Source organism: Nonomuraea sp. NPDC003727, assembly GCF_053586935.1.
Genome location: NZ_JBSFNE010000020.1, coordinates 55,503 through 111,121, shown reverse-complemented (window position 1 = coordinate 111,121; position 55,619 = coordinate 55,503). Strand labels below are relative to the sequence as shown.

The 55,619-nt window shown below is 70.9% G+C and carries 52 protein-coding genes and 1 pseudogene (2 of these 53 cut by a window edge); 24 read left to right on the top strand and 29 right to left on the bottom strand.

The genetic code is table 11. The features are described from left to right. From ACWDLG_RS37030 to ACWDLG_RS37020, 3 genes are all read right to left on the bottom strand, one after another. Positions 1-499, bottom strand: the 5' end (the start) of a protein-coding gene (locus ACWDLG_RS37030) for a glycosyltransferase family 4 protein (protein ID WP_449929077.1). 836 nt of this gene lie to the left of the window's left edge; the window shows 499 of its 1,335 coding nt (coding positions 1-499); its start codon is at positions 497-499; its stop codon lies off the left edge, out of view. A gap of 120 nt (positions 500-619) precedes the next feature. Further along, the gene (locus ACWDLG_RS37025; RefSeq protein ID WP_449929075.1) at positions 620-3,730 is read right to left on the bottom strand and encodes a S41 family peptidase; all 3,111 of its coding nucleotides are present in this window, start codon (positions 3,728-3,730) and stop codon (positions 620-622) included. Between the two features lie 268 nt (positions 3,731-3,998). Next, on the bottom strand, positions 3,999-5,012 hold the full coding sequence (locus ACWDLG_RS37020) for an Rv2578c family radical SAM protein (protein WP_449929073.1): 1,014 nt from the start codon (positions 5,010-5,012) through the stop codon (positions 3,999-4,001). 132 nt (positions 5,013-5,144) lie between these two features. On the opposite strand from ACWDLG_RS37020, the gene ACWDLG_RS37015 reads away from it, so the two are divergent. Then, on the top strand, positions 5,145-5,432 hold the full coding sequence (locus ACWDLG_RS37015; RefSeq protein ID WP_449929071.1) for a DUF3040 domain-containing protein: 288 nt from the start codon (positions 5,145-5,147) through the stop codon (positions 5,430-5,432). Positions 5,433-5,636: 204 nt separating this feature from the next. Here ACWDLG_RS37015 and ACWDLG_RS37010 read toward each other — a convergent pair whose 3' ends face one another. Further along, entirely contained in the window at positions 5,637-6,281 is a 645-nt protein-coding gene (locus tag ACWDLG_RS37010) for a hypothetical protein (protein ID WP_449929069.1), read from the bottom strand. A 501-nt stretch (positions 6,282-6,782) separates the two neighbouring features. Between ACWDLG_RS37010 and bla the strand changes: the two genes are divergently transcribed. The 3 genes from bla to ACWDLG_RS36995 all read left to right on the top strand — a co-directional run bounded on the left by bla (position 6,783) and on the right by ACWDLG_RS36995 (position 11,530). Beyond that, positions 6,783-7,721, top strand: a complete 939-nt coding sequence (gene bla, locus ACWDLG_RS37005) for a class A beta-lactamase (protein ID WP_449929067.1) — start codon at positions 6,783-6,785, stop codon at positions 7,719-7,721. Continuing rightward, positions 7,721-9,961 (top strand): transglycosylase domain-containing protein, encoded by a 2,241-nt coding sequence (locus tag ACWDLG_RS37000; protein ID WP_449929065.1) that lies wholly within the window; start codon positions 7,721-7,723, stop codon positions 9,959-9,961. Before bla ends, ACWDLG_RS37000 begins: the two co-directional genes overlap by 1 nt. A gap of 819 nt (positions 9,962-10,780) precedes the next feature. Beyond that, positions 10,781-11,530: a TNT domain-containing protein gene (locus ACWDLG_RS36995; protein WP_449929063.1), complete on the top strand. Its 750-nt coding sequence runs from the start codon at positions 10,781-10,783 to the stop codon at positions 11,528-11,530. 176 nt (positions 11,531-11,706) lie between these two features. Here ACWDLG_RS36995 and ACWDLG_RS36990 read toward each other — a convergent pair whose 3' ends face one another. The 8 genes from ACWDLG_RS36990 to ACWDLG_RS36955 form a co-directional block, all read right to left on the bottom strand. Next, positions 11,707-12,240: a hypothetical protein gene (locus tag ACWDLG_RS36990; RefSeq protein WP_449929061.1), complete on the bottom strand. Its 534-nt coding sequence runs from the start codon at positions 12,238-12,240 to the stop codon at positions 11,707-11,709. A gap of 75 nt (positions 12,241-12,315) precedes the next feature. Next, on the bottom strand, positions 12,316-13,908 hold the full coding sequence (locus ACWDLG_RS36985) for a penicillin-binding transpeptidase domain-containing protein (protein ID WP_449929059.1): 1,593 nt from the start codon (positions 13,906-13,908) through the stop codon (positions 12,316-12,318). A gap of 75 nt (positions 13,909-13,983) precedes the next feature. Then, entirely contained in the window at positions 13,984-14,637 is a 654-nt protein-coding gene (locus ACWDLG_RS36980; RefSeq protein WP_449929057.1) for a lysophospholipid acyltransferase family protein, read from the bottom strand. Positions 14,638-15,099: 462 nt separating this feature from the next. Continuing rightward, complete coding sequence (locus tag ACWDLG_RS36975; RefSeq protein WP_449929055.1) at positions 15,100-17,391, bottom strand: penicillin acylase family protein; 2,292 nt, start codon at positions 17,389-17,391, stop codon at positions 15,100-15,102. 16 nt (positions 17,392-17,407) lie between these two features. Then, positions 17,408-19,621: an FtsX-like permease family protein gene (locus tag ACWDLG_RS36970; RefSeq protein ID WP_449929053.1), complete on the bottom strand. Its 2,214-nt coding sequence runs from the start codon at positions 19,619-19,621 to the stop codon at positions 17,408-17,410. Further along, on the bottom strand, positions 19,618-20,310 hold the full coding sequence (locus tag ACWDLG_RS36965) for an ABC transporter ATP-binding protein (protein WP_449929051.1): 693 nt from the start codon (positions 20,308-20,310) through the stop codon (positions 19,618-19,620). Before ACWDLG_RS36965 ends, ACWDLG_RS36970 begins: the two co-directional genes overlap by 4 nt. After that, complete coding sequence (locus ACWDLG_RS36960; protein ID WP_449929049.1) at positions 20,307-20,834, bottom strand: PadR family transcriptional regulator; 528 nt, start codon at positions 20,832-20,834, stop codon at positions 20,307-20,309. The genes ACWDLG_RS36965 and ACWDLG_RS36960 overlap by 4 nt, the downstream gene beginning before the upstream one ends. A 139-nt stretch (positions 20,835-20,973) precedes the next feature. After that, entirely contained in the window at positions 20,974-21,411 is a 438-nt protein-coding gene (locus tag ACWDLG_RS36955) for a MarR family winged helix-turn-helix transcriptional regulator (RefSeq protein WP_354916148.1), read from the bottom strand. A gap of 110 nt (positions 21,412-21,521) precedes the next feature. On the opposite strand from ACWDLG_RS36955, the gene ACWDLG_RS36950 reads away from it, so the two are divergent. Beyond that, complete coding sequence (locus ACWDLG_RS36950; RefSeq protein ID WP_449929047.1) at positions 21,522-22,526, top strand: SMP-30/gluconolactonase/LRE family protein; 1,005 nt, start codon at positions 21,522-21,524, stop codon at positions 22,524-22,526. Positions 22,527-22,584: 58 nt separating this feature from the next. On the opposite strand, the gene ACWDLG_RS36945 is transcribed toward ACWDLG_RS36950, so the two are convergent. Beyond that, on the bottom strand, positions 22,585-23,568 hold the full coding sequence (locus ACWDLG_RS36945) for a tyrosine-type recombinase/integrase (RefSeq protein ID WP_449929045.1): 984 nt from the start codon (positions 23,566-23,568) through the stop codon (positions 22,585-22,587). Between the two features lie 49 nt (positions 23,569-23,617). Further along, a complete protein-coding gene (locus ACWDLG_RS36940; RefSeq protein ID WP_449929043.1) occupies positions 23,618-25,282 on the bottom strand; it encodes an acetolactate synthase large subunit in 1,665 nt (554 codons plus the stop codon). A 40-nt stretch (positions 25,283-25,322) separates the two neighbouring features. On the opposite strand from ACWDLG_RS36940, the gene ACWDLG_RS36935 reads away from it, so the two are divergent. Then, complete coding sequence (locus tag ACWDLG_RS36935; RefSeq protein ID WP_449929041.1) at positions 25,323-26,744, top strand: WS/DGAT/MGAT family O-acyltransferase; 1,422 nt, start codon at positions 25,323-25,325, stop codon at positions 26,742-26,744. A 10-nt stretch (positions 26,745-26,754) separates the two neighbouring features. Continuing rightward, a complete protein-coding gene (locus ACWDLG_RS36930) occupies positions 26,755-27,837 on the top strand; it encodes a winged helix DNA-binding domain-containing protein (RefSeq protein ID WP_449929039.1) in 1,083 nt (360 codons plus the stop codon). Here the strand turns inward: ACWDLG_RS36930 and ACWDLG_RS36925 are convergent. Both ACWDLG_RS36925 and ACWDLG_RS36920 read right to left on the bottom strand, forming a co-directional pair. Next, positions 27,834-29,987, bottom strand: a complete 2,154-nt coding sequence (locus tag ACWDLG_RS36925) for a SpoIIE family protein phosphatase (protein WP_449929037.1) — start codon at positions 29,985-29,987, stop codon at positions 27,834-27,836. The two genes, ACWDLG_RS36930 and ACWDLG_RS36925, sit on opposite strands and share 4 nt — an antisense overlap. Before the next feature lie 116 nt (positions 29,988-30,103). Then, complete coding sequence (locus ACWDLG_RS36920) at positions 30,104-30,724, bottom strand: TetR/AcrR family transcriptional regulator (protein WP_449929035.1); 621 nt, start codon at positions 30,722-30,724, stop codon at positions 30,104-30,106. A gap of 123 nt (positions 30,725-30,847) precedes the next feature. Here ACWDLG_RS36920 and ACWDLG_RS36915 point away from each other — a divergent pair. Both ACWDLG_RS36915 and add read left to right on the top strand, forming a co-directional pair. After that, positions 30,848-31,768, top strand: a pseudogene (locus ACWDLG_RS36915) (RNA polymerase sigma factor); the annotation flags it as partial. Between the two features lie 64 nt (positions 31,769-31,832). Continuing rightward, positions 31,833-32,786 carry an adenosine deaminase gene (gene add, locus ACWDLG_RS36910; protein WP_449929033.1) on the top strand — a complete coding sequence of 318 codons (954 nt, stop codon included), beginning with the start codon at positions 31,833-31,835 and terminating at the stop codon, positions 32,784-32,786. A 113-nt stretch (positions 32,787-32,899) separates the two neighbouring features. On the opposite strand, the gene ACWDLG_RS36905 is transcribed toward add, so the two are convergent. Next, positions 32,900-33,751: an LLM class flavin-dependent oxidoreductase gene (locus tag ACWDLG_RS36905; protein ID WP_449929031.1), complete on the bottom strand. Its 852-nt coding sequence runs from the start codon at positions 33,749-33,751 to the stop codon at positions 32,900-32,902. Between the two features lie 64 nt (positions 33,752-33,815). On the opposite strand from ACWDLG_RS36905, the gene ACWDLG_RS36900 reads away from it, so the two are divergent. Next, on the top strand, positions 33,816-35,159 hold the full coding sequence (locus tag ACWDLG_RS36900) for an APC family permease (RefSeq protein WP_449929030.1): 1,344 nt from the start codon (positions 33,816-33,818) through the stop codon (positions 35,157-35,159). A gap of 102 nt (positions 35,160-35,261) precedes the next feature. Here the strand turns inward: ACWDLG_RS36900 and ACWDLG_RS36895 are convergent, their stop codons facing one another. Continuing rightward, complete coding sequence (locus ACWDLG_RS36895) at positions 35,262-36,044, bottom strand: ABC transporter permease (RefSeq protein WP_449929028.1); 783 nt, start codon at positions 36,042-36,044, stop codon at positions 35,262-35,264. Next, the gene (locus ACWDLG_RS36890) at positions 36,041-36,985 is read right to left on the bottom strand and encodes an ATP-binding cassette domain-containing protein (RefSeq protein WP_449929026.1); all 945 of its coding nucleotides are present in this window, start codon (positions 36,983-36,985) and stop codon (positions 36,041-36,043) included. The genes ACWDLG_RS36895 and ACWDLG_RS36890 overlap by 4 nt, the downstream gene beginning before the upstream one ends. Positions 36,986-37,024: 39 nt before the next feature. Between ACWDLG_RS36890 and ACWDLG_RS36885 the strand changes: the two genes are divergently transcribed. From ACWDLG_RS36885 to ACWDLG_RS36870, 4 genes are all read left to right on the top strand, one after another. After that, positions 37,025-37,597: a TetR/AcrR family transcriptional regulator gene (locus ACWDLG_RS36885; protein ID WP_449929024.1), complete on the top strand. Its 573-nt coding sequence runs from the start codon at positions 37,025-37,027 to the stop codon at positions 37,595-37,597. Positions 37,598-37,756: 159 nt separating this feature from the next. After that, a complete protein-coding gene (locus ACWDLG_RS36880) occupies positions 37,757-38,971 on the top strand; it encodes a low temperature requirement protein A (RefSeq protein ID WP_449929022.1) in 1,215 nt (404 codons plus the stop codon). Between the two features lie 315 nt (positions 38,972-39,286). Then, on the top strand, positions 39,287-40,045 hold the full coding sequence (locus tag ACWDLG_RS36875) for an SDR family oxidoreductase (protein ID WP_449929020.1): 759 nt from the start codon (positions 39,287-39,289) through the stop codon (positions 40,043-40,045). Between the two features lie 77 nt (positions 40,046-40,122). Continuing rightward, entirely contained in the window at positions 40,123-40,353 is a 231-nt protein-coding gene (locus tag ACWDLG_RS36870; protein ID WP_449929018.1) for a hypothetical protein, read from the top strand. An 82-nt stretch (positions 40,354-40,435) separates the two neighbouring features. On the opposite strand, the gene ACWDLG_RS36865 is transcribed toward ACWDLG_RS36870, so the two are convergent. After that, entirely contained in the window at positions 40,436-41,407 is a 972-nt protein-coding gene (locus ACWDLG_RS36865) for a hypothetical protein (protein WP_449929016.1), read from the bottom strand. 273 nt (positions 41,408-41,680) lie between these two features. Between ACWDLG_RS36865 and ACWDLG_RS36860 the strand changes: the two genes are divergently transcribed. Continuing rightward, positions 41,681-42,325, top strand: a complete 645-nt coding sequence (locus tag ACWDLG_RS36860; RefSeq protein WP_449929014.1) for an extracellular solute-binding protein — start codon at positions 41,681-41,683, stop codon at positions 42,323-42,325. Here ACWDLG_RS36860 and ACWDLG_RS36855 read toward each other — a convergent pair whose 3' ends face one another. The 4 genes from ACWDLG_RS36855 to ACWDLG_RS36840 all read right to left on the bottom strand — a co-directional run bounded on the left by ACWDLG_RS36855 (position 42,326) and on the right by ACWDLG_RS36840 (position 46,404). Next, entirely contained in the window at positions 42,326-43,126 is an 801-nt protein-coding gene (locus ACWDLG_RS36855; RefSeq protein WP_449929012.1) for a substrate-binding periplasmic protein, read from the bottom strand. Further along, positions 43,123-44,451, bottom strand: coding sequence for a hypothetical protein (locus ACWDLG_RS36850; protein ID WP_449929010.1), 1,329 nt, complete (start codon positions 44,449-44,451; stop codon positions 43,123-43,125). The genes ACWDLG_RS36855 and ACWDLG_RS36850 overlap by 4 nt, the downstream gene beginning before the upstream one ends. Positions 44,452-44,628: 177 nt before the next feature. Then, the gene (locus ACWDLG_RS36845) at positions 44,629-45,243 is read right to left on the bottom strand and encodes a VC0807 family protein (protein ID WP_449929008.1); all 615 of its coding nucleotides are present in this window, start codon (positions 45,241-45,243) and stop codon (positions 44,629-44,631) included. Continuing rightward, complete coding sequence (locus ACWDLG_RS36840) at positions 45,244-46,404, bottom strand: alpha/beta hydrolase family protein (RefSeq protein WP_449929006.1); 1,161 nt, start codon at positions 46,402-46,404, stop codon at positions 45,244-45,246. A gap of 87 nt (positions 46,405-46,491) precedes the next feature. Between ACWDLG_RS36840 and ACWDLG_RS36835 the strand changes: the two genes are divergently transcribed. Further along, complete coding sequence (locus ACWDLG_RS36835; RefSeq protein ID WP_449929004.1) at positions 46,492-47,055, top strand: TetR/AcrR family transcriptional regulator C-terminal ligand-binding domain-containing protein; 564 nt, start codon at positions 46,492-46,494, stop codon at positions 47,053-47,055. 386 nt (positions 47,056-47,441) lie between these two features. Here ACWDLG_RS36835 and ACWDLG_RS36830 read toward each other — a convergent pair whose 3' ends face one another. Both ACWDLG_RS36830 and ACWDLG_RS36825 read right to left on the bottom strand, forming a co-directional pair. Next, complete coding sequence (locus tag ACWDLG_RS36830) at positions 47,442-47,906, bottom strand: luciferase domain-containing protein (protein WP_449929002.1); 465 nt, start codon at positions 47,904-47,906, stop codon at positions 47,442-47,444. A gap of 129 nt (positions 47,907-48,035) precedes the next feature. Then, on the bottom strand, positions 48,036-48,614 hold the full coding sequence (locus ACWDLG_RS36825) for a helix-turn-helix domain-containing protein (protein WP_354916078.1): 579 nt from the start codon (positions 48,612-48,614) through the stop codon (positions 48,036-48,038). 124 nt (positions 48,615-48,738) lie between these two features. On the opposite strand from ACWDLG_RS36825, the gene ACWDLG_RS36820 reads away from it, so the two are divergent. Both ACWDLG_RS36820 and ACWDLG_RS36815 read left to right on the top strand, forming a co-directional pair. Beyond that, positions 48,739-49,095, top strand: a complete 357-nt coding sequence (locus ACWDLG_RS36820; protein WP_449929000.1) for a hypothetical protein — start codon at positions 48,739-48,741, stop codon at positions 49,093-49,095. Beyond that, complete coding sequence (locus ACWDLG_RS36815) at positions 49,095-50,381, top strand: MFS transporter (protein WP_449928998.1); 1,287 nt, start codon at positions 49,095-49,097, stop codon at positions 50,379-50,381. The genes ACWDLG_RS36820 and ACWDLG_RS36815 overlap by 1 nt, the downstream gene beginning before the upstream one ends. An 83-nt stretch (positions 50,382-50,464) precedes the next feature. Here ACWDLG_RS36815 and ACWDLG_RS36810 read toward each other — a convergent pair whose 3' ends face one another. After that, on the bottom strand, positions 50,465-51,313 hold the full coding sequence (locus ACWDLG_RS36810; protein WP_449928996.1) for an alpha/beta fold hydrolase: 849 nt from the start codon (positions 51,311-51,313) through the stop codon (positions 50,465-50,467). After that, positions 51,310-51,903 carry a TetR/AcrR family transcriptional regulator gene (locus ACWDLG_RS36805; protein WP_449929095.1) on the bottom strand — a complete coding sequence of 198 codons (594 nt, stop codon included), beginning with the start codon at positions 51,901-51,903 and terminating at the stop codon, positions 51,310-51,312. The genes ACWDLG_RS36810 and ACWDLG_RS36805 overlap by 4 nt, the downstream gene beginning before the upstream one ends. Positions 51,904-52,568: 665 nt before the next feature. Here ACWDLG_RS36805 and ACWDLG_RS36800 point away from each other — a divergent pair. The 6 genes from ACWDLG_RS36800 to ACWDLG_RS36775 are packed head-to-tail and all read left to right on the top strand — an operon-like array spanning position 52,569 to position 55,334. Continuing rightward, complete coding sequence (locus ACWDLG_RS36800; RefSeq protein ID WP_449928994.1) at positions 52,569-53,018, top strand: hypothetical protein; 450 nt, start codon at positions 52,569-52,571, stop codon at positions 53,016-53,018. Next, the gene (locus tag ACWDLG_RS36795; protein ID WP_449928992.1) at positions 53,015-53,596 is read left to right on the top strand and encodes a MauE/DoxX family redox-associated membrane protein; all 582 of its coding nucleotides are present in this window, start codon (positions 53,015-53,017) and stop codon (positions 53,594-53,596) included. Before ACWDLG_RS36800 ends, ACWDLG_RS36795 begins: the two co-directional genes overlap by 4 nt. Positions 53,597-53,645: 49 nt before the next feature. Then, positions 53,646-54,230 carry a hypothetical protein gene (locus tag ACWDLG_RS36790; protein ID WP_449928990.1) on the top strand — a complete coding sequence of 195 codons (585 nt, stop codon included), beginning with the start codon at positions 53,646-53,648 and terminating at the stop codon, positions 54,228-54,230. Beyond that, positions 54,227-54,541: a hypothetical protein gene (locus tag ACWDLG_RS36785; protein WP_354916058.1), complete on the top strand. Its 315-nt coding sequence runs from the start codon at positions 54,227-54,229 to the stop codon at positions 54,539-54,541. The genes ACWDLG_RS36790 and ACWDLG_RS36785 overlap by 4 nt, the downstream gene beginning before the upstream one ends. 34 nt (positions 54,542-54,575) lie before the next feature. Further along, positions 54,576-54,752, top strand: a complete 177-nt coding sequence (locus ACWDLG_RS36780) for a hypothetical protein (protein WP_354916055.1) — start codon at positions 54,576-54,578, stop codon at positions 54,750-54,752. A gap of 18 nt (positions 54,753-54,770) precedes the next feature. After that, positions 54,771-55,334 carry a hypothetical protein gene (locus ACWDLG_RS36775; protein WP_449928987.1) on the top strand — a complete coding sequence of 188 codons (564 nt, stop codon included), beginning with the start codon at positions 54,771-54,773 and terminating at the stop codon, positions 55,332-55,334. Between the two features lie 226 nt (positions 55,335-55,560). Here the strand turns inward: ACWDLG_RS36775 and ACWDLG_RS36770 are convergent, their stop codons facing one another. After that, on the bottom strand, positions 55,561-55,619 hold the 3' portion of the coding sequence (locus ACWDLG_RS36770) for a serine hydrolase domain-containing protein (RefSeq protein WP_354916049.1). Its footprint extends 1,270 nt past the window's final position; 59 of the gene's 1,329 nt are visible here — the last part of the coding sequence; its start codon lies off the right edge, out of view — the gene reads right to left on this strand; its stop codon occupies positions 55,561-55,563.

The following is a 55,619-nucleotide window of genomic DNA, read 5'->3' as shown; positions in this document are numbered from 1 at the left end:
GGCCGATGGTGATGACGCTCGGCAGCGCCAGCTGGGCCAGGGCCAGGTTGAGGCCGGGCCTGGTGGCCATGACGACCCCGGTGTCGATCGAGCGGATCCACCTGGCCAGCTGCAGGTCGGTCCACAGGTTGAAGCGGTGGTAGGCCGCCTCCTGCGGGGGGATGAGCCTGCTCGGCATCTTCGACAGCCGGCCGCGCAGGCCGGTCCTCGGGACGAGCCGGTCGTCGAGGAAGCGGACCTTCACCCGCGGATCGAGGGGGAAGAACGGCTCCTCGGCCTCCTTGAGGATGGAGACGATCTCCACGTCGCGGCCGGTGGCGGCCAGGTATCCGGCCAGGTTGAAGACCGTCCTGATGGTGCCGCCCATGCCGTAGGCATGCAGAAGAAGGATCTTGATCTGGTGCGTGGACGGAGGTGGCGCGGCTCGTCCGCGCCTGCGGTTGTTGGCCTCGAACAGCCGGTAGACGGCCGCCTTGCCCTTGCCTGCCAGTGCACGCACCTGTGGGGGTCCCCTTCTCGGAAGCTTCCGGGTTCACGCGCTTGCCTGTCCCCGTGGCGCGTTCCCCCGCTTTCGCCCTTTAGACGCTCCAATGATGGAGAAGGTTGCAAAGTCTGAGCATCAGCTGTGAAAGATCCGTTCTATCGCGAGATCGATGGCTTTCTCGAGTTGCGTGTCGATCCCTCGGGCGTAGTCCTGAGGTGTGATATCAACCTCAAAGTCCGGGTCTGTCCCATAATTCTCCACTCGCCGGTCACCTTCGACAAAGGTGAAGGAATATTCCGGTTGGGTGGTGAGCGTGCCGTCGGCCAGCCGGTGACGTGGCCAGATGCCGATGACACCGCCCCACGTGCGCTTGCCGACCAGCGGGCCGAGTCCGAGCAGCTTGAAGGTGTGGCTGAAGATGTCGCCGTCGGAGCCCGCCCACTCGTTGGTGACGGCCACCAGCGGGCCGCGCGGCGACTCCGGCGGGTACGGCTCGGCGTCGCCGCGACGCGGATGCTCGTAGCCGACGCGGCGGCGGGCGAGCTTGTCGAGCAGGAGCGCGGAGATGTTGCCTCCGGTGTTGAACCTGACGTCCACGATGAGCGCCTCGCGGTCGTACTCGGACAGGTAGCCGCGGTGGAACTCGCCGAACCCGGCGGTGCCCATGTCGGGGATGTGGACGTAGCCGACGCGGCCGCCGCTGCGCTGGTGGCAGCGGGCGCGGTTGAGGTTGACCCAGTCGCGGTAGCGGGCGGGCTGCTCGTCGGCGATGGCGCGGACGGTCACGGTGAACGTGCGCCCCTGCCTGGACAGGGCCAGCTCGACCTCCTGCCCGGCCTGGTTGACCAGTGCCTGGTTGGGCGTGGTGGTCGCGCCGACGGGGATGCCGTTGACGGCCAGCAGCGCGTCGCCCTGCCGTACGTGGACGCCGAGCCGGTTGAGCGGTGAGGTGGCCTCCGGATCCCACGGGTCGCCCTGGACGACGCGGCCGATCACGTAGGCGCCGTCCCTGTACTCCCAGTCGACGCCGAGCTTGCCCTGGGTGTAGTCGGGGCCGGGCCGGTACTCGCCGCCGATCTCGTAGGCGTGGCTGGTGCCGAGCTCGCCCTGCAGCTCCCACAGCAGGTCGGAGAACTCCCCCCGGGTGGTGACGCGGTCCAGCAGCGGCAGGTAGCGCTCGTAGACGGCCTGCCAGTCGAGCCCGGCCATGTCGGCCGACCAGAAGTTCTCCCGCTGCAGCCGCCACGCCTCGCGGAACATCTGCCGCCACTCCGCCTCGGGGCTGAGGGAGACCTTGACACGGGACAGGTCGAGCCATCCGCTCTGCCGGCCGGGCGTCTCGTCGTCCACGTCGGGGACCTCACCGGCCTTGAGCAGCCGCAGGCGATCTCCGGCCCGGTAGAGCAGGCTCCGGTGGTCGGCGGCCAGCACGAAGTCGGTGACGTCGGTGGCGAAGGTCTCGTCCTTCTGCTTGTCGAAGTCGAACAGGTGCAGCGTGCCCTCGTCGGCCTCGATCGGGTGGGACAGGATCAGCACCTTGCCCTTGAGCCCCGCCAGCCGCTCGTAGCGTCCCTCGGGCAGCGGGAAGGCGGTGATCCGGTACGGCAGGCGCTCGACGTCGACGGCCGGCTCACCCGGCACGTCGCCCTCGTCCTCCCCTTCCTCCGCCTCGTCCCTGCCGTCGTCCTCGTCGTCCCCGTCGTCGTTCTTGGCGGCGAGCGGCCGCGGCCGGGGCACGAACGGGGAGGGCACGTCCTCGCGCAGGGCGATGGCGTAGGGCCTGGTGCCCAGCGGGAAGCCGAGATCGAACTGCAGGGCGTCGTAGACGGGGTTGAAGACGCGCTGGCCGATGAAGTAGAGGTAGTCGCCCTCGGGATCGAAGGCGGGGCGGTAGTCCTTGAGCACCGGGTGGGTGGCGGTCACCGTACGGCCGGAGGGCACGTGGTGCATCTTGATGGCGGTGTGCTGGGCGCTGGTGGGCGAGGCGTAGGCGAGCCAGCGGCCGTCGGGCGACCAGGCGGGGTCCTCGACCGCGGCGTGCGGGTTGGCCTCGACCAGAGTGGCGGTGCGCCTGGCGAGGTCGACGACGTGGAGCTCGTGGCGGTGGTTGGTCACGGCGATCAGGTCACCGGCGGGCGCGGCGACCAGGTCGGTGACCCGTCCGGTGTCGAGGTGGTCGAGGCGTGTCTGGCTCCTGCCGTCGAGCAGCACGAGGACCTCGCGGTCGCCGTCGTCGCTGGCGGCGGCCACCATACCGCCCCCGCCGGTCCAGGTGAGGAAGCGGTAGCGGACGCCGTCGACCTCCCCGTGCTGGTGGACGGGCCCCTCCCAGCCGGCGAAGGTGTAGGCCTTGCCACGGGTCGTGATCGCCACCGCGCTGCCGTCGGGGCTGGGCGTGGCGCTGTCGAGGTAGTCGGAGGCGTCGACGAAGCGCCGGTTGCGCTGGGTGCGGGAACTGGCCAGCAGCACCTCCACCCGCCTGGTCTCGCTGTCCGGTTCGAGGACGTAGAGGTCACCCGCCGCGTGGTAGACGAGCGTGTGGCCGTCGCTGGAGAGGTTGCGGGCGTAGTAGTCGCGGTGATGGGTGTGCTTGCGCAGGTCCGAACCGTCGGGCGCGCACGAGTAGACGTTGCCGGTGCCCTCGTGGTCGGACAGGAAGCAGACCCGGTCACCGCTCCAGCACGGCGAGGCGAGGTTGCCCGGCAGGCTGATCAGCCGCCGCCAGTCGCCCTGACCGGCCGGGTCGATCCACAGATCGCCGGCGGTGCCGCCCCGGTAGCGCTTCCACCGGGCGGGGTCGGCGGTGTTGCGGCCCAGCACGATCATGTCCCGCGGTCCGTGGCTGATGCTCGTGGCCGGCCCGTACGGCAGGCGCTCGGGCACCCCGCCGGGCCGCACCCGGTGCAGCCACTTCTGCCCTTCGAACGGCTGCTGCGCGTCGCTGGCGTACAGCACCCTGTCGTGCGGGTCCCAGCCGGTGACGGTGCACCGGGCACCGTGGAAGGTCACCCGCCTGGCCGCCCCGCCGCCCGCGGGCATGACGTAGACCTCCTCGGGACCCTCCTCCCTGCCGACGAAGGCGAGCTGGTCGCCGCGCGGCGAGAACCGCGGGTAGGCGGCCTCGGCCAGCCCCGCGGTCAACCGGAAGGCGCGCCCGCCCTGCGCGGGGACCATCCAGAGATCGTCCTCCGCCGCGAAGACGACGACGTCTTTGAAGATCGCTGGGAAGCGCAGGTATGCCGTCATTGGCCGCTCCGTGATCAGGCAGCCGGACGGGCGGCCGGCTGCCTGATCATGATCGCACCGTCGCGGTGAGGGGAACCTACTCGCCTTCCGGTTTCTTGCCGGCCTCGCGTTTGGCGTTCTTGGAGGCTCTTGTCGCCTTGATGCTCGCCTTCTTGGCCTTACCGGACTTGGCGGGTTTCTTCTGCGGTTCTGGCATTGGTCGTTCCCCCGATGTGTCGGCCCGCTATTCGGGCATCAACCCCGTTAATACCCAAATGGCTACTTGGCCTCACAAAAGGGACAACTGTTCCGGCTTGGCGGCTTGCTCCGGTCTGATGCGCCACGAAGGCGAGCGGCCGATCCCGGCACGCTCGGCCAGCCGCCTGACGTGGGCCGTCACCTGATCCTGGTAGGCCTTCGGCGCGTAGGCGCCCCTGCCGTACAGCTCCAGGTAGCGCGGCACCAGCCGCGGATGCTCGCGCGAGAGCCAGCCGAGGAACCATTCGCGCGCCCCGGGCCGCAGGTGGAGCACGATCGGCGTGACGTGCGTGGCGCCGGCCGCCGCGATCTGCCCGACCGTCTCCTCCAACTGCCCGGGGGAGTCGGACAGGTAGGGCAGGATCGGCGCCATCAGCACGCCGCAGGCGATGCCGCTGTCGTTGAGCCGCCGGCAGACTTCGAGCCGCCGCCGCGGATGGGGGGTGCCCGGCTCCACCGTCCGCCACAGCTCGGCGTCGAGGAAGCCCACCGACACCGCCGTGCTCACCTCCGTCACCCGTGCCGCCGACACCAGCAGCGGCAGGTCGCGCAGGATCAGCGTGCCCTTGGTGAGGATCGAGAAGGGGTTGGCGGCCTCGCCCAGCGCCCGCAGGATGCCGGGCATCAGCCGGTAGCGGCCCTCGGCGCGCTGGTAGCAGTCGACGTTGGTGCCCATCGCGACGTGCTCGCCGCCCCAGCGCGGCGCGGCGAGCTCCTTACGGGCGAGCTCCGCGGCGTTGACCTTCACCACGATCCTGGAGTCGAAGTCGTGGCCGGCGTCGAGGTCGAGATACTCGTGGGTCTTGCGGGCGAAGCAGTAGACGCACGAGTGGCTGCACCCCCGGTAGGGGTTGATGGTGTAGGAGAACGGCACGCGACTGGCGGCCGGCACCTTGTTGATGATCGATCTCGCGTGGATCTCGTAGAAGGTCATCCCCCGGAACTCGGGGGTGTCGAAGGTGCGGGTCACCGCGCCACGGGCGAACAGCGGCAGCGTCGAATCGTCGCCGCCGGCGTCGGTCAGACGCAGGTTGTCCCAGCGCATGACATGATTAGAACGCAGGTTCGACAATGATCGCAACAGGAAAGACTCTGCAATTCGCTGCCCTAGGAACGGATAATGATCTTCACGGTTGGGCAGGAAACGGTGCACAGAGCTTGCGTTCGGAGGTGCACGATGGCCTGGTCGCAGGACGAGGAGCGGATGCTGGCACAGATCGAGCGCCACCTCGTCGACGATGATCCGCGACTCGTCGCGCGGCTGGAGTCGTTCAACGATCGCGTACGGCGCAGCGAGGAGTCCGAGCGCCGCCGGACGGCCAGAGCCAACGGCGAGCAGCCCGCCAGGCGCCGCCTCCGCCGCTCGACGGTCATCATCGTGATCAGCTGGGTGCTGATCGCCACGCTGGTGGCGACGCTGCTGGTGCTGGTCCTCCGCCAGGAGGCCGCCGCGCTGGCCTTCTAGGCCGCCCCGGCGGCCGCACTCGCGACGGCCTTCAGGGTGCGCCGCCGCCGGCGGGAGCTCGTGGAGCTCGGCCGCCGGCAGCCGCTCCCGCACGTCCCACGGCATCCCCGACCGTGCGGGCACGGCCCGGATCCCGGGCCGCCGGATACTCGGTCACCGTGGGTGCAGGCGGGCGCCTACGCGATACGGTCACCGTCGATGTACTTACTTGGCCGACAGGACGCGTCCCATGAAGATGGGGCGCTTGGTCTCCCAGTACCTCCAGCCCTCGACCCTCGACGGGACGTTGGCGATGCCGGTGGCGACCGGGTGGACGTCGCAGTTCTGGAACTGCCGCCAGGCCGAGAAGCCGATGCGGTAGCCGAAGACGCGGTACCACAGGTTGCCGTACATGTTCTTGCTGATGGTGTGGGTGTACTCGTGGCCCGCCTCGACGATGTTCTCCTCGGCGAGCAGCGGATTCACGTTGTTGCGCAGCCTGCGGATCAGAGTGTCCTGGTTGAAGGGCATCTGGATCTCGCTGCCCTTCTCGCGCTCGATCTCGACTTCCCAGTACACGCGGTGCTGGCGCCTGACGGTCGCCGTGATCTCGCCGCCGGGGCCGTCGATGAAGCGGCTACGCGGGATGAAGAAGTTCCTCGGCTCGAAGTTGTGGAACCGGAAGAAGCTCCTGGGCCTGCACTTCCTCCTGGCCTCCTCCCGCAGCGTGGGGCGACCGTTGGGGCGGGGATCCGAAGCCGCGACCCCTGCGGAGGCCCCGCTCCCCACGGTCGGGGACGCGATGGCCGGTGAGCACAGGCTGGCGCCGAGCGCCATGGAGACGGATCCCGCCAGCGTCAGCGTCGCCACCCTCCTCAGTGGCTTGTGCCGCGCCGGCGGTGTCGGTGTGGTGTCTGTTCGGGGACTCGTGAACATAGAGAAAATCCGTTCCCTCTCGGATCGCGGCGGGGCCGCGACTGACTCGCTGGCCGGATGACGGCCGACGCTCGTCCGTTGAGTGACTCAACGTAACAATGAGGATGCTTACAGTCGTCGCGGGTTGTCTTGTGACGACACGCCACGCCGGAGTCTCCCGAGCGAGGAAAGTGCCGGTCAAAAGCTACGAAAACGCTGAGCGCCGCGCGGCGTCCCCGCTCCGCCGGCGGTGCGGCAGGGCCGGTCATGGCACGGAAAGATCGCGTTTCCTGATGTGACGGGCCCGCCACTCCGTCTGGCACGGTCCCGCGACACGCGACACCACCAGTTCTCATATCGAAACTGATATTGGTTGATCGTCCATATCGCTATTGGACTGCACCGGGCCGGGCCTGCTTTGCTCCTTGCCTCTGACAGCCGACGCAAGGATGTGACATGCGAAACCCGCGCGCCCGCCGGCTCTCGGCCGCGCTGCCCGCGACCGCTCTGGCGATCTCCCTCCTGTCCGGGGCCGCCCCCGGCATCGCCACGGCCTCGGCCGCCACCGTGACGGCGGCGCGGCCGCTCTCGGCGCAGGCCCAGGTCGGGAAGGAACTGCGCGAGCTCGAGGCGTCCTTCGACGGCCGCATCGGCGCGTACGCCGTGGACACCGCGACCGGCAGGACCGTGACATACCGGGCGGGCGAGCGTTTCCCGTTGCTGTCGACGTTCAAGGCGCCCTTGTGCGCGGCCGCGCTGCACAAGGCCCGCACCTCCGAGCCCGGCCTGATGGAGAAGGTCGTCACGTGGACGGCCGCCGACCTCAAGCCCAACTCGCCGACCACCGAGAAGCACGTCGAGGACGGCCTGACGGTCGCCCAGCTGTGCGAGGCGACCATCACCCTGAGCGACAACACCGCGGGCAACATGGTGCTCAAGCAGATCGGCGGGCCGGCCGGCCTGACGAGGTACTTCCGCTCGCTGAAGGACCCGATCTCCCGCCTGGACCGCTGGGAGACCGAGCTCAACGACTGGACCCCCAAGGACAACCGCGACACCACCACGCCCGCCGCCATCTCCCGCGACCTGCGCCTGATCACGACCGGGAACGCGCTGCACCCCAAGGACCGGGCACGGCTCAACGCCTGGCTCATCGCGAGCAAGACCGGCGACGAGCGCATCCGTGCCGGCCTGCCCAAGACGTGGACCATCGGCGACAAGACCGGCACGAACACCGAGATCGGCGCGGGCAACGACCTCGCCGTCATCTGGCCGGGCAAGGCGGCGGCGCCCATCATCATGGCCGTCTACACCAACCGCGGCACCCCCGCCGTCGACAACACGGTCATCGCCAAGACCGCCACCATCCTGGCGCGTGGGCTCGGCAAGCTCTGATGGCGCGACGGACAGCGAAGGTCGTCCGGCTGGCCGCCGCGGGCGTGGCGGCCGGCGTGGTCGTGGCGGGGATCGCCTTCCCCGCCACGGGGGGTGCGGGTCTGGGGCTCATGTCGGCTGTGGGACAGGTCGACCTCAGGCCGGTCGCCCTCGCCGAGCCGCCGCTGGCCGAGGTCACGACCGTGCAGGACGCCAAGGGCAACGAGATCGCGCGCTTCTACGAGCAGTACCGGGAGGCCGTCGGCTTCGACGAGATCGCCGAGGTCATGAAGAAGGCGATCGTCTCGATCGAGGACTACCGCTTCTACGAGCACGGCGCCATCGACCTCGAGGGCACGGTGCGGGCGCTCGCCACGAACCTGCGGGCGGGCCAGGTCAGCCAGGGCGGGTCGAGCATCACCCAGCAGTACGTCAAGCAGGTGCTGCTCAACTCCGCCGACACGCAGGCCGAGCAGAACGCCGCCCTCGAGGCCAGCTACGCGCGCAAGCTGAAAGAGCTGCGGTACGCCATGGGGGTCGAGAAGGCCTACACCAAGGACCAGATCCTCGAGAAGTACCTGAACATCGCCTACTTCGGCGCCGGCGCCTACGGCGTCGAGGCGGCGGCCAAGCGGTTCTTCGGCGTCCGGGCCGGCAAGCTCACACTCGCGCAGGCGGCGACGCTGGCGGGAGCCGTTCAGGATCCGAACGCCACCGACCCGAACCTCGGCGGCAAGTACCGCGAGCGGCTGCGCAAGCGCCGTGACGTGGTGCTCGACCGGATGGCCGAGCTGGGCGCGATCACCCCGGCGGCGGCCGCGGCGGCGAAGGCCACCAAGCTCGGCTACAAGGGCACGAAGCTCCCCGGCGGCTGCGAGTCCACCAAATACACCTACTTCTGCCTGTATGTCCGACACGAGATCCTGAGCAACCCCGACTTCGGCAAGACCGCCGACGAGCGCCTCAAGATGCTCAACCGCGGCGGGCTGACCATCAAGACCACGATCAACCCGGCCATGCAGGCCGCCGCCGACCGGGCCATCAGGCGGTACGTGCGCGCCTCCGACGGCCCCCTCGCCGCCGAGGCCCTGGTCCAGCCGGGCACCGGAGCGATCAGGGCCATGGCCGCGAGCCGGCCGTACGGCCCCCGCAAGTCCAGGAACGAGATCTCCTACAACGTCGTCGCGGACGCCGCGCACGGCGGCGGGGTCGGGTTCCAGGCGGGCTCCACGTTCAAGACCTTCACCCTGATCAGCGCGCTGCAGCGGGGCATGAAGCTCGACGACGGCCTGAGCGCCGGCGCCGGCTACCGGGCGCCGGACTTCGCCACGTTCAGGACCTGCGCGGGCGGCAAGGTCGGCGACCCCCGGCACACGGTCACCAACGACGAGGGCTCGCCCGGGTGGAAGACGCTGCGGACCGGCACCTGGAGTTCGGTGAACACCTTCTTCATGGAACTCCAGCAGCGGGTCGGGCTCTGCAGCACGGTCACCACGGCCCAGTCGCTGGGCGTCCGGCGTGCCGACGGTCGCAAGCTGCGCGAGGTCGAGACGTTCACGCTCGGCGTCAACGAGATGGACCCGGTGACGGTGGCCAACGCGTACGCGGCCATCGCGGCGCGCGGCCGGTACTGCGCGCCGATGGCGATCACGCAGATCACCGACCGGGACGGCAAGGTCACCCGGTACCGGCCCAAATGCCGCCAGGCACTCGACCCCGAGATCGCCGACGCGACGGCGGAGGTGCTGTCCGGCGTGTTCACCAAGGGCACGATGCGCGGCGTCGGGGGCATCGGGCGCCCCGCGGCGGGTAAGACGGGCACCACCGACGGCTACGCGACCGCCTGGTTCGCCGGATTCACTCCGGATCTGGCGTCGGCGGTCAGCATCGGCGACCCGCGCGGCTCCCAGCGGTACAAGCTGACCGGGGTGACGATCGGCGGGCGCTACTACGGAACGGTGGAGGGGGCCACCCTGCCCGGGCCGATCTGGAAGGACACGATGCTCGGCGCGCTCACGGGCGTGCCGCCGACGCGGTTCACGCCCCTGAACGCGGAGCGCTTCGAGGGCTGCTCCGGGCACTGCCGTCCCGCGCCGGAGTCCGCACCCGACGACGGCGACAGCGCACGTGAGGCCGACTCCGGCACCGACGCCATCGGGAACGCCGACGAGTCAGGTGCCGACGAGGCCGCCGATCCTGACACCGGGGCCGTGGAGGACACCCGTCCGCGTGGCCGCCGCCACGGTCCGCCCAACGGCTGAGGCCGGTCTCCCACCTGTCCGGGCCGCCGGCCGTTCCGGCGCCAGGCGGCACGCTCGTCCGGGTGGGCGAAGCGGGCAGTGCCCGGGCGCGGCGGGCGGGGTTGCGGTGGCGCGGCCCCGGTGGCGCGGCTCCGGTGGCGCGGCTCCGGTGGCGCGGCTCCGGTGGCGCGGTCCCCTTCGGGACATGCGGCGGCCGACGAACGTCGAGGGCCCCGGCGACATGCCGGGGCCCTCTTCTCAACGTGTCACATGGAGTCGGCGCGACTCATGCTCCATCATGACCGCCACCTCGCCGCCGACGCACGCACGACACGCCAGGCAACCGCCTCCCGCACACCTCGAGCCGTGTCGCCCCTGACCGGCGCCGTCCCTGGAAGGTCCGTCGGACGGCGTGGCCGCGTCGTCGAGGACGGCCGGCGGATTCTCCGGAAAGTGTGCAATCGGCATATATATCCGACATGGCGATACAAAATAGCATGTGCTGGGAAATTCAGAAAATAGCGCACTGCTGCGTTCATTGCTCTATTCTTTGCTCTTCTCTTGCGGTTGATGTGATCTGGTTCCAGTGGTGCCGGGAATGTAGAGATCGATCACATTATTCATGTGCGTAATGCACTCATGCCCGCATGTACTCATAGGAGCGCCCTTCTCGAGCGAGAAATGCCGAAGCGGCTGATCCGGCGGAAGTCGCGGTGCGATCGGGTGCGTACGTCGCTGAATCGCTTGTGGTCAACCTTCATGTATTTGTCGTCCACAATTGACGGGAAAGTCATGCGATTCTATCGACGAAGCGCCATGCTGGTCGCTGCGATATACGCGATGGCCAGCGCCATGGGCGGGGTGGCCGCGCACGCCGACAGCGTTCTGCAGTCCGAAACCCGGCTCGTTCATGCGGCGGATCTCGGTCCGACGCCGCCGCCCGGTAAAGGCGAGAGCGACAGCAGGAGCACGCCGGGCGGCCAACTGGTCTGCGGACCGCCGTACGTGACCGGCGACCCGGACCTTGGGCCGGTCTTCCTGCCGCGGACCGGCTATCTCGGTGCGCTCCTGCGCGGCTACGTGCCGCTGGGCACTCTCAGCCCGCAGCATTTCCTGTCGCGCTACTGGGACTACACCACGAACGACTACCGCTACCCGCCCAACGCCGGATTCGCCCAGTCCGGCAATTACCCCAACGGCAGGCTGCTGGTCAAGACGACGATTCTGCAGATCGGCATGAGGCTCGACCGCTTCGGAGGATACGGGGGCGCATACCTGGCGCCGATGGGCGACCTGTTCATCAGGCGCGGGCTGCCGCCGCGCAACCTCAACACCAACGCGCAGGATCCCGAGCACCCATGTAATTACCACGCCTTCCGGGTCCTCAAGCCCTTCCGCGTCGATGTGGGCCCGGCCGCCCCCGCCTTCCAGCAGCCGGGCGGCGGCACGCAATACCACGTGCTCAGCAAGTACATTCCCGAGGCTCCGCAGACCAGCCAAGAAGTTCCGGTGAGCTGGCTGCTGGCGAACCAGTACCTGGAGGAGATCGCGCCGATCCCGCCGGCCGATCTCGTGGCCGGCAGCGAGTAGGACACAGGGCCTGGCAGCGGCGGCGCTCGCCTGCGGCGGGGTGCGAAGATCTCGCCGGCGGCGGGCGCCGAACCTCGCCCGACCGCTGAGACTGCCTCCCGAGCAGGGAAGCCCGCCTCGCCGTCGACCAGCCGGATCCTCTCCGCGCCAGCGAGGATCGCGGCCGGCTTGATTCGTCAGGTCCTTGCGGGCTTGATGTCGATCACGATCATCTTGTCGTGACGGAAGCTGTCGAGGTCGGCGGCGTTCCAGGTCTCGCCGGGCCTGATCTGGTGGAACCTGAAAGTCGCGTTGGTCTCATTGGCGTTCACGATGCAGCGCACGGCGTTGGGCGGGTCGAGGGCGTAGACCAGCCGGCTGAACTCCAGGGCGAACGCGACGCCGTTCATGAGAAGGATCCGCTGGTCATCGTCGCTGATCGTGGGTGCGCCATCCACGCTGACGATGTCGATCGGGACGTGGTCCTCCAGATGGAAGGAGCTGTCGGAGCACTCCCAGCCGGTGAGGTCGTGGAAGGAGGGGAAGCCTTCGGCATGTCCCGTCGAGGACGCCCAGGTGAGCACCTCGCCGCGGCGGACGATGCCTTCCGCCACGCGCTCGCGAAGGCCCGCGGCAAGGCCGCCCGGTGGCTCGACGCCCGCCAGCCCGCCCAATACCCGGAGCATGTCGGCTGCGGCGTCATTCATCGACAGGGACAGCATGCGTCCCATGATCGCAGCTCAGCTGTCCGCGGGGCGGTGGTCGGGGCCGGCCGCGCTCGTGGACGGCGCGCCGCTTCGCTGCTTCTAGGGCAGCGAAGCGGCCAGGCCGCGCAGGAAGGCCGCCGCGACGGGCGCGGCCACCTTGCCGCCACCGCCACCGCCTTCGACGACGACCGCGAAGGCCACGTCGCCCCGGTAGCCCATGAACCACGCGTGGGACGGAAGCTCGGGGCCGGAGCCGTACTCGGCGGTGCCGGTCTTGCCGCGCGTGCCCTCGGGCAGCCCCGCCGCCTTGGCGGTGCCCTTGGTGACCACGGCCGCCATCATCGACCGCAGGTCTTCGGCCACGTCGTCGGGCAGCTTCACCTCCGCCGCCTTCTGCTTCAGGCCGGACACCAGCGTCGGCGGGCGCCAGGTGCCGTCGGCCAGCGCGGCCGCGACCGAGGCCATGGTCAGCGGGCTGGCGGTGATCCTGGCCTGGCCGAAGGACGCGGCGGCGAGCTCGGCGTCGGACTGGGTCCTGGGGAAGCTGGCCTTGGCCGCGGGGACGCCGACGGCCAGCGGCTGGTTGAAGCCGACCATCTCGGCGGCCTTCAGCAGCTTGTCGGAGCCCAGCCGTTCGGCGGCCATCGGGGCGATGGTCGTGTTGCAGGAGTAGGCGAAGGAGTCGGAGAAGGTGAGCGAGCCGTACTCGGCGTGCTCGGAGTTGCGCACCTTCAGGCCGCCGATGGTGGCGTACTTGGGGCAGGTCACCCGCTGGGTAGGGGAGACGCCCTCGGCCAGCAGGCCGAGCGCGGTGACGGCCTTGAAGGTCGAGCCCGGCGGGTAGCGACCGTCGAGCGCCCGGTTGAAGCCGCCCCGGTTGTTGACGACGGCGAGGATCTCGCCCGTGGCGTGCCGTACGGCGACCAGGGACGTGGGCTTGGGCAGGTCGCGGACCGCGGTGACGGCCGCGGTCTGCACCCGCGGGTCGAGCGTGGTCTCCAGCGGGTTGCCCTTGCTGCCGTCGATCCTGCCGAGCACCTTGTCGCCGAGCATGATCTCGGTGGCGGGGGTGCCCGCCAGCCGCTTCTGGAAGTTCTCCTGCAGGCCGCCGCGGCCGATCGCGTCGCCGGCACGGTAGGAGGGGCCGAGCTTGGCGACGTCCTTGGCGGTGGCCTTGTCGAGGAAGCCGACCAGTTGCTGCACCGACCCGCCGACCTGGCCGGTGTCGATGCGCTCGCCCGAGGCGTCGGTGATGGCGCCGCGCCGCGGCCAGTCGGTCTTGAGCTTGAAGGCGGCGCCGCCCGTCAGCGACGGGTGGAGCGTGCTGGGCGACCAGGCGACCTTCCACGCGCGCTCGGCGACCTTGAGGTCGATCTGGCCGGTGTAGGACCACTCGCCGATGTGCCTGAGCGTGAGCGTGGCGGTGTAGGGGGCGGTGGCGGTGTCGTCGCCGTGGTCGACGACCCGGCCCACGGTGATCGCCATCCGCTCGACGTCGAGGCCCTTACGCTGCTGGTCGTAGGCGGCCAGCGACTGGGGCGCCACCAGCTCGGCCGTCATCTTCGGCGTGTCGCCCGCCTGCCAGGCCGCCGCGAAGCGCCGGGCGGTCTCCTCCGGCGAGCCGCGGGTGTGCAGCAGCCAGTAGGCACCGCCCGCGGCGGCCCCCACCGCCAGCACGGTGGCTCCCGACACGATCGCGATCGTCCGGCCACGCGCCACGAGTCACCCCCATGTCCTCGATCGGCTCACGAGCTTAGCGTCGGCCGATCACGACCGGCCAGCCTTCACGCTGGCGGCGTAGGTGGCCACGTACTCCTGGCCCGACAGCTTCTGGATCTCGGCCATGATCTCGTCGGTGACCCTGCGCCTGTCGCGGGCGTTCCTGTGGTCGCCCTCGAAGGTCAGCGGAGCGCCGATCTTGATGCCGATCCTGGTGAGGCGCGGCACCTTGGCTCCCGGCGGCATGACGTTCTCCGTGCCCGACAGCGCCACGGGCAGGACCGGCGCGCCCGTCTTCAGCGCCAGCCACGCCACGCCGATCTTGCCGCGGTACAGGCGGCCGTCGGGGGAGCGGGTGCCCTCGGGGTGGATGCCGAACAGTTCGCCCCGCTCGAGCAGGTCGGCCGCGCTGTCGAGCAGGGCCTGGGCGGCGGTGGCCGTCTCGCGGTCGGCCGGCAGGCTGCCGCCCAGGCGCATGAACCACTGCGAGACGGGATTGCCGCTGAAGTACTCGCTCTTGGCGGCGAAGGTCACGTGGCGGGGCAGGAGAGCGGGAAGCAGGAAGGAGTCGATGACCGCCAGGTGGTTGGCCGCCAGGATGGCGGGACCCTTGGCCGGGACGTGGTAGGCGCCGGAGATGTGCGGGCGCCACATCACGTGCGCCATCGGCGCGGCGACGAACTTCACCATCTGGTACAGCAACGGCTCTCCTGGGTCGTGGGACGGCGAAGCCCACCCTAGTGGGCCCGGCGCCGGCCCACGTCCCAACGCGGCACGGCGCCCCACCCGTGAGGGGTGGGGCGCCGTCTCCACGTTCAAGGCCGCTGTGGCGGTCGCCTCCTCGGCGAGATGCACAACACGGCTCCAGCCGAACGGTATTCCGTGAAGGCGGTAATTTGCGGCCCGGGGGACACAGACCACAGCGGCCTTGTCGACTCTAACGGACATCCGGCGGTCGCTATTCCATCCCGCCCCAAGACTGGGTCAGCACTTGCCTCACCGGACCCATGAGAAACGGCAAAAGCGCAGGTCACGGCGCTCTGGTCGGCTTTGGCGCAACGGGAAGGAAATCCGCACCGGGCCCGCCGGCGCCCCGGGTCGTGACAGCCGGCGATCCGCTCCACCGTCTGGGCACCAGGACGGCCTTCTCGTAGGGCGTCTGCCTCACCCGCGTACCGTGGTCGTCCGCAGATGCGGGTCGGCCGCGATCTCGGCTTCGGTGAAGCGCTCGCTGACCCACTGGCCGCGCGAGAACAGGACGGTCTGGTCGGTGTGGTGGGGCGAGTCCGGGTTGGTGGAGAGCGAATAGGTCAGGATGGTGCGGGTACGGGGCCCGGCGCGGGTGAGCTCGACGGCCATCATGAAGCTGGAACCGGTGTCCACCTCCGGGTAACGCCCGTCGGTGCCGAGCCGGCCGCGCATGCGTACCCTGTCGAAGCAGCCCTCCCCTTCCGTGCAGCCGGGAACCGGGATCGAGGAGTAGTGCTGCGCCTGGCCGGGGGTGAGAGCCAGGGGGATGCGGTTGGTCTGGAAGTAGAGCACGGCGTCGGCCAGGGCCTGCCGTACCACCGGGTCGTCGCGTTTGAGCCCCCGAGGGGTGGTCAGCGGATGCGCGGGATCGAACGGCACCCGCCAGGGGGTGAAAACGGGGTCCCCCGGCCTGGTGGGACGCTCCAGCCGAGCGAAGAATTCTCGCCACAGGACGGCCCCCTGGCCGTCCAGGGTGGCGCGCCCGTCCCAAGCACGCAGCGTCCGGCAGGCCTCGCGCACGTTCACCTGCCTGCCGGCGGACGTGGTCAGCTCGGGGTGGGCACGGCACAGCTGCAGCAGGTCCGAGCGCATGAGCTCGAAGGTGTGGTTGCGCTTGCCCTGCGCGGTGGCCTGGAGCGTTCGCAGGGTGAAGCCCGGATCGCCGAGCCCGTCGGTCCCGGACAGCCGCTGGGCGATCATGTCCAGGCTGACACGGGGGCGCGGCTCCAGCTCGGTACGCGCCTCGCCCCACACGCGCGGGTAGCCGGTCAGCGGCGCCGACGGGTTCGTCATCCAGGCGGTGTTGTTGGAGTTGGCCACGTAATCGGCGCGGGTCAGCTTCGGCTGGCTGCCCGGCCCGAAGATGCCCGGCACGACGGCGTCGCGATCCTTGCCCCACAGGCACGCGGAGGTCGAGCCGTCCAGGACGTACGCCTCCAGGCCCGGCATGGGCGAGGGCTTGGCGCAGCGGTCCGCCTGGGCGTCGGTGACGTGGGGGACGACCGAGGTGTCGGCGAAGAAGGCGGTCCCACCGGCGTCCGTGGCGAGCGTGTGGACGAACGGCATGCCCTGATGCGCGGTCTGGGCCGCGCGGAGCTGGGTGAGGTTCCTCGCCCTGGCCATCGCCAGCCACTCGTCGGCCGCCCGCAGGTTGGCGGCGTTGGCGTCGGCCAGCGCGTAGGCGACCTTGTCGGTCTGCCCGGCGGCCAGCACCGGGCCGTAGCGCGAGGTGTGGAGCGTGTGGGCCACCGTGGTGCCGTCCTGCAGGGTGACCTGCACCTCCTGGCGGCCCATCGGCTCGGCGTGGCCGTCCACCAGGTAGCTGGTGGGGTCCACGAGGTCGAGTTGGTAGAGGCTGAAGCGCTGGGCGTGGGAGACGGTGTGGGTCCAGGCCACAGCCGCGTTGTGGCCGATCTGGACGACCGGCGTGCCGTACAGGCTGGCGCCGGAGACGTCGAGAACGCCGGGGATGGTGAGGTGCACCTGGTAGAAGCGGCGGATGCCGTTCCACGGGAAGTGCGGGTCGGCCAGCAGCATGCCGTGGCCTTCGCGGGTGGCCCGGCGGCCGAGTGCCCAGGCGTTGCTGCCCGCGGCTGGCCGCCGCTGCGGCCCCTCGGCCACGGCTCCTCCGACGATGTGCTCCTTGAACTGGGAGCTGCTGACCATGCGACCGAGGTCGAGGAGGTTGTTCCAGATGTCGGTGGCGGTGATCCGGCCGACCCAGGCCTTGCCTCGGCAGGTGGGATCCGGCAGGTTCGCCACCCCGGTCTCCTCCAGGTAGCGGTTGTACCCGGCGGCGTAGCCGTCGACGAGCCGGCGCAGCTCGTCGCTCGGGCCCACCGGCGGCGGCTGGGCCAGCAGCCGCCGCACGACGCCTGAGTCGGCGACGCTCTTGTAGTAGACGTCGCTGACCAGGTTGGCGACCGGGCGGACCGGGTCGTCGGACTCCGCCTGGGGGCCGAAGTGCCTGGATCGCTCGCCCCGCAGCGTCACCACCCAGGAGGCCAGCACGCACAGGTTGTCCTGCGCGAAGGCGTAGCCGTACCCGAATCCGAGCCCGCCATAGTCCTTGGCGGACACGTGCGGGAGACCGTACTCGGTGCGCCGGATCTGCGCGGAGTAGCGGGCGTCCGCCGCGCTGGTGGGCACTGCCACCACGACCGCGGCGATCAGGGACAGCGCGATCAACCCTGCCAGTCTCAGCATGAGCGTCATGGGACTCCTATTCGAAACGCGCGTTGTCGGGCGCGGTCATGCGCCTGAGCAGCGGGATGGCCGTGAGGATCACCAGGAGGGACGCGGCCAGGCCGCCGCCGACGGCCGCGAAGTAGACCGGCCCGGGCATCGCCAGGGACGCGCCCTTCATCGCGAGTTGGTCGATGACCGGTTCGGCCACGCCGAAACCGGCTCCGGCGGCGAGCACGGCGGCCAGCACGAGCGGCACCGCCGACTCCAGCAGCACCACCGTGGCCAGGGTGCGCGTGGGCGTGCCGGCCAGCCGCAGCAGGGTGAACGGCTGCCTGCGCTCCACCAGGCCGCCGCCGACCGCCACCACGAGGCTGCAGCCGCCGGCGACCAGGGTGAGGGCGACCATGACCAGGGCCACGTTTTCCGCTCGGATGTACAGGTCCGCTCTGGCCTGGGCGATCTCGGCGAAGGTCATCGGCGCCTCGGCGGTGTAGTCCGCCAGCAGGGTGCGCAGCCGCTCCAGCGTCGCCGCGTCACCCGTGCCGATCATGACAGCCTCCAGCTCGAGCCCGGCTGCGGAGGTGGACTCGCTGGCCGGCCCCGCCAGCGGAAGGAGCTTGTCGACGGTGAGGGGGTTGTCGGCGCCGACGATGCGGGCGAAGTTGCCCATCACGGCCTGCGCACCCACGGGGCAGCGACCGAGCATGGGGAAGCGTGCCAGGCTCGAGCACTCGACGACGGATGTCGCGGGTGGCGGGCCGTCCAACGGCGGGCGGATGGTCCCCAGGTCCGCCCTGGCGTAGATCGGCAGCACGTCCGCGCCGGGATGGGCGCGCAGCCGGGCGAGCAGGTCCGCCGACGCCCGTGAGGACAGGCCGGGGACGCCCGGCCGGGAGAGCGAGGCGCCCAGGACGTTGTTGAGCGCGCCGCCTGCCACGGCCTGCTGGCCCGCGACCACCGCCGGTACCAGGGCCGCGATCGTCGTCCCGATGAACACCGCCAGCACCAGCCCGCTGACCGACCTGAACGCGGCCTTCGGGTCGGCGGCCAGACGCTGCGCGGCCAGCAGCGTCGCCGCGCCGCGGGTCAGCCGGGCCGTCAGGCGCGCGGCCAGCATCGTCAGCCACGGCCCGGCCAGCACCAGCCCGACCATGATGAGCGCGATCCCGGCGTCGGCCCACAGGGCATCGGGTTTGCCGTTGGTGAACGCCGGCCCCGCGAAGAGCCCCAGGCCGGCCAGAAGCGGGACCACCCGCCAGGCCCGCGGCGGTGGCGGGGCGGCTTTCCTTGCCACACCGAGCGGCGAGATCCGCACCCGGCGCAGCGACCACAGAGCGGCGCCGGCCGCGACGAGCGGCACGCAGGCCAGCACGGTCACGTACTGCCAGGGGCTCGGGACGGCCGTCTCGGGGAAGAAGCGCGAACCGGTGATCCGCACGCCGGCCACGGCCGGCCGTACCAGATGGAAGAGCGCGACGCCGGCCAGCGCGCCGAGCAGCGCGCCCACCGCGGCGTCGACCGCGGCGAGGACGTTGACCTGCCGGGAGGTCGCGCCGACCAGCCTGATCGCCGCGAAGCGGGTCTCGCGGCGGGCGGCTGCCAGCCGGGTGGCGGTGCCCACCAGCACCAGCAGCGGGACGATCAGCCCGATCGCGGCGATACCGAACCCGAACCGGTAGACGTCCGCGCTCCCATCGGCCGCAGGGTCGGTGGCGACCGCGTCGACCTGCCGGGTGCCGGTCATGGCGGCGACCTGCTGCGGCGTCCGCCCCACCACGATGGCCAGCTCGTCGGGCCCGGACAGCCCGGCCTGGCCGATCAGGCCCGCCCGCGTGCCGGGGAAGCGGCCGGCGAGCTGCTCGCGCGGCGCCGAGTCCATCAGCCTGGCCAGCGCGGGCGAGGCGTAGTACTGGCCGGGCAGGGGCATGCGGAACAGCCCGGGGATGACCGGCGCCCGGGCGCCGAGCGCCGCCGCGTCCAGCCTCTTGATCGTCTGGCCCGCGTAGTAGTCCTCGCGGAGGTTCCACAGCGCGCCGTCGGCGGTGGCGTCCAGGACCCAGCCGCTGGGCGGCGTGCCGCGCGTGCACTCCCAGCAGGGGCGGTCGTTGGTGGCCTGGAAGGCGTTGAAGAGCGACAGCGTGGCCAGCAGCACGGCCACGCCGACCGCCACCCCTGCCACGATCAGCGCCAGCCGGGCCGCCGTCTCCCTGCCGCTGCGCAGCGACAGCCGCAGGCCCAGGAGGATCATCGGACGACCCCGCCGGCGTACGGGTCGGTCACCCTGCCGTCGCGCACGATGATCTCCCGGTCGGCGCAGGCGGCGACCCGGACGTCGTGCGTCACCACGATCACGGTGGTGCCCTCCTCGCGGGCCAGGCCCACCAGCAGGTCCATCACGTGCTCGCCGGTGAGCGAGTCGAGCGCACCGGTCGGCTCGTCGGCGAAGACGACCCTCGGCCGCGTCACCAGCGCCCTGGCGATGGCCACCCGCTGTGTCTGCCCGCCCGACAGCTCCCCGGTGCGCCGGCCGCCCAGGCCCGCCAGCTCCAGCCGCTCCAGCCAGGAGACGGCCCGCGCGTAGGCCTCCTTGCGTCTGGTACGGCCGAGCAGCAGCGGCAGCGCCACGTTGTCGGCCACGGTCAGCTCGGGCACGAGCTGACCGAACTGGAAGACGAAACCGAAGGCGGTGCGCCGCAGCTCGCTGCGGCGGCCGTCGTCCAGCGTGTCGAGCCGCCGCCCGTCGAACCACACCTCGCCGCTGTCCGGTGTGAAGATCCCGGCGAGTAGGTGCAGCAGCGTCGACTTGCCGGAACCGCTGGGCCCCATGATGGCCAGGACCTCACCCGCGGTCACCGAAAGGCCGGCCTCCACCAGCGCGGCCGTGTTGCCGTAGGAGCGGCTGACCTTCTCGGCCCGCAGCAGTGCGTTGACGATCATCGGCCGCGCACCGTCTCCGCCAGCGCTCCCAGCCGGGCCTGGGTGACATCGATCCACCGCAGGTCGGCCTCCAGACGGAACAGGGCGTGGTCGGCGAGAAGCACGTCGATCAGCGCGCCTTCGCGCCTGATCTCGGTCAGCTCCCGCATGCGTCGCAGGTGAGCCGCGCGCTGGGCATCCAGGTAACCCGCCGCGTCGCGGTCCAGCATCAGCGCCAGCACGACCTTGGTGAACAGCACGGTCTGCAGGTACGGCTCAGCCGCGACCGGCTCGGCCAGCCACGACTCGACCTCGCTCCTGCCGATCGGGGTGATGGCGTAGCGCTTGCGGTCCGGTCCGTCGCCCGGCTCGCTCTGCCCGGCGGTGACCTTGCCGTCCCGGGCCAGGCGGGCGAGCGTGGAGTACACCTGGCCGAACGGCAGCGGCTTGCCCCTGCCGAAGTAGGTGTCGTAGTCGTGTTTCAGGTCGTATCCGTGGCTCGGCTCCCGCTCAAGGAGACCGAGCAGCGCAAGAGGGACGCTCATGGCCGCCGACTATACACTGAGGGTATATCTGCGGTGCATAAGCGCATCTGCGCTGTTGATCTGTAAGACGGCCCGGTTCGGCTCTGGGCGGCCTGCCCTGCTCGGCGCGTTCAGCGGCGGCGGCTTCCGCCCTGGGATCTCACCCGTGCGACCGCAGGTGGTCGATGCACCGGCCGAGCAGGGCGATGAGCGTCTGCCGCTCCTCCTCGCTGAACGCGGCGGCCAGCTCGCGTTCGACCCGCACGGCGCGGGGGTCGGCCTCGGCCAGCACCCTCTCGCCCTTCTCGGTGAGCCGGGTCTCCAGGATGTTCTTGTGCCACGCGTGCGGGGTGCGCTCGATGAGTCCGTTGTCCTGGAGGTTCCTGAGCACGGTGTTCATGGTGGGCGCGGTGACCGCGCAGGCCCGTGCCAGCGCCGCGGCGGAGATGCCGGGGTTGTCGGACAGGTGAAGCAGCGCCGCGTACTGCGGCACCGTCAGGCCGGCCCCCTTGAGCGCGGCGTGCTTGGCCGCGATGAGCGCCTGTTCGGCGCGCTTGAGATGGCTGCCGAGGCGCTCGGGAACCGGCATCGAGGTCATCTTCGCATGGTAGCGGCCCTGTGTATTCGCCTGTTGACGAGCATTAGAACTCTAATTATCGTGTGTATTCATCCAAACGATAGAGAGCTATCAATCTGAGGAGCAGTCGCATGCCCCCCTTCCGTCAGGCCGTCGCGGCCGCGGCCCTCGCCCTCCTGACCTGCGCGGCCCCCGCGCAGGCCGGTACGGCCGGCGCCGCCGTACCCGCCCACGCCGCGGCGCACGCGCGGATCTCCCCCGCCTACGAGCTGCCCGGCGAGCGGGTCTACCCCGAGGGAATCGCCGCCGACCCCCGCACCGGAGACCTCTACGCCGGCTCGTACACCGACGGCACGATCTTCAAGATGACGCCAGGCCGGCGCACCGCCACGATCTTCCTGCCGGCGGGCGCGGACGGGCGCGACACCGCCAACGGGCTGAAGGTGGACCGCCTCGGCCGCCTGTGGGTGACCGACTCCACGACGGGCGTGTCCGTCTACGACACCCGCAGCCGCCGCCTGCTGGCCGCCTTCACGGTCGAGGGGCGCGAGCCCCGCTTCGTCAACGACGTCGCGATCGCCCCCGACGGCACCGCCTATCTCACCGACAGCGTCCGCGCGGTGGTCTATCGCGTCACGCCCGCCCAGGTGGCCGCGGCCGACGGCAGGTCGGGGAAGCTCGAGCCCCGCTTCGACCTCAAGGACGCGCTGGCACCGCACGAGCCGGGCGCCTACACGCTCAACGGCATCGTCGCCGACCCCTCCGGGCGCTTCCTGCTGACCGCGGACATGGCCGGAGGCCACCTCTACCGACTCGATCTCGCCTCGGGCGCGATCGGCAGGGCCGCCCTGAACGGAGGGGACATGAGGTACGCCGACGGGCTGGACCTGCGGAACGGCACGCTCTGGGTGGCCCACAACGTCACCTGCACCGTCAGCCGGTGGCACGTCGCCGCCGACGGCACGTCCGCCCGTCTGGAGCGGCGGGTGACCGACGACGCGCTGCAGTTCCCGACCACGCTGGTGCGCAGCAGGGGAACGCTCTACGTGGTCCGCTCCCAGTTCGACAAGGGTGGTCCGCTCGGCGAGGGGACGCCGCAGCGGCCCTTCACCATCGCCGCCGTGCGCGGCCTGTGAGATCCCCGCGGCCGGGCGCGGCGCGGCGGCCAGGGACCTCGAAGGCGGCGCGCCACCGTCAGGGGAGGGGGCGGGCCTGCGGCAGCCGGAGCCGGTCGACGGCCTCGCGGCGGGTGTTCTCGGGCCGCCGGTCGTAGCGCGCGGTGGTGGCGGGGGAGGAGTGGCCCACCAGCGCCTGCGCGGTGGCCAGGTCCACCCCCGCGTCGAGCAGCTCGCCGATGAACGTCCTGCGGAAGTCGTGCGCGGTCCGCCTGCCGGCTCCCGCCTCGCCGAGCCGCCGCGCCAGGATGTCGGCGATGCCCTGTCCGGTCAGCGCCACCGGCCGCTCGTCCCGCGTGCGCAGCCGTCCTGACCGGCTGATCGGGCAGAACAGCGCCCCCGCCGCCCGCCCGCGGACGGCCAGCCACCGCTCCAGCAGGCCGATCGCGTCGCCCGTCAGGTAGACCAGCCGCTCCTTGTCGCGCTTGCCGCGCACCCGCAGCGAGCGGGCGGCCGGCTCGTAGTCGGCCAGCGTGAGCCCGGCGATCTCGGCCCGCCGGCAGCCGGTGGAGTACAGGGCGGCGATGAGCGCGGCGTCGCGCCGCCCGGCGGGCGCGTCGTCGCAGGCCGCCAGCGCCGCTCCCACCACCTCCGGCGGCACGTGCTGGCCGGCGGGCAGCCGCGTGTGCGTGACGGGAGCCAGGTCGGCGGCCCTGGCGTAGTCCTCGGCGCTGGTCTGCCCGAGCCGCCAGGCCTCCTTCAGCACCCGCCGCAGCGCCACCAGGTGCTTGTTGACGTAGGCGGGCGACCAGCCCTGCTCGGTGAGCACGGTCCTGATCCGCACGGTGTGCTCGTAGCGCAGCAGGTGCCACGGCATCCCGGCGCCCGTCACCGCCTCGTCGCCCGTCAGCACCCGCGCGATGCGGTCGAGGCAGCCCCGCATCGTCCTCCTCGACTCGGCGCTGGCCAGGGAGTCGAGGTAGACGTGGTAGGGGTCGCCCGCCGGCCGTACGGCAGGGGCGGGCGGCCGCGGGCCATCGGTGACTACGGCGGGCACGTCCATCGGCCCGATCTTAGAGGGTGCGGTTCCCGGAGGGCGCGCTCGCGCGGGCTCAGGCGTCGCCGGTCGGGGGCGTCACCCCCAGGCCCGCGAGCGACTCGGTGAGCGCCAGGTTGGCCGAGTAGTCGACGGGGACGGCGATCACCGACACGCCGTCGCCGTCCAGCGCCTCGCGCAGCGTCGGCAGCAGCTCGGCGGCCGAACGCACCCGGTAGCCCCTGGCCCCGAAGCTCTCGGCGTACTTCACGAAGTCGGGGTTGCCGAAGGCGATGTTGGAGCTGCGGCCCAGCTCGAGGCCCATCTTCCAGTCGATGAGCCCGTAGGCGTCGTCCTCCCAGATGAGCACCGTGATCGGCACGCGCTCGCGCACGGCGGTCTCCAGCTCCTGGGAGTTCATCAGGAACGCGCCGTCACCCGTGGCGGCCAGCACCCTGCGCGAGGGGAAGGCGAGCTTGGCCGCGATCGCGCCGGGCACCGCGAACCCCATGGACGACAGCCCGTTGGAGACCAGCATCGTGTTGGGCTCGTAGGTGGGGTACATGCGCGACATCCACATCTTCACCGCGCCCGTGTCGGCCAGCACGATGTCATCGCGTCCCATCGCCTGCCGGATGTCGGCGACGATCCGGCGCGGCGTGAGCGGGAAGCCGTCCTCCTGCCGCCCCTGCTCGAACTCCTCCCTGACCAGCCGGCGCACCTTCTCCACCGTCGGACTGGGCGTGAAGCGGCGGTGCACCGCCTCGCCGAGGGCGTGCAGCGACCTGGAGATGTCGCCCTGGATGCCGACCGCGACCGGGTAGTGGTCGTCGACCTCGGCGGGGAACTGGTGGATGTGAATGATCTTCTTCGACCGGTCGGGGTTGATCTTCACCGGGTCGAACTCCTGGAGCTCGTAGCCCACGCTGATCAGCACGTCGGCCTCGTCGAAGGCGAAGTTCACGTGGTCGTGGCGCATGAAGCCGAACGCCCCCAGCGCGTGCCGGTGATCGTCGGGGAAGACGCCCTTGCCGTTGAAGGTGGTCGCCACCGGCAGGCCGAGCCGTTCGGAGAAGCGGACGAGCGCGTCGCGGGCGCCGGCCCTGGTGGCGCCGTGGCCGGCCAGGATCACCGGGCGGGCGGCCGTGGCCAGCAGGTCGGCGGCGCGGGCGATCTGCGCGGCCGACGGGTCCACCGGGCGCACCACGTTCACCGGCAGCGGCCCGACCCCGTCGGGGACCTCCGCCTTCTCCACGTCCTCAGGGATCGCCAGGTACACCGCTCCGGGCCGCTCGGTCTGCGCGGTCTTGAACGCCTTGCGCACCATCTCGGGAACGGCGGCGGCGGTCGGCACCAGCTCCGACCACTTGGTGATCGGCCTGAACAGCGACACCAGGTCCACGATCTGGTGCGACTCCTTGTAGATGCGGTCCAGGCCCACCTGCGCGGACACGGCGACCACGGGAGTGCTGTTGGTGGTGGCGTCGGCGACGCCCAACTGGAGGTTGATCGCACCGGGGCCGAGCGTCGCCGAGGCGACTCCGGCCTTGCCCGTCAGCCTGCCGTAGATCTCCGCCATGAAGGCCGCGCCCTGCTCGTGGCGGACCAGGACGTAGCGGATCGAAGAATCGTTCAACGCGTCGACGAAATGGATGTTTTCCTCACCCGGGATGCCGAAGACGTACCGCACGCCCTCCGCCTCCAGCGCCCGGACCAGCAACCTGGCGGCAGTGCTTGTCATGGTCTCTGCAGCAATGCCGATCCTCGGTAAATTTCCTGGTATGGCGCAACTGTCCGCTCTCGACGCGCAGTTCCTCAACTTCGAGACCGCCACGAACGTGGCCAACATCGCGGGACTGGCCGTCCTCGACGGTCCCCTCCTCAGACGCGACCTGCAGGACCTGCTCACGCAGCGGCTCCCGCACGTGGCGGCGATGCGGCGCAAGCTGGCGCCGGTGCCGTTCGGTCTCGACCACCCCTACTGGGTGCACGAGGACGACCTCGACCTCGACTACCACGTCAGGGAGATCGGGCTGCCCCCGCCGGGTGACGACAGGCAGCTGGCCGAGCAGGTCTCCCGCCTGCACGCCCGCAGGCTCGACCGCAACCGCCCGCTGTGGGAGATCTACCTGATCCACGGCCTGGCCGGCGGCCGTACGGGCCTCTACACCAAGATCCATCACGCGGCGGTCGACGGCGTGGGCGGCGCGGACGTGCTGGCCGTCCTGCTCGACCTCACCCCCGTCCCGGCGCCGCCGCCCGAGGTCGAGCCCGAGCCTGACGAGCCGGCGCCGAGCCCCCTCGAGATGGTCGGCAGGGCGCTGACCAGGCTGGCCGCCAACCCCGCGCAGGCGGTGAAGTTCGCCGCCCGGGCGGTGCCGCACCTGGACGAGATCCCCGTCGTGTCGAAGGTGCCCGGCGTGGAGCTGGTCTCGGGCCTGGCACGCACGCTCGCGGGCACCGGAGACGCGCCGGCCCTGCCCGCCCTGCCCGCGCCGCGCACCCCGTTCAGCGGCCCGATCTCCGCGCACCGGCGCGTCGCGTTCGTGTCGCTGCCGCTGGAGGAGATCAAGGAGGTGCGCAAGGCGTTCGGCGTGACGGTCAACGACGTGGTGATGGCGGTGTGCGCCGGCGGGCTGCGCGCGTGGCTGGCCGCGCACGGCGGGGTCCCCGACCGGCCGCTGGTGGCGGGCGTGCCGTTCTCGGTGCACGAGCGCGGCCCCGGCAACCAGGTGACGATCATGACCGCGCCGCTGGCCGTCCATGTCGAGGATCCCGTGGCGCGGCTGGAACAGGTCCAGGCGGCGATGGACCGGATCAAGGAGCGCTTCTCCCTGTCCCCGGCGCGCTGGCTGAGGGAGTTCAGCGAGTCCATGCCCGCCGCCCTCATGGGCCTGGCCGCCCGCTCGGCCTTCCAGCTCGTCGGGCACACCGCGCCGCCGATCAACGTGACGATCTCCAACGTGCCGGGGCCGCAGTTCCCCCTGTACGTGTGCGGGGCCAGGCTGCTGACCTTCTATCCCGTCTCGGTGATCACCGACGTGAGCGGGGGCGTCAACATCACCTGCTTCTCCTACGACGGCGTCCTGAACATCGGCGTGGTCACCGACCGCGACATGATCCCCGACGCCTGGGAGATCACCGACAGTCTCAGGGACGCGCTCGCCGAATTGAGGAACGAGGTCTTCCGCAAGAGGCCCTAGCGTCGCCGGTATGAAGCTGACGCGCAGGACACTCAACCGCACCGCCCTCGACCGCCAGCTCCTGCTGCGCCGCGCGCACACGACGCCGCTCGAGGCGGTCCGCCGGCTCGTGGCGGTGCAGGGACAGGAGATCGACGCCCCCTACTTCGGCCTGTGGTCACGCCTGGCCGGCTTCACCCAGGACGACCTGTCCGGCCTGCTGTACGGCCGGCAGGTCGTGCGCGGCTCGCTGCTGCGCGGCACCCAGCACCTGACCGCCGCCGCCGACTACCTGTGGCTGCGCCCGCTCATGCAGGCCACGCTCTCCCGCACCCGCCAGGCCGCCTTCGGCAAGGCCACCGGCGGCGTCGACCTGGAGGAGCTGGCCGCCCTGGCCAGGGAACTGCTCACCGGCCGGACCCTGACCCGCCCCCAGCTGCGCGACCTGCTGGCCGCCCGCTGGCCCGAGGTGCAGCCACTGGCCCTCGGCTGGTCGGCCCAGGCGCTGCTGCCCCTGGTGCACACCCCGCCCAACGGCATCTGGGGCACGGGCGGCGCCACGCCGTTCACGCTCGCCGAGGAGTGGATCGGCGCCCCCCTGGCCGCCGAGCTGGCGGTGGAGCGGATGATCGAGCGGTACCTGGCCGCGTTCGGACCGGCCGGCGTGAAGGACATCCAGGTCTGGTCGGGGCTGACCAGGCTGCGCGAGGTCGTCGAGCGGATGCCGCTGCGCCGCCACACCGACGAGAACGGCCGCCCCCTCTATGACCTGCCCGAGGCCGAGCTGGTCCCCGAGGACGCCCCGGCCCCCGTACGGTTCCTGCCCTGGTTCGACAACCTGGTCCTCGCCTACGACGACCGCACCCGCATGATGACCGACGAGCACCGCAAGGCGGTGTGCGTCGGCGCGGTCACCAACCCCGTCATCCTGGTCGACGGGTTCGTCGCGGGCATGTGGTGGCTGACCGGCGAGGGCCTGGAGATCAGGCCCTTCCGCGAGCTGCCCGCCGCGGTCATGGCCGAGGTCATGGCCGAGGCCGACCGGATGCTCGCTTTCGCGGGACGGCCGGAGGCGGAGATCAGGGTCACCGCGGAGGGCGCCGTCGCGCGCTAGGAGGCCGCCTCGGCCGTGAGGCGCAGCAGGAGCAGGGCGACGTCGTCGCTGCGCCGGTTGGCGCCGCGCGCGCCGCCCATCAGGATGTCGGCCAGTTCGGTCAGCGGCAGGTCGCCGGAACGCCCGAGCTCGGCGCCGAGAGCGGCCAGGCCGTGGTCGAGGTCGAGCCCCGGCACCTCGATCAGGCCGTCGGTGTAGAGCGACAGGAGACTGCCGTCCTCCAGGGCGATCTCGGTGCACGGGAACTCCGCCTCGTGGTCGACGCCCAGCAGGAGCCCTCCCGGCACGTGGATCACCTCCACGCGGCCGTCGGGATGCCGGAGGAGAGGTTCGGGGTGACCGGCGCGGGCCAGGCGCGCCACCCGGAGCCGCAGGTCGAGATGGACGTAGGCGCAACTGGCGAACAGGCCGGGGTCGAGGTCGGTGAGCAACTGGTTGGTGCGGGTCATGACCTCGCCCGGATCGGCGCCGGCCGCGGCGTAGGCGCGCACCGCGGTGCGGAGCTGGCCCATGAGGGCGGCGGCGGTGACGTTGTGCCCCTGCACGTCGCCGATGACGGCCGCGGCGGCGTCGCCGGGCAGGCGGATGACGTCGTAGAAGTCGCCCCCGATGTCCATGCCCTCGGTGCCGGGCAGGTAGCGGGCGGCCGCGGCCAGCCCTGGCACGTGGGGGAGGGCGTGCGGCAGCAGGGCCTGCTGCAGGCCGTGGGCCAGCTCCACCTTGGCGTCGTACAGCCGGGCGCGCTCCAGCGCCTGGGCGATCAGGCCGCCCAGCGAGGTGAGGACGGCGCGCTCCTCGATGGTGAAGCGGTGGGGCTCCCTGAAGGCGAGCACGCAGGTGCCGATGGGCCGGCCGGAGGCGATCAGCGGCATGAGCGCCCAGGCGGCCATGCCGTCGTCCGGCGCGACGGCCATCGGGTAGACCCGGTACAGCGCCTCGTGCGACTCGAAGAAGTTGGGCACCCCGGTGACCATCGCGCGCACGCTCGGGGTGGGCGCGGTCTGGGACAGCCTGCCGTACTGCTCGATGATGTGCGGCGGGAACCCCCGGTGGCCGACGACCCGCACCCGTCCGTCCTCGGCCGTCAGCAGGGCCACCGCCTGGGCGCCGAACGCGGGCATGATCTGGTCGGCGACCAGGTCCAGCACGTCCTGCACCCCGGCGGCCTGCGTCAGCCTGCTCGCCAGATGGAGGATGTGGTAGATCGCTCCAGCCCGGGCGGGCAGCGCCACGTCGATCGGCTGCGTGGCGGCCGGGACGGCCTGCGCCTCCGCAGGCGCCGGGGTGATGCGCGCGGTGATGCCGGAGATCGAGGGATACAGGTCGAAGGCCAGCCACCGGTCCGGCGGACGCAGCGCCACGAACGAGGACGGCCGCTGGCTGATCATCGCCCGGCGGTAGTGGTCCTCGTAGACCGGATCGTCCAGCCACGGCAGCACGACCCAGGGCCGGGCGCCGATCAGCCGCAGCGGCGACTCGCCGAGCAGGGCGGCCCCCTTCGGGCTGACGTAGGTGACGCGGCCGTTGACGTCCAGGGTGCACAGTCCCTCGGGCAGCCGGGCCACCATCGCCCCGAGCGCGACGGCCGGGTCGGCGCGCGCCGCGTCGAGCGAGCCGGTGCCACGTTCCAGGGAGGGGCCGCCGCCGGTGGTGACCGTCTCCAGCCGGCGGGCCAGCGTGTCCGCGGCGGCCGTGAGCCGGTCGCGCATGTGTGCCGGTGGTGGCGGATAGGAGCCCGACCAGACGATGAACATCGCCCCCCAGTCGCCCGCCGAGGTCGACAGCGGGAGGGCGGCCAGGGAGTAGTCGTAGGGGAGGGCCACGGCGATCGACGGATAGCAGCGCACCATGTCGCGGGCGCTGCCCACCCACACCAGGCGCCGCTCTCGCAGCGCGTCGGCCACCGGGACCGGTGCGGACCGGCTCACCCGCTCCCACGGCTGGACGAACTCCCGGGGCAGCCCCAGCATCACCCGTAGTTCCAGCACCTGGCCGTCGGGAGACAGACGGTAGACCGCGCCGGTGTGGGCGCCGATCGTCTCCAGCATCTCGGTCAGGCCCCTGGCCATCAGGTCGTGGTCGTCGTGGCCGTCGTGGCCCTGTCCGTCGTCGAAGGCGTCGACAGCGTCGGAAGGGGGGAACCGTCCCACCAAAGTCACCACCCCCGAGGCGCCGGATCCTTACATATGGGACGGTACCCCGGCTGACCTGGAGCTTTCTCCTCCGGCCGGTCGGCACGCCGCAACCCCCGGCCGGCGGCGGGCGTTCAGGCCGCCCGTACGGCGTAGCCGCCGAACGACGACTCCAGCAGGCCGAACGCGGTCGTGGCCGCCTCCTTCAGCGCGGCGGCGACGGCGTCGGGGTCCTCGTGCGCCAGCGTGCGCCGCGTCAGGTCGGCGAACAGCACCCGGTGGACACCGGCGAGCGCCGAGGCGGCGACCCGGGCGTCCAGGTCGCCGCCCAGCTCGGCCGCCAGCGCCTCCTGCCGCTGTTCGTGCAGCTCGCGCAGGCGGGCCACCAGGGTGGGGCTGTCGGCGATCATGCGGGTGAACGGCTCGCCCGCGAACCCGATCACCGGGTCGCGCCGCTCGACCGCCGCCAGGAACGCCTCGCGCAGCGCCGCCAGCGCCGACTGCCCGGCCGCCCGCCCCCTGACCGTCGCCGCCAGCGAGGCCACGAACTCCTCGTGGTGGTCGAGCGCCATGTCCTCCTTGCGGGAGAAGTAGTTGGTGACCGTCATCTTCGCGACCCTGGCGGCGGCGGCGATGTCGGAAATCGTGGTCCGCTCGAAGCCGCGCTCCACGAACAGGCGGGTAGCGTGGTCGGAGATGGCCTGCCTGGTCTCTCGCTTCTTCTGTTCCCTCAAACCCAGCGCGTCGGTGCTCATGGGCACCACCCTTATCACAAATTTTTAGGTCCGACATCATTTTAGGTTGACACTATCTATGGTTGATCCTAATCTTATGTCCATACTAAGTTTGGAAAGGAACGCATGACCGCGACCCTGACGGCCGAGGCCGTAGCCAGCCGCGACACCGTGAAGGACTATCTCAAGCAGATCGGCAAGGTCCCGCTGCTCACCGCCGAGCAGGAGATCGACCTGGCCAAGCGGATCGAGGCCGGCCTGTTCGCCCGCGAGCGGCTCGACACCGAGCCGGGCCTGCCCGCCGAGCTGCGGGCCGACCTGGAGTGGATCGCCGAGGACGGCGGGTGGGCCAAGCAGCGCATGCTGGAGGCCAACCTGCGGCTGGTCGTCTCGATCGCCAAGCGCTACACCGGGCGCGGCATGCTCTTCCTCGACCTGATCCAGGAGGGCAACCTGGGTCTGATCCGCACCATCGAGAAGTTCGACTACACGCTCGGATTCAAGTTCTCCACCTACGCGACCTGGTGGATCAAGCAGGCCATCACCCGCGCGATGGCCGACCAGTCGCGCACCATCCGCATCCCCGTGCACATGGTCGAGGTGATCAACAAGGTGGCCTCCGCGCAGCGGCGGCTGCTGGCCGACCTCGGCCGCGAGCCGACGCCGGAGGAGATCGCCGCCGAGGTCGAGATGGAGCCCGACAAGGTGGTGGAGGCGCAGCGCCACGCCCGCGAGCCGATCTCCCTGCACACCCCGCTCGGGGAGGAGGGCGACGCCGAGCTCGGCGACCTGATCGAGGACTCGGAGGCGCCCGGCCCGGTCGAGCAGGTCTCCTACACGCTGATGCGGCGCCAGCTGCTGCAGATCCTCGGCAGCCTGTCCGAGCGGGAGGCCGGGGTGATCTCGATGCGGTACGGCCTGGCCGACGGCCGTCCGATGACGCTGGACGAGATCGGCAAGGTGTACGGCGTGACGCGCGAGCGCATCAGGCAGATCGAGGCCAAGACGATGTCCAAGCTGCGCCACCCCTCCCGCGCCGAGGCGTTGCGCGACTACGTCGGCTGACGCCCCGCCGTACCGCCGGAAAAGCAGGTGTGCGCCTTGAGGAGGGCTCCGTAGGATCACACCAGTGAGAGACCCGGTAAGAGACATCGCGCTGCTGCCCAAGGCCCATCTGCACGTCCACCTGGAGAGCACGGTCCGCCCTGCCACGCTGCGAGATCTCGGGGTCCAGGCGCGGCGCCCGGATGTCTTCGCCGGTTTCCGGCCGTTCGCCGACTTCAACGCCCAGGTGCGCGGCGCCCTGCGCACCCCCGACCACTTCCGCAGGATCGCCCGCGAGTTCTGCGCCGACGAGGCCGCCCAGGGCACCCGCTACGCCGAGGTCACCTTCACCGCCGCCGCCCACGGCGAACGGCTCGGCGATCTGGAGATGCCGCTGCTGGCCGTGCTCGAAGGGTTGGCCGAGGGCGAGGCCGAGCACGGCATCACCTGCCGGCTCATCCTCGACCACTCCCGGCGGCGCCCCGCGGAACGCCTGTGGCAGACGCTCAAGCTGGCCACCGCCCACGACGAGGTCATCGCCATCGGCCTGGCCGGCGACGAGAGCTTCCCGCTGGCGCCCTTCGCCGACGTGCTGGAGGTGGCCAGGGAGGCGGGGCTGCACCTGGTGCACCACGCGGGGGAGACCGCCGGGCCTGACAGCCTGCGCGAGGCGCTCGACGTGGGCCACGCCGAGCGGATCGGCCACGGCATCCGCGTGCTCGAGGACCCCGACCTGGTGGCCGAGCTGCGCGAACGTCGCGTGCCGCTGGAGGTGTGCCCGTTCTCGAACGTGCTGCTCGGCATCGTGCCCTCGCGCGCCGAGCACCCGCTGCCCCGCCTGCGCGAGGCCGGCCTGGTCGTCACCCTCAACACCGACGGGGAGACCTCGCTACTGCGGGAGTACGCCGACGCCCGCGACAGCGACGAGACGCTCGCCGAGCTGGCCGCGGCCACCGTCGCCGCCTCCTTCGCGCCCGAGGCCCTGAAGGCCGAACTGCTGCAGGGGATCGCGGCCTGGCTCGCCACCCCCGCGGGATGAGCGGGACACGGCTTGCCGCGCCGGCCGGGTGAGCGCGGCGGAAGCGCACGGCTTCGCGTACCAGCGGGATGAGCGGGACACGGCTTGCCGCGCCGGCCGGGTGACCGCGGCGGTCAGCGCACGGCTTTGCGCACCAGCGGGATGACCTCGCCGGCCAGCAGCCCGGCCTGATCGCCCGGGCCGGTCGGGGCGAGGCTGAGCGTGCTGAACCCCATCGCGGCGAAGCCCGCCAGCCGCTCGGCGACCGCCTCGGCGGGGCCCGAGACCATGCCGGGCCGCCCGAGATCCTCGCCGACGTGCACGACGACGTGGTAGGCGCACGTGGGGGCCGGCCGTCCGGCCCGTTCGGCGGCGGCCAGCACCTTCTCCCGCATGACGACGGCCTGCTCGGGCGGCGCGAACCCCAGCGAGGGGATCCACCCGTCGGCCAGCCGTCCGGTCAGCTCCAGCGCCCGCGGCCCGAACGTGCCCAGCCAGATCGGGATCCGCCGTGACGGCTTGGGCTCCAGGTCGGCGGCGTCGGTGTGGAAGAGCCTGCCCTCGAAGGTGAAGGCGGGCCGCTCCCACAGCCCCCTGGTGATGTGGATCGCCTCCTCCAGGCCGTCGATCTTCTCCCTGGTGGTGGGCACCCGCAGCCCGAACGCCCGGAACTCCTCGTCGGAGTGCCCGCCGCCGAGGCCGAGGATCAGCCGGCCGCCCGACAGCCGGTCGAACGTCTCGGCCATCTTGGCCACCATCGCCGGCGGCCGGTACGGCACGCCGAGCACCCTGGTCGCGATGCGGATCCGCGAGGTCGAGGCGGCGATCCACGACAGCACCGTCCAGGTCTCGAAGCTGGGGGCGGCGCCGCACGGGTGGTCGCTGGTGGAGACGAAGTCGAAGCCGAGCTCCTCGGCGCGCACGGCGGCGCGCACGGGGTCGTCGCCCGGGCGGGCGTCGGCGGGGACGTTGAGGCCGAATTCCATGGTTGTTGATGTATCAACATTACTGGCCGGTGTCAACATCACCGGAGCCGGGCAGGGCATCCACATGACAACACCCCCAGCCCAGGTGTCCCTCAAGCGCGCCATCGGACCGAAACTGCTGGTCTTATTCATCGTCGGCGACATCCTCGGCACGGGCGTCTACGCCCTCACCGGGACGGTCGCGGGCAGGGTCGGCGGAGCGCTGTGGATCCCCTTCCTCATCGGCTTCGTGATCGCGCTGTTCACGGCCATGTCCTACGTCGAGCTCGTCACCAAGTACCCCAGAGCGGCGGGCGCCGCCCTCTACACCCAGCTCGCCTTCAGAAAGCCGTTCCTGACGTTCATGGTGGCCTTCGCGGTCATGTGCTCGGGCCTCACCTCGGCCAGCGCCGCCGCGCGGGCCATCGGCGGCAGGTACCTGCAGCAGTTCGTCACCCTGCCGTCGGTCGTGGTGGGCATCATCTTCATCGTCGCCGTCGCGGCGCTGAACTACCGGGGCGTGTCGGAGTCGGTCAAGACCAACATCGTCTTCACCCTCATCGAGTTGACCGGCCTCATCATCATCATCCTGATCGGCGTCTACGCGGTCGCGACGGGCGCGGGAGAGCCGTCGCGCCTGGTGCAGATCAGCGCCGAGGACTCCGGCGGGCTGCTGCTGGCGCTGCTGGGCAGCACGGCGCTGGCCTTCTTCGCCTTCGTCGGGTTCGAGGACTCGGTGAACATGGCGGAGGAGACCCAGGACCCCGCGCGCAACTTCCCCCGCGCGATCTTCCTGGGCGTGGCCATCACCAGCACCATCTACATCCTGGTCGCGCTGACGTCCTCGCTGCTGGTCGACGCCAGCGTCCTGAAGGAGTCGGACGGGCCGCTGCTCGAGGTGGTCAAGGCGGGCGGGCTCGGGTTCCCGCCGCAGCTGTTCGCCGCGATCGCGATCTTCGCCGTGGCCAACTCGGCGCTGATCAACATGATGATGGCCTCACGCCTGGTGTACGGCCTGGCCAACGAGCGGGTCATCCCGGCCCGGCTCGGCATGGTGGACCCGCGCCGCCGTACCCCCGTCGTCGGGATCCTGTTCACCACCGCGCTGGCCATCGGTCTCATCTCCACCGGTGAGATCGCGGGGCTCGGCGAGACCACGGCGTTCCTGCTGCTGTGCGTCTTCGCCGTGGTGAACGTCGCGGTGCTGGTGCTGCGCAGGGAGCAGGTCGAGCACGCCCATTACCGGGCGCCGACCGCGCTGCCGGCGATCGGCGCGGTCATGGCGGTCGTGCTGGCCAGCCCGCTGACCGGGCGGCCGGGCACCGTGTACGTCACGGCGGGCGTGCTGCTCGGCATCGGCGTGCTGCTGTGGCTGGTCAACTGGGCCTTCACCCGCCGCCAGCGGCAGCGGGAGGAGGAGAACGCCTGAGCCGGCGGCCGTGCCGTACCGGCAGAGTCGGGCGGCCGTGCCGTACCCCCTGAGCCGGCCGTGCCGTACCGCGACCTGTGCGCGGTACGGCACGGCCCACGGTCACCGGCTCAGTCGCCGGTAGGCGCGTGCCGACAGCGGCAGGAACACCAGCGTGATGGCCACCGGCCAGGCGACGGCCAGCAGCAGCGCGTGCTCCGCCGCCCACGACTCGCCCGCGAACCCCGGATTGCCGAACAGCCGCCGGCAGGCGGCGACCGTCGCCGAGAGCGGGTTCCACTCGGCCAGGAAGCCCAGCCACCCCGGCATCTGCGCGGGGGAGACGAACGTGTTGGCCACCATGGTGAGCGGCAGCATGAGCATCCAGGACGCGCCCGCCGCCTCGGGGGTCAGTTTCAGCCCGGCGAAGATGCCCACCCAGATGAGCGAGAAGCGCAGGAGCAGCAGCAGGCCGACGGCGGCCAGCGCGGCCGTCGGCCCGTTGTGCCAGCGCCAGCCGACCGCCACGCCGCACGCGATGAGCACGGCCAGCTCCAGCGCCGAGCTCACCATGTCCGACAGGGCCCGGCCGAGCACCACGCCCGTCTGCGAGACCGGCATCGAGCGGTACCTGTCGGTGACGCCCCTGGAGGCCTGGGTAGTCGTGATGATCAGCGTGCTGGTGACGCCGACGGCCATCGTCTGGCCGAACATGCCGGGCATCAGGTACTCGCGGTAGTCGCCGTCCGTGCCCGCGACGGCCATCGCGCTGCCGAAGACGTAGCCGAACAGCAGCACCATCACGATCGGGTACAGCAGCTGGGACAGGATGGCGGCGGGGTTGCGCACCCAGTGCAGCAGGTACGCCCTGGCGATCACCCAGCCGTCGGTGAGCGCGTGTGTCATGCCGTCACCTTCAGGAACACCTCGTCCAGCGTGGGTCGGCGCAGGGCCACGTCCTCGACCTCGATCCCCTTGGCCGCCAGGGCGCTCATGACCTCGCCGAGGGCGTGCATGCGGTCGGTCACGGGCGCGGTCAGCCTGCGGGTGTCGGGGTCGGCCGCGGGAGGGCCGAAGGCGGCCAGGACGTCGCAGGCCTCCGGCAGGTCCCGCGCGTCACGCAGCACCAGGTCGAGCTGGTCGCCGCCGATCGAGGACTTCAGCCGGTCGGGCGTGTCGTCGGCGATCACCCGTCCCCCGCGCAGCACCGCGATCTGGTCGGCGAGCTGGTCGGCCTCGTCCAGGTACTGGGTGGTGAGCAGCACCGTGCAGCCGTCCGCGACCATGGTGCGCACGGCCTGCCACACCTCGGTGCGGTTGCGCGGGTCGAGCCCGGTCGTCGGCTCGTCGAGAAAGAGGACCCGGGGCGCCTGGATGAACGTGGCGGCCAGGTCGAGGCGGCGGCGCATCCCGCCGGAGTAGTGCTTGATCCGCTTGTCCGCGGCCTCGGCGAGCCCGAACTGCTCCAGCAGCTCGTCGGCCCTGCGTCGGGCCCGCCTGGCGTCGAGGTGGTAGAGCCTGCCCCACATCACCAGGTTCTCCCTGCCGGTGAGGATCTCGTCGACGGCGGGCTCCTGGGAGGCCAGGCCGATGACCCGGCGGACCTGCGCGGGCTGGGCGGCCACGTCGAAGCCGGCCACCGTGGCCCTGCCGCCGTCGGCCCGCAGCAGCGTGGTCATGACGCGCACGGCCGTGGTCTTGCCCGCGCCGTTGGGTCCGAGCAGCCCGCACACCGTCCCTTCCCGCACGGCCAGATCGAACCCGTCGAGCGCGGCGGCGTCGCCGAAGCGCTTGGTCAGCCCTTCGGCGACCAGAGAATAGGAGTTCATTGTTTTAGAGTGAGACATCAATGTCCCAAAGTCAAACGATGATGTTAGGGTCTGGGAGTGAGTACTTCCAGGACGGAGTCCGGCACCCGAAGCCGTACGCGCCGCGCGATCCTGGCCGCCGCGGCCGCCACGCTCGCCCGCGACCGCAAGGCGACGCTCGCCGACATCGCCGAGGCCGCCCAGGTCGGCCGCAGCACGCTGCACCGCTACTTCGCCGACAGGAACGAGCTGATGGCGGCCGCGATCGTCGACTCCTTCGGCGCGGTGGAGGACTCCGTCCGCGCGGCCGCGATCGACCAGGGGCCGGCGCTCGAGGCGATGCGACGTCTGATCGCGGCCATGGTGGAGTCCGGCGACCGGCTGGCGTTCCTGTTCGGCGACCCGCACGTGCTGGAGGAGTTCACCGACCGCTTCGAACCCGACATGTCGGTGCCGACCACCCTCGACCTGATCAAGCGCGGCCAGGAGGAGGGCGTCTTCGACCCGGCCGCCAGCCCCGAGTGGATCCAGCGCGTCGTCTGGGCGCTGACCTACACCGGCTGGGAGGCCGCCGAGAAGGGGGAACTGCCACGCCACGGCATCACCGCCACGGTGATCCGCACCTTCGAGAGCGGGGTGGTGGTGACCTGAGAACGCCGGCGACCGACGCCGGAGGCGGCATGGGCCCGCGCTCGCGGCCGCTGTCACAGATCGCACTACTGTCCTGTCCTTGAGACGGACCGGACCTCGCGCAGTGACAGGAGCTTGACCGTGCCACCAGCCAGTACCACCCTCCGGATTCGAGTCCGGATGAGCTCGCGTCCCATCGACGAGCCGCATCGCGTTTCAAGCCAGCTGGAGCTGCTGTTCGACCTCACGTTCGTGGTCGCGGTCGCCGCCGTGACCGCGCAGTTCGCGCACGGCATCGCCGACGGTCACGGCCTGAGCGAACTGATCCCGTTCCTCCAGGTGTTCTTCGCGATCTGGTGGGCGTGGATGAACTTCACGTGGTTCGCCTCGTCCTACGACACCGACGACGTCCTCTACCGGGTGCTGACCATGGTGCAGATGGCCGGGGTGCTGGTGCTGGCCGCCGGCGTACCCGCCGCGGTCGGCCGCTCCGACCTCGGGATCATCACGCTGGGCTACCTCATCATGAGAGCCGGGCTCGTCGCGCAATGGCTGCGGGCCGCTCTGGAAGATCCGGCCAGCCGCCGCACCGGTTTCCGTTACGCGGCCGGCATCGGCCTCGTGCAGCTGGGCTGGCTGCTCCGGCTGGCCCTCGTGGCGGCGGGCGTCGTTCCCGCGTCGTTCCAGCTGCCGCTCTTCGTCTGCCTGGTCGTCCTGGAGCTGGCGGTGCCGCGGTGGGCGGAGCGGGAAAGGGCCACCAACTGGCACCCGCACCACATCGCCGAGCGGTACGGCTTGTTCACGATCATTCTGCTGGGTGAGAGTGTCCTGGCCGCGAGCCGGGGAGTCGAAGGCGCGCTCGAATCGGGCCAGATCAGCGGTCCCCTTGTCGTCGTCGCCGGGTCCGGTCTCGTCCTGCTGTTCGCGCTGTGGTGGCTGTACTTCCTCGTCCAGGCCGGGGCCGGTCTCAGTGACCGCCGTCACCGGTCCTACTGGTGGGGATACGGTCACTACGGCATCTTCGCGGCGCTTGCGGCTCTCGGCGCAGGGCTCGAGGTGGCCGTGGAGCAGAGCGGGCACCAGGTGGCGGCATCACCGCAGGCGATCGGCTACGCGGTGGCCGTCCCGGTCGGCGTGTATCTCGCACTGCTGTGGGCGGTGCACGCGCTTGCCGTCGCGGAGCCGGTCATCTCTGTCGCCGCTGTGGTGGGCTGCGTCGCAGTCGTCCTGCTGCTGCCGCTCGGGACGCCGTGGATCGGTGTGGCCGCAGTGGTCGCGCTGGTCGCGGCCATCTGCGTCGTCCTGGTCGCCGTCACGCTCTGGAGCGCGGCCGTCGCGGCCCGCGCCGGCGCGCAAGATCGTGGTCCGCGGTTCACAGACTCACGCGAGTCGTGAAGCGGACTCACCCGCGGACGGCAGGCGCGGCCAGAGGACCATCCCGACCTGCGGGTCGACCTCGTCTGGTCCTGGATCGGTGGAGCGGGAGGCTGATTCCCGCTGACTCCCACCGAGGTCGCGGCGCTCATGCGTGAGATCTCGGCCGCGGGCAAGCTCGTCGAACAGCTCGCACGCCGTCCAGCCGGTCCCGGGTCCTTGACCTGATTTCCGGAGAATTTTCGCGGTTGTTGTCACAGGTGTGGGGGGTGTCTTGTCTTAGCCGGAGACCGGGTGGCGCACGGGGTGCCGCTGGTGGACAGGAGGAGGTTCGCGATGAAGGTCGTCGTCGTCGGTGGGACGGGTCTGATCGGATCGAAGCTGGTGACCAAGCTGGGGGGACATGGCCATGAGGCGGTGGCCGCGGCGCCGAACACCGGGGTGAACACGCTCACCGGTGAGGGGCTGGCCGAGGTGCTGGCGGGGGCGCAGGTGGTGGTCGACGTGTCGAACTCGCCGTCGTTCGAGCCGGCCGCGGTGATGGACTTCTTCGTGACCTCCACGCGGAACCTGCTGGCGGCGGAGGCGGCGGCCGGGGTCGGCCATCACGTCGCGGTGTCGGTGGTGGGGACCGAGCGGATGCCGGAGAACGGCTACTTCGCGGCGAAGATCGCTCAGGAGCGGTTGATCGAGACCTCGGGGGTGCCGTTCTCGCTGGTGCACGCGACCCAGTTCTTCGAGTTCGTGCGGAGCATCGCGGACGAGGCCACGGCGGAGGGCGAGGTGCGGATCGCGCCGGTGCGGTTCCAGCCGATCGCGGGTGACGAGGTGGCGCAGGAGGTCGGCAGGGTCGCGGCGGGCGCGCCGCTGAACGGCAGGCTCGAGGTGGCCGGACCGGAGCAGGTCCGGATGGACGAGTTCTTCCGCGAGGCGCTGGCGGCGTGGGGCGACGCGCGCGAGGTGGTGACTGATCCGCGGGCGCGCTACTTCGGCAGCGTGCCGGGCGAGCGGACCCTGGTGCCGGGTGAGGGCGCTGTGCTGGGCAAGGTGCGATACCGCGACTGGCTCGACCAGAACGCCGCCGCCGGCCACTGATGGCCGCCGGCCAGATCGCCGTCCGGCTGATCCACGCGATCAGCCGGACATCCGTTCCAGCCACGCATGGAGGAAACATGAGCACGTCCGACAGCGAGAACGAGTTCCTGTGCGAGCTTCAGATCGAGGTCGAGGCCGAACTGACCATCGTCGAGGCGAGCCGTCCGGAGGAGGAGATGCGACTGCCGGCCACCGAGTGGCGGTTCGATCCGACAGACGTCGAACGCACGGAGATCGGCCTGCGGGGCTTGCGCGACGCGGTCGAGGCGCTCGAGGACGACATCCGGCCCGGCGGTCACGTCGCCTGAGACACGGATCGACCGCCGACTCGGCGAGCCGTCTCGACCTCCAGGGCGAACATCCCGGTTCGCCGCCGGCGCCGCATGGCGCTCACCGTGTCACAACCGTGGCGTCATCGGGGCCTCTTCGGGGCCGGGTCATGCTGCGCGGGTCCAAGCCGACGGCCCGGTGCTCGGGTATGCCGCCCGCGAGGGCGGCCTGGGTGAGCGCGGCGGCGACCCACTCCTGGTCGACAGGTTTGCCGTCGTCGCGGCGAAGGATCGGTTCCGTGGCCGCCCGGTCGTGGCACAGCGCTCTCACCAGTGAGCGAACGGCCGAAGGCACCGGGTAGGCGACGATGTCGTCACGACTGGTGTGGATCACGATGACCAGGTGCTCGCCATCGCCGTCGGCGACAAGGCGGAAGTCCTGCGGGGCGACGTCGGCCAGCACGTCCCCGCAGGCGCCGGTGGCCTCCAGCAGCCCGACCGCGGCCGCCTCGGCCGATCGGCCGTCGGCTGCCAGCCGGGCGATGCCGCGGCGCAGCAGCCGGCGTTCGTCCCGGGTGAGCACGCCGGGGGCGCCGCTGTCGCCACCCTCGGCCGGCGTCTGGGTGGCGTGCCGAGAGGCTCGCAGGGCTCCGCTTCGCCAGGCGAAGGTGTACAGCGAGGTGAGGACGGCACGCTTCCTGGCCACCGTGGTGCCCGACAAGGGTTTTGGCGTGCTGAGGCCGCCGGCGCGCGCCGCCGCGCAGTAGCGGTCCACCTCGGCTCCGGTGACGGAGAGCAGGCCGAGACCTGGCTCGGTGGCGCGCAACCAGCGCAGGAACGCGGCCACCACCCGTAGCCGGGTCTGCCGCGCGGCAGGGGAGGGGGTGCTCTGCAGCCACGCCGTCACCGTCTGCCGGCTGAGTTCGTCCAAGGTGTCGACCACCTCGATGTCGGCACCGCTCACCGTGCCGCCGTCACCGGGACGGCGGCGCGGCCGCAGGCCGGGAATCTGCCCGACACCCCTGACCATGGGAATGGGCGTCTCCAGCGAATCGGGAACACCGCGGCGGTGCAGGTCAGACGGGCCAGTCATGCCATGGATCATCTCATGGCGGAACGCCGTGATCTGCCCCGATCTGCTCGCCGGCGACGGCATGTGCCGCATGCGCCCGCGCGAGAAGTCTGTCGAGGAGGTCGAGCGCGCCATGCCCCGTATCGGCACCGCATGGACAGATCATGACGGAACAAACAAGGTCAGGCCTGCTCTTCGCGGGTCGGCCAGGCGGGGATCTTGCACGGCTCTCGCGCCGGAGTGTCGAATGGGATCGGCACACGGGCGAGACGTCGGCAACCCCTTGGAGGGGCAATGAGGCCGTTGGCCATCGCAGTGGTGGCGGTCCTGATGGTGGCGGGCTGCACGGCACCGAGGCGGGACAAGATCACCGTCGCGTGCGGCGCGAGCGAGCGATGGTGCGCGATGATGGTCAAGAGGTTCTCCGACGCCACCGGCGTGGAGGCCGACTTCGTCCGGTTGTCGAGCGGCGAGGCGCTGGAGCGGATCAAGGCGGCCAGGGCGCGGCAGGAGTTCGACGTCTGGCACGGCGGCCCGGCCGACTCCTACGTGGCCGCCAAGAGTCAGGGGCTGCTGGAGCCGTATGAATCCAAAGAATCCGGTGAGATCCGGAAGGACTGGGTCGATCGGGAGCATGCCTGGAGCGGGATCTACGCCGGTGTGCTGGCCTTCTGCAACAACACCAAGGAACTGGCCAGGCGCGGCATGCGGCCGATCCGCTCCTGGCGGGAACTGCTGGACGAGCGGCTGCGCGGCGGCGTCGCCATCGCCCATCCGGCCACCTCCGGAACCGCCTACACCGCGCTGTGGACCCACGTGGAGCTGAACGGCGGCGATCAGGAAGCGGCGCTCGGCTACCTGCGCGGCCTCCACCCGAACGTGCTCAGGTACAACGCCTCCGGCAGCGAGGCCGCCCTGCAGGATCGCCGGGCCGCCTGACTAGGAACAGCCCTCGAACTGCGGGACCGAGACCACCGACAGGTCGATGCCCGACCTGCCGAACCACTTGTCCAGCAGCATGTGGGCCGTGCCGTCCTGGTACATCCGGGTGATGGCCCGGTTGAGCTCCTCGCAGCCGTCGACGTCGCCCTTGCGGACGCCGATCGACGTGCGTTGCTCGTTGAAGGTGGCGCCCACCAGGTGCAGGTCGACGCCCGGCCTGGTGAGCAGCCCGGCCAGGATCTGGCTGTTGGTGGAGATGGCGTCGATCCTGCCGTCCTTGATCATCTCCAGGCAGACGTTGTAGTCGGGTGCCGCGACGACGACCGCCTTGACCCGGCGCTCGTCGACGATCCGCTGGGCGATGTTCGTGCCGCGCACCCAGCAGATCCGGCGGCCCGCCAGGTCACGGACGTCGCGGATGACGTCCTTGTCGGCCGGCCGTACCGCGATGTCCTGGAAGTCGACGTGGTACGGCCCGGCGAAGTCGATCACCTTCTTCCGCTCCGGGGTGACCGACATGTGGGCGAAGACCAGGTCGGCACGCCCGTCCGTGAGCACGGTGAGCTGGTCGCCGGCCTTGATCTCCAGCCAGCGGATCCGCTTGCCCAGCCGGGACACCAGATCCTTGGCCACGTCGATGTTGAAGCCGTCGTAGGCGCCGTCCTGCCGCTTGAAGCTGATCAGCGGGACGTCGGAGCGGATGGCGACGACCAGCTCGTCCTTGTCCACGAGGGATTGCGGTCGCGCGGCGCCGCAGGCGGTGAGCAGCAGGATCAGGCAGATCAGCACTCTTGTCACCGGTACTCCCTGAGTCGTGGCCAGACGCCGGCCAGGACGAGCAGGGCGCCGGCGGCCAGCCCGGCGGGGATCGAGCGCCACAGCGTCTCCAGGGCTCCGTCGCCGCTGTCGATGGCGCGCTCGAAGTCGGACTCGTGCCGCCGGACCAGCTCCTCCAGCACCTTGTCGTAGCTCTCGTAGGTCTGGGTGAGCTCGCCGTCCCAGAACTTGATCGCCGCTTCGGCCGGCATGGTCCGCATCCGCGCGTCGGCCTGCTGGAACCTCTGGTAGACGGCGAAGAGCCGGTGCCGGTCCCGGCCTGTCAGGCCGCCGAGCAGTCCCTGGAAGTCGGCGTGCAGCCTGCTCTGGTAGTCGGGCAGGCTGGTGGACTCGACGGCCGCGACCGTCCGGGACTTGTCCAGGAAGGTGTGTTCGTAGGTGTCCCTGCGGAAGCGGTCGAGCAGGTAGCGGCTCTGGTCCGCGTGCATGCTCTTGCTGATCGCCCGTGCTCTGCTCAGGGTGAGCACCGAGTCGAAACCGCGGCGCTTGGCCTGCTCCAACGCCTGGCCCTGCCGGTTGAGCAGGGCCGTGCCGGTCACCAGACTGGCCGCGGTGAGCACGGTGGCCACTACCAGGGCCGGTGCGAAGACCCGGCGGAACCTGCTGGTCAGGTAGGCCTGCAGGCCCAGCAGGCAGGCCAGCGCGAGCAGCCCGGTGACGATGACGGCGGTGCGGGCCAGCGAGGTGGCCGAGCGTTCGGCGTCGTGCGCGCGCCTGACGATCGTCCCGGTTTCCAAGGTCAGGTTGTAGGCCTGGGGAAGCAGTTCGCGGTGCATGAGGTCGGTGGCCTGCTGGTAGGCCGCGACCACGTCGTCGGGCGGCTGCCCGGCGGTGTGCCCGGATTGCGCGTCCAGCAGCCGGGCCCGGGCCGCCAGCCGTTCGTAGCGGCCCAGCCCCTCGATCAGCGACTCGACCGTGCGTTGCTCGGCGGGGTCGTCCATGGCCAGCCGGTAGGCCTTGAGCAGGCTCTCGGAGATCTCCAGCCGCCGCTGGTCGTAGCCGGTCAGGTCGGCCTGCTGCTGCGGGCCGTACTCCCTGCCCAGCAGCAGGGTCTCGGCCACCAGCGCGTCCATCTCCGACATCTGCCGGTGCAGGCCCGTGGTGGCCAGCACCTGCGGCCCGGCGTCATGCCCGATGACGCGCAGGCTGGAGCCCGTGCTCGCCGCGCCGGCCAGGATCGCGCCCAGCAGCAGCGCCAGCGTCAGCAGGGACAGCCCGGCCAGCGTGCGCACCCGCCCGGAGACCGACTCCTTGCGCCGGACCGGGGGCGTCGCCGTCACGGTCATGGCCTGCTCCGGCGGGAGACGCCGGGATCGTTGGCGGGCACCGCGCCTCCCGAGATCGACTCGTGCTGGGAAACCGAGCATGGCCGCGGGCGCGACAGGCCGCAAGAGGGGCCGCCGGCGGCGCTGTCGAGAGGAGGCCGCGGCCGGCGCCCGCCCGTGATCGGCCGGGGCGGCGGATCACGCGGCGGGGCGGGTCCTGAGCTCGCCCCGCTTGCCGTACCAGGCACTCCACAGGCCGAGGAGCGCCATGGTGCCCAGCAGCATGACGGTGGAGACGGTGACCATCACGTCGGTGGGCAGCAGGTAGACGAGCGGGAGCCGGGCGGCGGACTCGGCCAGCATCGCCACGCCCCACACCAGCGTCATCACCACGTAGACCCGGCGGAACCGCGGCTCGGCCGCGTACAGGACGTCCCACCGCGCGGCCGTCTCCGTGTCCTCGGCGCCGAAGCGCTTGGCCACGGCGAAGGCGGCGGGGCGGCCGGCGATGACGGTGCCGAGGAAGATCACGCCGACCACGGCGGTGGTCACGGACTTGAGCGCCAGGATGAACTTCTCGTCGCCCGTCATGAGCGAGAGGACCAGGCCGATCGCGAAGATCGACGAGGTGAAGGCGGCGAAGCCGTCGAGGCGCCGCTTGCTGACGGCCACGTACCCGACGCGGAGCAGGCCGACGCAGCTGGCGGCCAGCATGGCGAGGTACTCGCCGACGCCGAGCGCCCGGCCCGCGTAGTAGGCGGCGACCATGGGCGCCACGTCCCACAGGACCACGGAGACGATCGAACGGTTCATTCAGAGAACCTCCTCCAGCCAGGTGCCGATCCGGGACATGGCCAGGCGCTGTGCTCCTGCCTGGCAGTGCGCGTCGCCGCCTTCCTCCTCGGTGAACTCCAGGAAGGTCTTGTCGCAGGTCAGGTGTTCGAAGAGCTGCTCGGGCTGGCCGCGGAAGAAGTGGTCGTCCTGGGCCGCGCACACGAGCGTCGGACAGGTGATGCGTTCGGCGATCCCGTCGCGCAGGTGATAGTCGAAGAGCGTCGCCGTGTACTCGCGCGGGCTGCCTGCCCCGGTCACCCACATCCCGTGGGTGCACGCCCAGCGCACGCCCGGGTCGGTCGCCATGAGCCGTTCGAGGGCCGCATCCGCTTCGGGGCCGGCCAGCATGCTCCTGGCCAGCTCCCTGTCGCCGCCGAAGTGTTCCGTGGCCTTCGCGCCCATGTCGTAGACGCCGTCGAGTGCCACCAGCGCCTTGATCCGAGGCTCGAAGGCCGCCGCCCGAGGCGCGAGCATGCCGCCCAGGCTGTTGCCGAGCAGCCCCACCGGGCCGCCGGCCCTCAGGTCGTGCTGCAGGAAGTCGAGGACCGGGCCGACCACGTTCTCCCAGTCGGGCCTGAACACCAGCCCCTGCCGGTGCATCGGGCCTGGCTGGCCGGGGCCGTCGAAGGCCAGCACGTTGAAGCCGCGCTCGAACAGCGCCGCCGCGGCGACGAAGTGCATCTCCTCCGCGCTGCCGTCGAACCCGTTGTGCATGACGACGGTACGGCCGGCGCCCGCGTCGTAGTAGTAGCCCGGCAGCGTCGTGCCCTCGTAGGGGATCTCTACGGGCGCCACCTCGGGCAGCGCCTTCCTGAAGCACTCGACCGCCCGCTCGTAGGCGCTGGCGATCCGCGCGTCCGCGGGGTCCCCGTGCAGGAAGAACTCGGCCGACCTGTAGTAGTTGGACGCCCGCAGGAACCCGTCCCTGGCGCTGATCCCGCGGCTGCGCTCCGCCTCGGCGGCGACCCGGTCGGCGGTCGCGCGCCACTTGTCGTGCCAGCTGTCGTAGTCGCCCTCGACGATGCGCTGCGCGGTGACCAGCACCTCGCCGAAGTCGGCGCCGCCGTACGCGATGTGGCCGAACATGCGCAGCGTCTCATACCAGAACGTCTCGTCCTTCTCGAAAACGACGGGCCGCACCACGCCTCCTTAATGCGAGAAATTTCGTGATTAAGGTAAGGCTCGATGCATCGCTAACGCAAGAGGCTTCGCGTTAAGATGGCCGGCATGACCACGCAACGACGCCCCGGCGGCCGTACGGCACGCGTCCGCGTCGCCGTGCACGAGGCGGTGCTAGCGCTGCTCCAGGAATCGACCTGGGACGAGCTGACGATCGCCAAGGTCGCCGAGCGGTCAGAGGTGCACCAGGCGACCATCTACCGCCGCTGGGGGAGTGTGACCGGCCTGGTCGACGACGTGGTCATGGAGCTGCTGCGCCGTACGTCCCCGATCCCCGACACCGGGACGCTGCGGGGCGACCTGGAGGCCTACGCGGTCCAGCTGGCCCGGGACATCGCCGCCCCGACCGGGCGCCTCTTCCTGCGCGCGGCCATGGTCGGCTCCGGCAACGCCGAGGACCGGATCTACCTGATCGAGCGCGGCGTGCAGCTGCAGGCCATGCTGGACCGCGCGAAGGAGCGAGGCGAGCATCCGCCCGCGCTGATCGAGCTCATGGAGATCGTCCAGGCCCCGGTCTACTTCCACGCCATGTTCTTCAACGCCCCCATGGGGCCGGACCAGGCCAAGGCCCTGGTCGACCGGCTCCTGCGGCTCGGCGGCCGACCCTCCTGACGCCTCCTGTCCTCGGCCGCCTCGGGCGACCGTCCACCGGCGGCCCACCAGAGGGGGCGGCGCCCACGATGGGCGGCCAGTGCCCTCGTCGCGCCCGGGCGTGCACAGCCGGGCAGGCCCGCATGACCACCCTCGCACCCGGGCCGGCCGACAGGTCGAGCGGATCGGTCCGGATGCGCTCAGCCGAGTAGACCTGTCCGGGCGTGCTCAGGTCGAGTGGACCTGTCCGGGCGTGCTCAGGTCGAGTGGACCTGTCCGGGCGTGCTCAGGTCGAGTGGACCTGTCCGGGCGTGCTCAGGTCGAGCGGATCTGCCGCGGCGGGCTCGCGCCGTGCGGATGCGGCGCGGATCGGTGCGGACCGGCGCGCCCGGGGCGGCGCGGTCCGGTCACTCCTCCTCGAGTGACGCCTGGCGCCAGGAGGCGCGCAGTGCGGTGCCGACGACGGACAGTTCGTCCTCGTCGCGAGGGGCGTACAGCATGACGATCGTGTCCGGCCATTGCGGGCGCAGGCTGATCGGGTGCGGTTCGGCCCAGCCCGCCGCCACCAGCGGGGCGATCATCGGCTGAGGAAGGGTGAGGTGCAGGAAACCGGCGCGATGGATGTGGGCGAACTCGTCCGGGCTGGGGTGCAGGAACGCCTCCCACGGTCCGGCGGGCCGATGCAGCCGCAGCGCCAGCGAGGCGGGTTCGGAGACCTGGCTCGGCCCGAGGAACACTCCCGGCAGGGCGCGGGCCTGTTCGATCAGCGCTTCCCGGATCGGTGCGGGAGAGAACTGGTCGATCTGGTCATGCGGGATCTCCAGCCCGGTGGTGGCCGGCCTGGTTCCCGATCTCTTCGGTGGGTCAAACATGAGGTACCGCACTTTCTGTGCGTTGGTTATGTTCTGTGCGCACCTCGAGAGTCTGGTCCACCATGCATCCATGACGGAAGAAGGCACTTCAACCCGCCCACCGCACACCGATGTGCGCGTGCTCCTGCGTCAGCGCCGTGAGGTGCGCAGGTGGATGCGTTCGCCCTGCTTCCCGAAGAGGCTGAGTACTTCGACGCTGCCGCGGCCGGCGGCGCCGAACCAGTGCGGAATCTGGCAGTCGAACTCGGCTGCTTCGCCGGCTCCCATGATGAAGTCGTGGTCACCCAGTTTCACGCGGAGCCGTCCGCGGAGGACGTAGAGCCATTCGTAGCCCGCGTGGGTCCGCAGGTGGGGCTCTTCGTCGTGCGCTGGAATGGTCATCTTGTACGCGCGTGGCTCTCCCTGATGCCGCGACAACGGGATCAGCACCCGGCCGTTCTTTCCGGTGGGCTGCTGCGGCACGCGCGGATCGATTATCCGGGGCGCGGCGACGATCTCGTCGAGGGGGATGCCCAGCGCCGCGGTGATCGGCAGGAGAAGCTCGAGGCTCGGCTTGCGCTGGGCTGATTCCAGCCGGGACAGCGTGCTGGTCGAGATGCCAGTGGCGCGCGCGAGGTCGGCCAGGCTGATGCCCTTCTTCTCGCGGGCGCGTCGCAGCCGGGGAGCGATCTGGTCTATCACGGCGCTGACGGTCGGCTGCTCGTCCATGGAATGCAGTCAACCAATGTGTCCCGGAATCAGCAATGGAGTTTGTTGATTTCGGTCAGATCTCCCGATCCTCTCGATGGAGGTGATCCGCATGGACGCAACAACGGATTCAACGAGCGGATCGGTGTCAGAGGTGCTGTGGGACCCGGTCATCGTCGGCGGTGGAGCCGCCGACCCGCGGGCCGGGTTCGTGCCCGCGAGAGCACGGTTCGCGGCTCCGGTCGTCGGCGGCGCTCAGCCAGGGAACGGGCCCGCCGACCACCCGCACGGGTACCTGACCAGGGACGGGGTCCCTGGACTCGGCGCCGCCGATTCCCCCGGTGCCACGCATGTCCCGGAGGTCTGGGCAGGCGGGAACGTGGTCAACCCCGGGGCACAGGTCGTCGCCGCCGCCATCGGCATGACCGGCCGGCTGCTCGAACGGGAGCCGGCTGCCGCCGTCTCGTCTGGTGGCGGGCTCGACGCCGGGGGTGCGATCTGATGGCCGGCATCACCGCGGAGACGCCCAGGAACACTCGCTCCGACCGGTTGCCTGCCGGCGTGTACCTGCTCAGTTTCAGCCTGTTCGCGATGGGAACCGCGGAGTTCCTGCTGGCCGGCGTACTGCCGGCGGTGGCCGCCGATCTGGAGGTCACGCTCTCCTCGGCCGGGTTCCTGATCACCGCGTTCGCGCTGGGCGTCGTGATCGGCGGGCCACCGTTCGCCGTGCTCAGTCTGCACTGGCCGCGCCGTACGGCGCTGGTGGCGACCCAGGGCCTCTTCGCGGTCAGCATCGTCGTCGGCCTGCTGGGCGACTACCAGGTCCTGCTGCTGACGAGGGTGGTCGCGGGTATCGCCTACGCGGGCTTCTTCGCCGTCGCGTCGGTGACCGCGATCAGCCTGGTGACGCCGGACCGGAACGCCCGCGCCTCCGGAGTCGTGGTCAGCGGGCTCAGCGTGGCCATGGTCGCCGGCGGCCCCGCGGGCACGCTGCTCAGCCACTTCATCCAGTGGCGCGGCGGCTTCTGGGCCGTGGTGGCTCTGACCGTCGCCGGGATCATCGGTTGCCTCCTCGGGCTTCCCGCCGCCGACTCCGACAGCAACCGGCCCGCCGAGCCGAGTGTTTCGCGGGAACTGGCCACGATGCGGAAACCGATGCTGTGGGGCATCTACGCGATCACGATCCTGACCACCGCGGCGTACATGATCACGTTCAACTACCTGGCGGCCATGCTCGCCGACATCACCGCCATCCCCGAGGTCTGGATCCCGGCGATCCTCGCGCTGTTCGGGGTCGGCGCCTTCGTCGGCCTGTCCATCGGCGGCCGCATCTCCGACAAGCGCCCGCACGTCGCACTCCTCACCGGCGCGTCGGCGATCGTGATCCTGTCGGTCGTGATGGCTGTCGTGATCCAGCAGGCCTGGGCGGTGGTGCCCACGGTGTTCCTGCTCGGCGTCGCCGCGTTCGTGCTGAACCCCGCCGTCTACGGACGCGTCTTCGCTCTCGCCGCCGAGGCGCCGACCCTCGCCGGCGCCACCACCGTGTCGGCATTCCAGCTGGGTATCAGCATCACCCCGGTCCTGGCGGCGGTCTCCCTGACGCAAGGGGCCGCACTCACGTCGGTCTGCTTGATCGGCGCCGCCCTCGCCGCGGCCGCGCTACCCCTCATTCTCCTGGACCGGGCGCGACAGGCCCGCCCGGCGGCTGACCCGACCTCAGCCGCCGGCCGTCCGGCCCACGAGGAGGTCGCCACGGCCCGCCCGGACCCTGAAAGGAACCAGCGGTGACCCGTCGGACCGCCTGTGCTCGCCACGGCGAGCACAGGCGGTCCGCCTGACGGATCACCGGTGTACGGGCCGGGGACGGGCGCTCAGCCGTACGACTGGACGCTCAGCACCTTGCGGAGCAGCTCGCCGAACTCGGCGGGGTGCGTGCTGAGGCCCGTGTGCCCGCCGGGGAAGTGGACGAGCTCCGTGCCGAACCGCTCGGCCAGGAAGGCGGCGGGACGGTAGGGCAGCTCACCGCGTGAGTCCGCTCCGCCCGCGAGCACGAGCCGGTCCGACAGGGCCATCAGCCGATCCACGTCCGGGGCGTAGGCCATGAAGGTCGGGATGATACGCCCGATGAAGTAGGGCATGTCGGCCATCGTTCGTTCGGCTCGCTCCTTCGCCTGCGGCGGCAGCTCGGTGGCCCGGGCGTCGACGGGATCGGCGCCGGGCCGCCTGAGACCGGCCGCGAGCAGGGCCGCCGCAGGCATCAGCCCGTCCTGCAGGAAGGTGTCCTGGACGCGGGCGAGCAGCGCGCGATGCTCGGCGGCGTCCGGCAGCACCTCCACCACCGGCGGCTCGTGCGCCACGACGCGTTCGATCCGCTCGGGACGGGTGGCCAGCAGGTGCAGCGCGACGATCGCTCCCGAACTGCAGCCGACCACGCGGGCGGGCGCGGCTGGAGACAGCAGCTCCAGCAGCTGGAACGCGTCGTCGGCGTGCTGGGCGACCCGCTGCCGGGCCTCCGGGTCGTCCAGCGGGCTGCGACACAGGCCGCGCGGGTCGTAGGAGGCGACGGTGTACTCGGCGGCCAGCTCGTCGGCGACGCCGTCAAAGGAGGCCGCGCCGCCGGTGCCGCCGGGGATCAGCAGCAGAAGGGGGCCCTTCCCGCGCACCTCGTAGCGCAGGGTGGCGCCGTCGACGCGCAGGTGGCCGATGGTCGGGCCGGTCATGTCGGGTCTCCTTCATGGTATGCGGGCCAGTGCTCCAGGAGGTCGTGCAGGGCGTCGAGGCAGCGGACCCAGGAGTCCTCGGCCGGGCGCGCGTGCGCGAACCCGCCCGCGGCCTCGAGGCCGATGAACCCGTGGAACATGCTGCGCATCAGCCGGACCGCGTCGGTCAGGGCGGGCTCGTCCAGCGCGTAGGCGCGCAGCATGCTGTAGGTCAGCTCGACCGCGCGTCGTGGCCCGGGCGCTCGGGCCATGAGCTCGGGATCGATCTCCGTCGGGATCTGCGTCGCCGTGTACCGGCCCGGGTGGTCGTGGGCGTACTGCCGCCAGGCGTTCGCGTACGCCACCAGCGCATCCTTTCCGGCCCGCCCGGCGGTGGCCTCCGCGATGCGGATGGACTTCTCGTCGGCGGCGAGCAGCGCGATCCGCCCGCGCAGGTCCGCCAGGTGACGGACGTGCGCGTAGAGGCTGGCGTCTTTCACCCCGAGTCGTCGCGCCACCGCCGACATGGTCACGTGGTCGAACCCGACCTCGTCGGCCAGCTCGGCACCAGCGAGCGTCACCCGATCCGCCGTCAACCCGGCCCGCGCCATGCGCACACCACCATCCCTAGAGTCATTCGGATCTGCCTAGTGATCCTAGGTTATATCTTGGGAGCCAAGGGCTGCGCAACAAGCCGCTGGCGACCGTCGCCGACACGGACATGTGCATCGGCCTTGGCGGGTTGCCCTGGTGGCCCGGTGCGGATCATTTCGGACCACAGAAACTCCGCGGCGGCCCGGGGATGAAAAAGGCGCATCGTGCCCGTCCTGATGTGCCGCCCTCTTCGGTTGCCGGTAAATCCGCATGTCACGAGCGCTGCGAGGCGAATGCATTAGGCGGTCGGCGGTGAAATGGATCCCTGGTTTTCCGGCCCGTGGTTCCGGCCGCACGGGACCATGTCGTGCCTTGGGCGTCGGATTTCAGGGTGGAACGGATCCGGGGCGCGCGTGACCGGCTTCGACAGCCGAAGATCGTCGGGTCCGGGTGGTTCAGTGTCGTACGGGACCCCCGTCGACCTGGGTGCGAGAGAGCGGCATGCGAAGCGATCATGCTGTGACCAGGCAAGTTATCGTCCGGGAATGAGAATGGGCGCGATTCGAATCGATGGTGAAAACAAGTTGACCTTCAGTGTTGACGAAGATCAACCCGTGTGATCACATGAGTGAGGTTATCGAGTCGGTGCTCAGGGGGTTCCGTCAAATCATCTGCAGGGAGAATGAGGAGAACTGTGGAAACGAGAAATCTGCAGCCTTCGTACGTCCTCCGAGGATTCAAGTTCCAGTTCCGGACGGAAGGGCCTGAGGCCCCCGGGTTCGGCACCCTGGAAAACCAGATCGCACTCGTGTACACGCGTGGCTCCAGTCACGAGGAGCAGGCCTCACCGCTCGTTGTCTGTTTCGTCGCCGAGCCGGGCCGGACTTTGGAGGGCACGGAGAACCGTCCGGGAATCGCTGTGGACCTCGGGATTCCCGGGGCGAGCGCCGTCTACCACGACGGCCTCTGGATGTTCACCGGACCTGACGGCGACCGGTATTGGGCGCCGAACGCGCACTCGGTGACGGTCAACGCCCCGGGCGGCACCTATGCGCTCAGGGCGCCGCGCGACGTCGGGGCCGACGAACTCGTCAAGGTCGCCCGGTCCCTCCCGGAGCTGGTCTCGTCTTGAGCGGCTCGGGGCAGTGGGTCGTCGTCCTCCAGACGGCGATAGGTTTCCAGCTGGTCTTCGCCGCCCTCATGAAGGCGGGAGGGGGTGCCTCGCTGTCCCCTTTCCTCGAAGCCATGGCGGTCCCTCCTGTCCTGGTGCGGATCTCGCGGGGGGCGGTCCCCCTCTGCGAGGCGGCCGTGGGGCTCGGCCTCATCGCCGGAACGGGATGGTGGGCGGCCCTGGGAGCCGCCGGACTGTCCCTGGGATTCACCGCCGTCCTGGTGAACGCCGCCCGTCTGGGTGTCTCTGAGAGTTGCCGCTGTTTCGGAGCGCTGGATTCCGGTGTCCCGACATCGGTCAGCGCTGTCCGGGCGGCCGTTCTTCTCGCGGGGAGTCTCGTTCTTCTCGCACTGTCGACGGGCGGCCCCGGAGCGTCGGTGGGCGGCCCGGGAGCGACGTCGCCGATCATCGACCCGACGGCCCTGCCGGCCGCGTTGACCGGCGTGCTGCTCGGGGTGGCCTGCATCGCCTGTTTCGCACTGCTGGGGCGGACGATCCAGTTCGAAAGGTTCCGCTCGACGCTCAGAGGGAGCAGGTGACTCCCGGCGGTTCCGCTCCCGCCGCTGCCGGATCGAGCACGAGGTGCACATGAGTACGTTGTTCGTGATTTCGTATGTCGTTCTGTGGGTTCTCGTCGCTGTGCTGGTGGGCGCGGTGTTCGCCCTCTACCACCACTTCGGGCAGATGTACATGACCAGTCCGGAGGGACGGGTCGCGCACGGTCCCGACGAGGGGAGCCTCTTCCCGGCCCTGGACGCGAGGGATCTGGACGGCGCAGCCGTGACGCTTCCCGCGCAGGACCGTCCCTTCATCACGGTGTTCGCCTCCACCGGATGCACCCTGTGCGGTGCCCTGCGATCGGTGCTGCGGAGGTTCGCGGCGGAGCACCCCGACGTCCTGGTGGTGGTCATCTGCGACGGCCATCCCCGCGCGGTTCGTGAATGGGCCGGTGACCTGGCCTCCGTGATCCGCGTCGTCCCCGATCCCCGAGGCCGTATCGCCGCCCGGTACGAGGTCGGCCTGACCCCGTTCTCGGTCGCGGTCGGCCATGACGGCCGGGTGCGGTCACGCGGGATCGTCAACGGCCTCGACGGCCTGGAACTGGCCGCCCACGAGGCCAACCAGCTCACAGTTCTGTCCGCGCCCACAGAGGAGAGGAGCACTTCCCGATGAAACGACTGCTCACCTGGACCGCGTCGAGGGTCAACCGCCGCCAGGTGCTGCGTGGGGCCACCGCGGCCGCTTTCGGAACCCTTGCCGGGCTGACCGTCGGGCAGTCGCCCGTGCAGGCGGCGGTATGCACCGGGCCGTTCGGGAGCGGCTACTGCGGATCGAGCAGATGCTCGGGAAGCGACTGCCTCAGCAGCGCGGGGTGCAGCTACTACAACGGCTGCGGCGGAGGGGCCTGCTGGTCGTACTCGCCCGGTTACTACTGCTGCGACTGCAAGTGCGGGGGAAGCTACTGCTACTGCAACGGCCGATGACCGGTCTGGTCGTGATCAATCCAGGAGGGGTCTCATGCGGTTGACGGTTCCGCTGAGCCCCAGGTGGTCGGTCGCCGGCCCCGCTCTCGTGGCGGGCGTCGGCGTCAGCGCCGTGACGTTGTCCGTCCCCAGGGTCGCCGACGGCTGGGAGATTCCGCTGCTGGCGCTGCTCGGCATCCTGAGCGGCATCCAGGGGCTGCAGACGCCTTGAGGCGGTAACGCGGTCCACGTGATCGCGTCTCCTCCGGTCCGGGGGAGAGAGCAACTGAAGGCGTTCGCGGTCGCGGCCTATGCCGCCGGCCTTCCGCTGGGAGCGCTGGCGACCGCGACCACGGGTTACCTGCTGGGCGAGGTCACAGGCGGGCTTCCGGCGTGGGCGCTCGGCGGCGTGGCCCTGGTCCTGGCGCTGGTGGCCGGCGGGCTCCTGCCGGTACGGCTGGAGGGCAGCCCGTGGCGGGTCCCGCGGCACTGGGCGGCGCTCGGCCCCGTCCCCTACGCCGGAGTCTTCGGCGTGGCGCTCGGCACCGGGCTCGCCACCGCTCTGTCGTCGCCGGGCCTCTACCTGCTGGTGCTGTGGCCACTGGGCGCGCCGAACTGGTGGCCGGCCGTTCTTCCGTTCCTGGGGGTCGCGGCGGGGCGCGCCATCCCGCTGGTGCTGATCGCGGCGCGATCCTTCAGCCGCGGCAGGCATCCTTCCGCCGACCTGCGCCGCTTCTCCGGGTGGGCGGGACGGCTGGACGTCGCCGAGACGGTGATTCTCATCATCCTGGCGGCGGTGTGGATCGGGGGCTGAAACCCGGCCCCTGACCGTACGGCTCGCAGCCTCGTGGGGAGGGCGCGAGCCGTACGGCATCGCCCCCCGGCCGCTGCGGCTGACCGTCACTCGGGACAGCCGATGGCCGACCTGCTGGAGGACCGCCACGAAGTGGTCCTTGACGGCGTCGGCGCCTTCTCTGCCGAGAAGTGGGGCCGGTTGCTTCCCTATTTCAATACAGACCTGTGCTCGGCGGTGCCGCGGATCATGATGTCGGGATCCGCCGGGCGGCCCTGCCGCCCAGGTGCAGGAAGGCGATCTCAC

What these genes read in the sequence shown, in the direction of transcription:
- ACWDLG_RS36800 (WP_449928994.1), top strand. Translation starts at nt 52,569, where the DNA reads ATGAGGAGAACTGTGGAAACGAGAAATCTGCAGCCTTCGTACGTCCTC.
- ACWDLG_RS36870 (WP_449929018.1), top strand. Translation starts at nt 40,123, where the DNA reads ATGAGCACGTCCGACAGCGAGAACGAGTTCCTGTGCGAGCTTCAGATC.
- ACWDLG_RS36955 (WP_354916148.1), bottom strand. Translation starts at nt 21,411, where the DNA reads ATGACCTCGATGCCGGTTCCCGAGCGCCTCGGCAGCCATCTCAAGCGC.
- ACWDLG_RS36860 (WP_449929014.1), top strand. Translation starts at nt 41,681, where the DNA reads ATGAGGCCGTTGGCCATCGCAGTGGTGGCGGTCCTGATGGTGGCGGGC.
- ACWDLG_RS36865 (WP_449929016.1), bottom strand. Translation starts at nt 41,407, where the DNA reads ATGACTGGCCCGTCTGACCTGCACCGCCGCGGTGTTCCCGATTCGCTG.
- ACWDLG_RS36830 (WP_449929002.1), bottom strand. Translation starts at nt 47,906, where the DNA reads ATGTTTGACCCACCGAAGAGATCGGGAACCAGGCCGGCCACCACCGGG.
- ACWDLG_RS36875 (WP_449929020.1), top strand. Translation starts at nt 39,287, where the DNA reads ATGAAGGTCGTCGTCGTCGGTGGGACGGGTCTGATCGGATCGAAGCTG.
- ACWDLG_RS36815 (WP_449928998.1), top strand. Translation starts at nt 49,095, where the DNA reads ATGGCCGGCATCACCGCGGAGACGCCCAGGAACACTCGCTCCGACCGG.
- ACWDLG_RS36940 (WP_449929043.1), bottom strand. Translation starts at nt 25,282, where the DNA reads ATGACAAGCACTGCCGCCAGGTTGCTGGTCCGGGCGCTGGAGGCGGAG.
- ACWDLG_RS37000 (WP_449929065.1), top strand. Translation starts at nt 7,721, where the DNA reads ATGGCGCGACGGACAGCGAAGGTCGTCCGGCTGGCCGCCGCGGGCGTG.
- ACWDLG_RS36900 (WP_449929030.1), top strand. Translation starts at nt 33,816, where the DNA reads ATGACAACACCCCCAGCCCAGGTGTCCCTCAAGCGCGCCATCGGACCG.
- ACWDLG_RS36965 (WP_449929051.1), bottom strand. Translation starts at nt 20,310, where the DNA reads ATGATCGTCAACGCACTGCTGCGGGCCGAGAAGGTCAGCCGCTCCTAC.
- ACWDLG_RS36780 (WP_354916055.1), top strand. Translation starts at nt 54,576, where the DNA reads ATGCGGTTGACGGTTCCGCTGAGCCCCAGGTGGTCGGTCGCCGGCCCC.
- ACWDLG_RS36895 (WP_449929028.1), bottom strand. Translation starts at nt 36,044, where the DNA reads ATGACACACGCGCTCACCGACGGCTGGGTGATCGCCAGGGCGTACCTG.
- ACWDLG_RS36935 (WP_449929041.1), top strand. Translation starts at nt 25,323, where the DNA reads ATGGCGCAACTGTCCGCTCTCGACGCGCAGTTCCTCAACTTCGAGACC.
- ACWDLG_RS36995 (WP_449929063.1), top strand. Translation starts at nt 10,781, where the DNA reads ATGGCCAGCGCCATGGGCGGGGTGGCCGCGCACGCCGACAGCGTTCTG.
- ACWDLG_RS36785 (WP_354916058.1), top strand. Translation starts at nt 54,227, where the DNA reads ATGAAACGACTGCTCACCTGGACCGCGTCGAGGGTCAACCGCCGCCAG.
- ACWDLG_RS36805 (WP_449929095.1), bottom strand. Translation starts at nt 51,903, where the DNA reads ATGGCGCGGGCCGGGTTGACGGCGGATCGGGTGACGCTCGCTGGTGCC.
- ACWDLG_RS36970 (WP_449929053.1), bottom strand. Translation starts at nt 19,621, where the DNA reads ATGATCCTCCTGGGCCTGCGGCTGTCGCTGCGCAGCGGCAGGGAGACG.
- ACWDLG_RS36810 (WP_449928996.1), bottom strand. Translation starts at nt 51,313, where the DNA reads ATGACCGGCCCGACCATCGGCCACCTGCGCGTCGACGGCGCCACCCTG.
- ACWDLG_RS36920 (WP_449929035.1), bottom strand. Translation starts at nt 30,724, where the DNA reads ATGAGCACCGACGCGCTGGGTTTGAGGGAACAGAAGAAGCGAGAGACC.
- ACWDLG_RS36905 (WP_449929031.1), bottom strand. Translation starts at nt 33,751, where the DNA reads ATGGAATTCGGCCTCAACGTCCCCGCCGACGCCCGCCCGGGCGACGAC.
- ACWDLG_RS36975 (WP_449929055.1), bottom strand. Translation starts at nt 17,391, where the DNA reads ATGCTGAGACTGGCAGGGTTGATCGCGCTGTCCCTGATCGCCGCGGTC.
- ACWDLG_RS36890 (WP_449929026.1), bottom strand. Translation starts at nt 36,985, where the DNA reads ATGTCTCACTCTAAAACAATGAACTCCTATTCTCTGGTCGCCGAAGGG.
- ACWDLG_RS36880 (WP_449929022.1), top strand. Translation starts at nt 37,757, where the DNA reads ATGAGCTCGCGTCCCATCGACGAGCCGCATCGCGTTTCAAGCCAGCTG.
- bla (WP_449929067.1), top strand. Translation starts at nt 6,783, where the DNA reads ATGCGAAACCCGCGCGCCCGCCGGCTCTCGGCCGCGCTGCCCGCGACC.
- ACWDLG_RS36835 (WP_449929004.1), top strand. Translation starts at nt 46,492, where the DNA reads ATGACCACGCAACGACGCCCCGGCGGCCGTACGGCACGCGTCCGCGTC.
- ACWDLG_RS36825 (WP_354916078.1), bottom strand. Translation starts at nt 48,614, where the DNA reads ATGGACGAGCAGCCGACCGTCAGCGCCGTGATAGACCAGATCGCTCCC.
- ACWDLG_RS36990 (WP_449929061.1), bottom strand. Translation starts at nt 12,240, where the DNA reads ATGGGACGCATGCTGTCCCTGTCGATGAATGACGCCGCAGCCGACATG.
- ACWDLG_RS36850 (WP_449929010.1), bottom strand. Translation starts at nt 44,451, where the DNA reads ATGACCGTGACGGCGACGCCCCCGGTCCGGCGCAAGGAGTCGGTCTCC.
- ACWDLG_RS36945 (WP_449929045.1), bottom strand. Translation starts at nt 23,568, where the DNA reads ATGGACGTGCCCGCCGTAGTCACCGATGGCCCGCGGCCGCCCGCCCCT.
- ACWDLG_RS37020 (WP_449929073.1), bottom strand. Translation starts at nt 5,012, where the DNA reads ATGCGCTGGGACAACCTGCGTCTGACCGACGCCGGCGGCGACGATTCG.
- ACWDLG_RS36930 (WP_449929039.1), top strand. Translation starts at nt 26,755, where the DNA reads ATGAAGCTGACGCGCAGGACACTCAACCGCACCGCCCTCGACCGCCAG.
- ACWDLG_RS37025 (WP_449929075.1), bottom strand. Translation starts at nt 3,730, where the DNA reads ATGACGGCATACCTGCGCTTCCCAGCGATCTTCAAAGACGTCGTCGTC.
- ACWDLG_RS36790 (WP_449928990.1), top strand. Translation starts at nt 53,646, where the DNA reads ATGAGTACGTTGTTCGTGATTTCGTATGTCGTTCTGTGGGTTCTCGTC.
- ACWDLG_RS36950 (WP_449929047.1), top strand. Translation starts at nt 21,522, where the DNA reads ATGCCCCCCTTCCGTCAGGCCGTCGCGGCCGCGGCCCTCGCCCTCCTG.
- ACWDLG_RS36960 (WP_449929049.1), bottom strand. Translation starts at nt 20,834, where the DNA reads ATGAGCGTCCCTCTTGCGCTGCTCGGTCTCCTTGAGCGGGAGCCGAGC.
- ACWDLG_RS37015 (WP_449929071.1), top strand. Translation starts at nt 5,145, where the DNA reads ATGGCCTGGTCGCAGGACGAGGAGCGGATGCTGGCACAGATCGAGCGC.
- ACWDLG_RS36845 (WP_449929008.1), bottom strand. Translation starts at nt 45,243, where the DNA reads ATGAACCGTTCGATCGTCTCCGTGGTCCTGTGGGACGTGGCGCCCATG.